The 57,671-nt window shown below is 39.1% G+C and carries 54 protein-coding genes, 3 tRNA genes and 1 pseudogene (1 of these 58 running past the window's edge); 16 read left to right on the forward strand and 42 right to left on the reverse strand.

Annotation, left to right across the window (positions count from 1 at the left end):
• Positions 1-112: 112 nt before the first annotated feature.
• The 5 genes from ABMQ40_RS09640 to ABMQ40_RS09660 all read right to left on the reverse strand — a co-directional run bounded on the left by ABMQ40_RS09640 (position 113) and on the right by ABMQ40_RS09660 (position 1,595).
• Positions 113-961, reverse strand: coding sequence for a tyrosine-type recombinase/integrase (locus ABMQ40_RS09640; protein WP_370898988.1), 849 nt, complete (start codon positions 959-961; stop codon positions 113-115).
• 44 nt (positions 962-1,005) lie between these two features.
• Positions 1,006-1,257 (reverse strand): hypothetical protein, encoded by a 252-nt coding sequence (locus ABMQ40_RS09645; protein WP_370898990.1) that lies wholly within the window; start codon positions 1,255-1,257, stop codon positions 1,006-1,008.
• 84 nt (positions 1,258-1,341) lie between these two features.
• Positions 1,342-1,425 (reverse strand) — tRNA-Leu (locus ABMQ40_RS09650).
• Between the two features lie 6 nt (positions 1,426-1,431).
• Positions 1,432-1,507: transfer RNA gene (locus ABMQ40_RS09655), tRNA-Gly, on the reverse strand.
• A 6-nt stretch (positions 1,508-1,513) separates the two neighbouring features.
• A tRNA-Leu gene (locus ABMQ40_RS09660) sits at positions 1,514-1,595 on the reverse strand.
• A gap of 175 nt (positions 1,596-1,770) precedes the next feature.
• On the opposite strand from ABMQ40_RS09660, the gene ABMQ40_RS09665 reads away from it, so the two are divergent.
• The 3 genes from ABMQ40_RS09665 to ABMQ40_RS09675 are packed head-to-tail and all read left to right on the forward strand — an operon-like array spanning position 1,771 to position 3,735.
• Positions 1,771-2,148, forward strand: a complete 378-nt coding sequence (locus ABMQ40_RS09665) for a DUF3127 domain-containing protein (protein WP_370898992.1) — start codon at positions 1,771-1,773, stop codon at positions 2,146-2,148.
• A 59-nt stretch (positions 2,149-2,207) separates the two neighbouring features.
• Positions 2,208-2,861 carry a leucyl/phenylalanyl-tRNA--protein transferase gene (aat, locus tag ABMQ40_RS09670; protein ID WP_370898994.1) on the forward strand — a complete coding sequence of 218 codons (654 nt, stop codon included), beginning with the start codon at positions 2,208-2,210 and terminating at the stop codon, positions 2,859-2,861.
• Positions 2,848-3,735 (forward strand): DMT family transporter, encoded by an 888-nt coding sequence (locus tag ABMQ40_RS09675; RefSeq protein WP_370898996.1) that lies wholly within the window; start codon positions 2,848-2,850, stop codon positions 3,733-3,735. Before aat ends, ABMQ40_RS09675 begins: the two co-directional genes overlap by 14 nt.
• A gap of 28 nt (positions 3,736-3,763) precedes the next feature.
• On the opposite strand, the gene ABMQ40_RS09680 is transcribed toward ABMQ40_RS09675, so the two are convergent.
• The 8 genes from ABMQ40_RS09680 to ABMQ40_RS09715 form a co-directional block, all read right to left on the reverse strand.
• Complete coding sequence (locus tag ABMQ40_RS09680) at positions 3,764-5,143, reverse strand: tetratricopeptide repeat protein (protein WP_370898998.1); 1,380 nt, start codon at positions 5,141-5,143, stop codon at positions 3,764-3,766.
• A 205-nt stretch (positions 5,144-5,348) separates the two neighbouring features.
• Positions 5,349-6,320 carry a quinone oxidoreductase family protein gene (locus ABMQ40_RS09685; RefSeq protein ID WP_370899000.1) on the reverse strand — a complete coding sequence of 324 codons (972 nt, stop codon included), beginning with the start codon at positions 6,318-6,320 and terminating at the stop codon, positions 5,349-5,351.
• A 61-nt stretch (positions 6,321-6,381) separates the two neighbouring features.
• Positions 6,382-6,960 (reverse strand): Crp/Fnr family transcriptional regulator, encoded by a 579-nt coding sequence (locus tag ABMQ40_RS09690; RefSeq protein WP_370899002.1) that lies wholly within the window; start codon positions 6,958-6,960, stop codon positions 6,382-6,384.
• A gap of 43 nt (positions 6,961-7,003) precedes the next feature.
• Positions 7,004-8,386 (reverse strand): phosphoglucosamine mutase, encoded by a 1,383-nt coding sequence (gene glmM, locus ABMQ40_RS09695; protein ID WP_370899004.1) that lies wholly within the window; start codon positions 8,384-8,386, stop codon positions 7,004-7,006.
• A gap of 231 nt (positions 8,387-8,617) precedes the next feature.
• Entirely contained in the window at positions 8,618-10,648 is a 2,031-nt protein-coding gene (feoB, locus tag ABMQ40_RS09700) for a ferrous iron transport protein B (protein WP_370899006.1), read from the reverse strand.
• Positions 10,648-10,902, reverse strand: a complete 255-nt coding sequence (locus ABMQ40_RS09705) for a FeoA family protein (RefSeq protein WP_370899008.1) — start codon at positions 10,900-10,902, stop codon at positions 10,648-10,650. The genes feoB and ABMQ40_RS09705 overlap by 1 nt, the downstream gene beginning before the upstream one ends.
• A gap of 135 nt (positions 10,903-11,037) precedes the next feature.
• Positions 11,038-11,964 carry a GLPGLI family protein gene (locus ABMQ40_RS09710; RefSeq protein ID WP_370899010.1) on the reverse strand — a complete coding sequence of 309 codons (927 nt, stop codon included), beginning with the start codon at positions 11,962-11,964 and terminating at the stop codon, positions 11,038-11,040.
• 222 nt (positions 11,965-12,186) lie between these two features.
• Entirely contained in the window at positions 12,187-14,898 is a 2,712-nt protein-coding gene (locus tag ABMQ40_RS09715) for a hypothetical protein (protein ID WP_370899012.1), read from the reverse strand.
• Positions 14,899-15,284: 386 nt separating this feature from the next.
• Between ABMQ40_RS09715 and ABMQ40_RS09720 the strand changes: the two genes are divergently transcribed.
• Positions 15,285-16,166 (forward strand): cupin-like domain-containing protein, encoded by an 882-nt coding sequence (locus ABMQ40_RS09720; RefSeq protein WP_370899014.1) that lies wholly within the window; start codon positions 15,285-15,287, stop codon positions 16,164-16,166.
• 34 nt (positions 16,167-16,200) lie between these two features.
• Here ABMQ40_RS09720 and ABMQ40_RS09725 read toward each other — a convergent pair.
• From ABMQ40_RS09725 to ABMQ40_RS09760, 8 genes and pseudogenes are all read right to left on the reverse strand, one after another.
• Positions 16,201-17,926: pseudogene (locus ABMQ40_RS09725) on the reverse strand (M14 family metallopeptidase).
• Between the two features lie 60 nt (positions 17,927-17,986).
• Positions 17,987-18,313, reverse strand: coding sequence for an RNA 2'-phosphotransferase (locus tag ABMQ40_RS09730; RefSeq protein ID WP_370899016.1), 327 nt, complete (start codon positions 18,311-18,313; stop codon positions 17,987-17,989).
• Positions 18,314-18,321: 8 nt separating this feature from the next.
• Complete coding sequence (locus tag ABMQ40_RS09735) at positions 18,322-19,266, reverse strand: ADP-ribosylglycohydrolase family protein (RefSeq protein WP_370899018.1); 945 nt, start codon at positions 19,264-19,266, stop codon at positions 18,322-18,324.
• A complete protein-coding gene (locus ABMQ40_RS09740; RefSeq protein ID WP_370899020.1) occupies positions 19,263-19,946 on the reverse strand; it encodes an SIR2 family NAD-dependent protein deacylase in 684 nt (227 codons plus the stop codon). Before ABMQ40_RS09740 ends, ABMQ40_RS09735 begins: the two co-directional genes overlap by 4 nt.
• The gene (locus ABMQ40_RS09745) at positions 19,943-20,452 is read right to left on the reverse strand and encodes an O-acetyl-ADP-ribose deacetylase (RefSeq protein WP_370899022.1); all 510 of its coding nucleotides are present in this window, start codon (positions 20,450-20,452) and stop codon (positions 19,943-19,945) included. Before ABMQ40_RS09745 ends, ABMQ40_RS09740 begins: the two co-directional genes overlap by 4 nt.
• 60 nt (positions 20,453-20,512) lie before the next feature.
• A complete protein-coding gene (locus ABMQ40_RS09750) occupies positions 20,513-21,427 on the reverse strand; it encodes an NAD(+)/NADH kinase (RefSeq protein WP_370899024.1) in 915 nt (304 codons plus the stop codon).
• Positions 21,428-21,437: 10 nt separating this feature from the next.
• Positions 21,438-22,412, reverse strand: coding sequence for an SPFH domain-containing protein (locus ABMQ40_RS09755; protein ID WP_370899026.1), 975 nt, complete (start codon positions 22,410-22,412; stop codon positions 21,438-21,440).
• A gap of 195 nt (positions 22,413-22,607) precedes the next feature.
• Entirely contained in the window at positions 22,608-23,285 is a 678-nt protein-coding gene (locus tag ABMQ40_RS09760) for an NUDIX hydrolase (RefSeq protein WP_370899136.1), read from the reverse strand.
• Positions 23,286-23,427: 142 nt separating this feature from the next.
• On the opposite strand from ABMQ40_RS09760, the gene ABMQ40_RS09765 reads away from it, so the two are divergent.
• Positions 23,428-24,072 (forward strand): DUF1579 domain-containing protein, encoded by a 645-nt coding sequence (locus ABMQ40_RS09765; protein ID WP_370899028.1) that lies wholly within the window; start codon positions 23,428-23,430, stop codon positions 24,070-24,072.
• Positions 24,073-24,169: 97 nt separating this feature from the next.
• Here the strand turns inward: ABMQ40_RS09765 and lepA are convergent, their stop codons facing one another.
• The 6 genes from lepA to ABMQ40_RS09795 form a co-directional block, all read right to left on the reverse strand.
• A complete protein-coding gene (lepA, locus tag ABMQ40_RS09770) occupies positions 24,170-25,966 on the reverse strand; it encodes a translation elongation factor 4 (protein ID WP_370899030.1) in 1,797 nt (598 codons plus the stop codon).
• A 179-nt stretch (positions 25,967-26,145) separates the two neighbouring features.
• Positions 26,146-26,442 carry a hypothetical protein gene (locus ABMQ40_RS09775; protein ID WP_370899032.1) on the reverse strand — a complete coding sequence of 99 codons (297 nt, stop codon included), beginning with the start codon at positions 26,440-26,442 and terminating at the stop codon, positions 26,146-26,148.
• Positions 26,443-26,444: 2 nt separating this feature from the next.
• Positions 26,445-27,134: a hypothetical protein gene (locus ABMQ40_RS09780; protein ID WP_370899034.1), complete on the reverse strand. Its 690-nt coding sequence runs from the start codon at positions 27,132-27,134 to the stop codon at positions 26,445-26,447.
• A 90-nt stretch (positions 27,135-27,224) separates the two neighbouring features.
• Positions 27,225-27,728 (reverse strand): hypothetical protein, encoded by a 504-nt coding sequence (locus ABMQ40_RS09785; RefSeq protein WP_370899036.1) that lies wholly within the window; start codon positions 27,726-27,728, stop codon positions 27,225-27,227.
• Between the two features lie 9 nt (positions 27,729-27,737).
• Positions 27,738-28,265, reverse strand: a complete 528-nt coding sequence (locus ABMQ40_RS09790; RefSeq protein ID WP_370899038.1) for a hypothetical protein — start codon at positions 28,263-28,265, stop codon at positions 27,738-27,740.
• An 18-nt stretch (positions 28,266-28,283) separates the two neighbouring features.
• Entirely contained in the window at positions 28,284-28,835 is a 552-nt protein-coding gene (locus ABMQ40_RS09795) for an RNA polymerase sigma factor (RefSeq protein ID WP_370899040.1), read from the reverse strand.
• A 97-nt stretch (positions 28,836-28,932) separates the two neighbouring features.
• Between ABMQ40_RS09795 and ABMQ40_RS09800 the strand changes: the two genes are divergently transcribed.
• The 4 genes from ABMQ40_RS09800 to porW all read left to right on the forward strand — a co-directional run bounded on the left by ABMQ40_RS09800 (position 28,933) and on the right by porW (position 33,440).
• Positions 28,933-29,682, forward strand: a complete 750-nt coding sequence (locus tag ABMQ40_RS09800; RefSeq protein WP_370899042.1) for a Rossmann-like and DUF2520 domain-containing protein — start codon at positions 28,933-28,935, stop codon at positions 29,680-29,682.
• Positions 29,672-30,190, forward strand: a complete 519-nt coding sequence (locus ABMQ40_RS09805) for a KdsC family phosphatase (protein ID WP_370899044.1) — start codon at positions 29,672-29,674, stop codon at positions 30,188-30,190. Before ABMQ40_RS09800 ends, ABMQ40_RS09805 begins: the two co-directional genes overlap by 11 nt.
• Positions 30,190-30,744: a Maf family protein gene (locus ABMQ40_RS09810; RefSeq protein ID WP_370899046.1), complete on the forward strand. Its 555-nt coding sequence runs from the start codon at positions 30,190-30,192 to the stop codon at positions 30,742-30,744. The genes ABMQ40_RS09805 and ABMQ40_RS09810 overlap by 1 nt, the downstream gene beginning before the upstream one ends.
• Before the next feature lie 86 nt (positions 30,745-30,830).
• Entirely contained in the window at positions 30,831-33,440 is a 2,610-nt protein-coding gene (gene porW / locus ABMQ40_RS09815; RefSeq protein ID WP_370899048.1) for a type IX secretion system periplasmic lipoprotein PorW/SprE, read from the forward strand.
• 15 nt (positions 33,441-33,455) lie between these two features.
• Here the strand turns inward: porW and tsaB are convergent, their stop codons facing one another.
• The 7 genes from tsaB to rpiB all read right to left on the reverse strand — a co-directional run bounded on the left by tsaB (position 33,456) and on the right by rpiB (position 40,244).
• Entirely contained in the window at positions 33,456-34,136 is a 681-nt protein-coding gene (tsaB, locus tag ABMQ40_RS09820; RefSeq protein WP_370899050.1) for a tRNA (adenosine(37)-N6)-threonylcarbamoyltransferase complex dimerization subunit type 1 TsaB, read from the reverse strand.
• 63 nt (positions 34,137-34,199) lie between these two features.
• Entirely contained in the window at positions 34,200-34,949 is a 750-nt protein-coding gene (locus tag ABMQ40_RS09825; protein WP_370899052.1) for an SDR family NAD(P)-dependent oxidoreductase, read from the reverse strand.
• A 78-nt stretch (positions 34,950-35,027) separates the two neighbouring features.
• The gene (locus ABMQ40_RS09830; protein WP_370899054.1) at positions 35,028-35,399 is read right to left on the reverse strand and encodes a YraN family protein; all 372 of its coding nucleotides are present in this window, start codon (positions 35,397-35,399) and stop codon (positions 35,028-35,030) included.
• A gap of 19 nt (positions 35,400-35,418) precedes the next feature.
• Entirely contained in the window at positions 35,419-36,360 is a 942-nt protein-coding gene (locus tag ABMQ40_RS09835; RefSeq protein ID WP_370899056.1) for a S66 peptidase family protein, read from the reverse strand.
• Positions 36,357-37,043, reverse strand: a complete 687-nt coding sequence (locus tag ABMQ40_RS09840) for a LysE family translocator (RefSeq protein WP_370899058.1) — start codon at positions 37,041-37,043, stop codon at positions 36,357-36,359. Before ABMQ40_RS09840 ends, ABMQ40_RS09835 begins: the two co-directional genes overlap by 4 nt.
• Before the next feature lie 280 nt (positions 37,044-37,323).
• Positions 37,324-39,498 carry a ribonuclease R gene (gene rnr, locus ABMQ40_RS09845; protein ID WP_370899060.1) on the reverse strand — a complete coding sequence of 725 codons (2,175 nt, stop codon included), beginning with the start codon at positions 39,496-39,498 and terminating at the stop codon, positions 37,324-37,326.
• A gap of 311 nt (positions 39,499-39,809) precedes the next feature.
• Positions 39,810-40,244 carry a ribose 5-phosphate isomerase B gene (gene rpiB / locus ABMQ40_RS09850; RefSeq protein WP_370899062.1) on the reverse strand — a complete coding sequence of 145 codons (435 nt, stop codon included), beginning with the start codon at positions 40,242-40,244 and terminating at the stop codon, positions 39,810-39,812.
• 546 nt (positions 40,245-40,790) lie between these two features.
• Here rpiB and ABMQ40_RS09855 point away from each other — a divergent pair.
• Positions 40,791-41,981: a phosphoglycerate kinase gene (locus tag ABMQ40_RS09855; RefSeq protein WP_370899064.1), complete on the forward strand. Its 1,191-nt coding sequence runs from the start codon at positions 40,791-40,793 to the stop codon at positions 41,979-41,981.
• Positions 41,982-42,224: 243 nt separating this feature from the next.
• On the opposite strand, the gene ABMQ40_RS09860 is transcribed toward ABMQ40_RS09855, so the two are convergent.
• From ABMQ40_RS09860 to ABMQ40_RS09885, 6 genes are all read right to left on the reverse strand, one after another.
• Positions 42,225-43,046 (reverse strand): class I SAM-dependent methyltransferase, encoded by an 822-nt coding sequence (locus ABMQ40_RS09860; protein WP_370899066.1) that lies wholly within the window; start codon positions 43,044-43,046, stop codon positions 42,225-42,227.
• Positions 43,047-43,151: 105 nt separating this feature from the next.
• Positions 43,152-45,014: a tRNA uridine-5-carboxymethylaminomethyl(34) synthesis enzyme MnmG gene (gene mnmG / locus ABMQ40_RS09865; RefSeq protein WP_370899068.1), complete on the reverse strand. Its 1,863-nt coding sequence runs from the start codon at positions 45,012-45,014 to the stop codon at positions 43,152-43,154.
• A gap of 130 nt (positions 45,015-45,144) precedes the next feature.
• Positions 45,145-45,555 carry an rRNA maturation RNase YbeY gene (gene ybeY, locus ABMQ40_RS09870; protein ID WP_370899070.1) on the reverse strand — a complete coding sequence of 137 codons (411 nt, stop codon included), beginning with the start codon at positions 45,553-45,555 and terminating at the stop codon, positions 45,145-45,147.
• Positions 45,556-45,558: 3 nt separating this feature from the next.
• Positions 45,559-47,715: a patatin-like phospholipase family protein gene (locus ABMQ40_RS09875; RefSeq protein WP_370899072.1), complete on the reverse strand. Its 2,157-nt coding sequence runs from the start codon at positions 47,713-47,715 to the stop codon at positions 45,559-45,561.
• A 2-nt stretch (positions 47,716-47,717) separates the two neighbouring features.
• The gene (locus ABMQ40_RS09880; RefSeq protein WP_370899074.1) at positions 47,718-50,165 is read right to left on the reverse strand and encodes a bifunctional UDP-N-acetylmuramoyl-tripeptide:D-alanyl-D-alanine ligase/alanine racemase; all 2,448 of its coding nucleotides are present in this window, start codon (positions 50,163-50,165) and stop codon (positions 47,718-47,720) included.
• Positions 50,166-50,220: 55 nt separating this feature from the next.
• Positions 50,221-50,808, reverse strand: a complete 588-nt coding sequence (locus tag ABMQ40_RS09885) for a thymidine kinase (RefSeq protein WP_370899076.1) — start codon at positions 50,806-50,808, stop codon at positions 50,221-50,223.
• A gap of 58 nt (positions 50,809-50,866) precedes the next feature.
• On the opposite strand from ABMQ40_RS09885, the gene ABMQ40_RS09890 reads away from it, so the two are divergent.
• The 3 genes from ABMQ40_RS09890 to fabG all read left to right on the forward strand — a co-directional run bounded on the left by ABMQ40_RS09890 (position 50,867) and on the right by fabG (position 54,114).
• Positions 50,867-52,372, forward strand: a complete 1,506-nt coding sequence (locus tag ABMQ40_RS09890) for a DUF8457 domain-containing protein (protein WP_370899078.1) — start codon at positions 50,867-50,869, stop codon at positions 52,370-52,372.
• Between the two features lie 2 nt (positions 52,373-52,374).
• Positions 52,375-53,049, forward strand: coding sequence for a 16S rRNA (cytidine(1402)-2'-O)-methyltransferase (gene rsmI / locus ABMQ40_RS09895; protein WP_370899080.1), 675 nt, complete (start codon positions 52,375-52,377; stop codon positions 53,047-53,049).
• 321 nt (positions 53,050-53,370) lie between these two features.
• The gene (gene fabG / locus ABMQ40_RS09900; RefSeq protein ID WP_370899082.1) at positions 53,371-54,114 is read left to right on the forward strand and encodes a 3-oxoacyl-[acyl-carrier-protein] reductase; all 744 of its coding nucleotides are present in this window, start codon (positions 53,371-53,373) and stop codon (positions 54,112-54,114) included.
• 29 nt (positions 54,115-54,143) lie between these two features.
• Here the strand turns inward: fabG and ABMQ40_RS09905 are convergent, their stop codons facing one another.
• Both ABMQ40_RS09905 and ABMQ40_RS09910 read right to left on the reverse strand, forming a co-directional pair.
• Positions 54,144-54,920, reverse strand: coding sequence for a DUF1835 domain-containing protein (locus tag ABMQ40_RS09905; RefSeq protein WP_370899084.1), 777 nt, complete (start codon positions 54,918-54,920; stop codon positions 54,144-54,146).
• A 3-nt stretch (positions 54,921-54,923) separates the two neighbouring features.
• Complete coding sequence (locus ABMQ40_RS09910; protein ID WP_370899086.1) at positions 54,924-55,964, reverse strand: GMP reductase; 1,041 nt, start codon at positions 55,962-55,964, stop codon at positions 54,924-54,926.
• Between the two features lie 61 nt (positions 55,965-56,025).
• Between ABMQ40_RS09910 and ABMQ40_RS09915 the strand changes: the two genes are divergently transcribed.
• The 3 genes in view from ABMQ40_RS09915 to ABMQ40_RS09925 are tightly spaced (at most 9 nt apart) and all read left to right on the forward strand, a layout consistent with a single transcriptional unit that may run on beyond the window.
• Positions 56,026-56,787: a prolipoprotein diacylglyceryl transferase gene (locus ABMQ40_RS09915; protein WP_370899088.1), complete on the forward strand. Its 762-nt coding sequence runs from the start codon at positions 56,026-56,028 to the stop codon at positions 56,785-56,787.
• A complete protein-coding gene (locus ABMQ40_RS09920; RefSeq protein ID WP_370899090.1) occupies positions 56,784-57,026 on the forward strand; it encodes a hypothetical protein in 243 nt (80 codons plus the stop codon). The genes ABMQ40_RS09915 and ABMQ40_RS09920 overlap by 4 nt, the downstream gene beginning before the upstream one ends.
• Before the next feature lie 9 nt (positions 57,027-57,035).
• Positions 57,036-57,671 carry the start of a radical SAM protein gene (locus ABMQ40_RS09925; RefSeq protein WP_370899092.1) on the forward strand. It continues 768 nt past the right edge of the window, so only the first 636 of its 1,404 coding nucleotides appear in the window; the start codon lies at positions 57,036-57,038; its stop codon lies beyond the right edge, outside the window.

Consider the following 57,671-nt stretch of genomic DNA (forward strand, 5'->3'; position numbering starts at 1 on the left):
GAACCATTTCCACAAAGATTCAGGAAAGAATCAGAGAGAATAATAATTCCATTGAGCTTGATAAAATTGTTGTCTATAAGTAAAAAAGCACCTAATTAAAGGTGCTTTTCTTTTAGATGCAAATGTCAATATTTTTATTTTTCTCAACCTGTTGTTCCTCATAATCAACCGCATAATTCAATGTGGTTCTTTCGGTTGTATGCCCCGCAAGCTCTTTCCCTTTTGATAGACCATACACATTAGTCACCATATTTATATACGAATGTTTTAAAGCATATCCTGTTATATTCAAGCCGGCTTTCCTTAAATACCTTGAAGCAATACGGTACAAACTGTTTGCAGTTACTGGCTCATCATGCGGCATTTGGTTAAAACTAAATAAATACTGGTTGGGTTTCGCAATGTCATATAAGGTTTTCCAATATTTCCATGCATGAAAATTGATCGGTCGCATTGCTCGTGTATGAACACCACCCTTTCTTAAATTAACCCAAAAAATACTTTTTTCAATTTCAACATCCTCTTTTTTTACTTGGACCATCTCTTCAAACCTGCTACCACAATAAAAGAATATATACAAAAAGACATAAACATTATAATTCATGTATTTTATCTTATGGAATTTTTCCCATTCTTCAGGTGTCCTAATAATTGCTTTTTTAGCTGGTTTATGCTTTAGATCTGAAATACCCTTTACAAAATTCACCTCAAAAATATCAAGCTCAGTAAAAAACTTAAAACATGATGAAATGTGAGATTTTGTTTTGTTAACCCGATAATTGCTATGACCGTCATTAGTCATTCGCAACAACAATTGTTTTATATCCCCTTTTGTAGTATCCTTGATAGGTTTAACATGAATCCGTAACATTTTTGCATATTTTGTAATATGCTTCATGCTGTTCGTCATGTCTTTTATATGAAATTTAACGCCGGGATTATTATCAACAGCAGACTGCATAGCCGCTAAAAATAATGTTTTGCCATTAACGACAGGTGTTTCACTTAAAAACTCATATTCTTTTGTTTTTGGTTATATCCCTGTTCCAAAAGATATGTTTCTTCTTCAATAAGACGTTTTGTCTCCTCAACACGTTCTGCATGATCTTTAATGTGATTCATACCCTTGAATAAACAGTTGTGTTCATTTCCATTTTGATCCGTAAATACATAACGGACAATCCAGTCTTTTGCGATTGATTTTTTTGAAGTTTCCCAGTTAACAGGATAAACCTTCATTTTTGAATAAGATTTCATTTTGCACGATTTGAAATCTAACGAGAATAAAACAGATTTTTAAAAAGTCCGGAAATAGTTTGTGGAAGGGATTTCCGGACTATGTACCCCAGGCGGGACTTGAACCCGCACGCCAAAAGAGGCACAGGATTTTAAGTCCTGCGTGTCTACCAGTTCCACCACCAGGGCTTGGAGTGGAGCGAAAAACGGGATTCGAACCCGCGACCCCAACCTTGGCAAGGTTGTGCTCTACCAACTGAGCTATTTTCGCATTCTGTGCGGATGAAGGGACTCGAACCCCCACGCCTCTCGGCACCAGATCCTAAGTCTGGCGTGGCTACCAATTACACCACATCCGCGTGATTTTTATTTGTATTTTAAAGAACTTTCTTCGTTTTTGTGAGTGCAAATATAGGGCAATTTTTTGTATTTACAAGACTTTTCAAATAAAATTTTATTTTTTTTACAAAATTTATTTCCCGCACCATTTATTACATTTCATTTTCTTACTTTTACACCGTTAATAATTATGATATGGAATTACAAGGAACGGTAAAGAAACTTTTTGAAACTCAAACATTTGCAAGCGGTTTCCAAAAAAGGGAAATGGTTATTTTAACCCAGGAACAGTATCCACAGCCAATCAGTATAGAATTTTTATCCGATAAGATCAGTTTATTAGATAATGTGTCTGAAGGAGAAAATGTGAAAGTGGGAATCAATATCAGAGGAAGAGAATGGACTTCCCCACAGGGAGAAACAAAATATTTCAACTCAATTACCGGATGGAGGCTTGAAAAAGTTTTTGATAACGGTGCAGAGCCTACCCAGGCTATGCCATCCCAGTCATCTTCCCCGGTATCCAATGAAAATCCGTTTGCCGGAGACGATGATGACGATTTGCCTTTTTAATTAAAGCTATATAACTGAATATCAATCCTGCTTTATTAAGTGGGATTTTTTTTCCTGAAATGGTTCGATTAGACGAAAATGAAATTTCATTTCCCGATCCTGAACTTTATGACGGACATGAAGGAATAATCGCCTTCGGAGGTGACCTGTCCGTTGAAAGGGTTTGGTTCGCGTACCAGCTTGGCATCTTTCCATGGTATAATCCGGGGGAAGAAATTCTTTGGTGGTGCCCCGATCCGAGATTTGTGCTATTCCCGGAGGAGCTGAAAGTCTCAAAATCCATGAGGAAAATATTAACCCGGGATGTTTTTTCCTTCACAGAGAACCGGAATTTCAGGGATGTCATCAGAAACTGCCAGCAGGTAAGCAGAAGGGGCCAGTCCGGAACATGGCTCTCGGACGAGCTGGTGGAAGTATTCATTAAACTTCATGAGTACGGATTGGCGAAAAGCATTGAGGTCTGGCAGCATGAAGAACTGGTAGGAGGCTTTTACGGTCTTCAGATCGGTAAGGTCTTTTGCGGAGAGAGCATGTTTACGAAAGTCAGCAACGCCTCAAAAGCAGGATTCATCCATTTCGTTGAAAAAAACAGGGACCAGCTGGATCTAATAGACTGCCAGTCTCATACCGGCCATCTTGAAAGTCTGGGAGCCAGGATGATTCCTAAAAAAGAATTTTTAAAAATATTACATCAGAATAATGAACGCAGATAGAGAAAAATGGATTCTTTTATTGGTATTAAGTATCATTTGGGGTTCCTCTTTTATTTTAATCAAGAAGTCGCTTGAGCACTTTAATCCTTTTCAGGTCGGGGCCTTAAGGGTCCTGATTGCAGGGATCATCCTGATGCCGCTGGCCATCTCCAAATACAGGCTATTCCCTAAGAAACACCTGAAATGGCTACTTTTAGCTGCCTTTACGGGAAATTTTATTCCTATGTTCCTGTTCCCTATTGCCGAAACGGAAGTAAGCAGCAGCATTGCAGGGATTATCAATTCCATGATGCCTATCTTTGTGATTATTGTAGGTGCCCTGGTTTGGAAATTTGAGACGACAAGGAAGCAGATTACCGGAACATTGATAAGCTTTGCGGGGGTATGTATCCTTGCTTTCGGAGGAGGAGACGGCGGGAAGTTCAAGCTTATCCCGATAGTATTGCTTCTGCTGGCCACCTTATGCTATGCCATCAGCACAACCACGGTAAAATCAAAGCTTATGGAGGTTTCCTCCACTATTTTATCTGCATTTGTATTTTCTTTTGTCTTGTTCTTCCCTTCCGTAATTGCTTTGGCCTTTACGGGGTTCTTTTCAGAGTTCAGTTTTTCCAGGGACAATATGCTGGGGCTGATGTTTGTAAGCCTGCTATCCGTTTTCGGAACCGGGCTGGCCATGATGATGAATTACCGGCTGCTAAAAGTATCCTCTCCACTTTTCGCTTCCACAGTTACCTTATTGATGCCTATTGTTGCTATTATCTGGGGAATCCTGGACGGTGAAAAGCTGACCGTTCTTCAATTCCTGGGCGCAGGCATTATTATCGGAGGTCTGATCTTCTTAAGAACCAAACCTGCCATCATAAAAAAATAAATCCTGCACAGAATGCAGGATTTTTTATTTAGTTTTTCTTTTTCATTTTAGCCTTGCCTTTTTTGATCTCATCTTTGATAAAAGGATATTTCTTTTGCATATCCTGAACCAGGGACGGATCCAGGTCTAAAGCCTTCTGAAGTGAACCCAGGCCTTTTTCCTGTTCTTTCAGATTGAAATAACAGTTACTCAGCTGATAATATAGCTCAGCTCTGTTATGCTTTTTTACGGCTCTCATCAAAACGGTAATAGCCTCCTCATATTCTCCCAGCAACATTAATACTTCTGAATAGGCATACCAGTTATAGAATCTTGACGGCTCGGCTTCAACCAGCTTTTTCAGGCAGGACAGGCTCTCCTCAAACTTTCCTGAATCAATGAACAGGAATGCCAGCCTTTTCTGGTATTCCAGATTGTTTTCATTCAGTAAGGTGGCTTCTTTGGCAAAGTGTAAGGCCTCCGTCATTCCTCCCATTTCCTCATACAGATAAGACTGTTCCATCATGGAGAGGTAAAACTGAGGATCCTCTCTTAAGGACTTCTGGAACGCGTTTAAGGCCAGAATCGGTTGTTTCAGTGCTTTATAGCACAAGCCGATCTTATAGTAGGTAAAGGCTTTCGTATACTCCAGATCAAGCATTTCCTCATATACTTCGATGGCCTTTTTGTATTGTCCCAATGCCTCATAACAAGCTGCTTTATTGGCATAAACACCAACTGAGCTCGAATTGATCGCCAATAGATAATCGTATCCTTTTATTGCTTCTTCATAATTCTTCCTGTTGAAATAAAACTGGCCATATTCAAACCAGGCTGTTTCAGAATAAGGAAACTCATCCAGGTATTCATTAAGGAAGGCAATAGCCTCTTCACTCTTATTCAGGTCACTGAAGCATATCATACAGTTTTCCAATGCGTACTCGTCGGTTGGATCTTCTTTCAATGCCTTCCTATAGTGCTTAAGAGCGTTAAACGGGTCTCCCAAATTCACATATTCATCCGCAATAAAGTTGTGAAGGAAGTTTTCTTCTTCTTTCAGCTCTAATGCTTTTTTACAAATTTCAATGGATTTTCTGGGATTGCCCAGGTTCGAATAATACTTCGCGTAGCAAACCAAAAAGTCTGTATTCTCCATTGATGCGCCTTTCAGCTCATCAATAAGTTTTTTCGCGGTATTATAATCTTCCCATTCCAGGAGGATTTCAAGCTTTTTAATCTTGATATCCAGAGAATTGGGATGAAGCTTAAGGCCATAATTAACAGCTTGATCTGCGTAATTAAAATCCCCCAGCTCCAAATAATAAACAATAACGTCCTCTAATTCTTCCGTATCGAAGTAGAACTCATCATTGTTTTCCATCATTTCTTCGAACTTTTTTACAAGTTCATTTTCAAAATACTCTTCCAATAGTGTCTTCTTTGTCAGTCCGATGTCTGAATATTCTTACAGACCTCGGCAAACTCTTTAATTTAATTATTACTCCCTGAAAATCAGTCTTCAATTGTATTGCAAAGTTGCAACTTTTTTTTGAATTATGCTTTCATAAATTTCTATCTTAAAGATAGTAAAAAGGAAATTAAAATAAAAGTCCGTTAACAAAAAATAACATTTATTATTCAATTAATACTACCAATCTTTTTCCGGTATTGATTTCATTTTTCCAGGCAGTTTCAATATCTTTCAGGTAAACCGTTTCCGTTTCTATTTTTAATCTTCCTTCAGCCGCTTCCTGAAACATTTCCGGGATAATTTCCGTAAGAAGCAGTTTAAATTCTTCCCGGGTCCAGCTCCCCAATCCCGAGCCTGAAATCTGCATGTCTGTACCTCTCAGGATCTGCGATGACAGCTGAATGGTGTCTCCACCCATCCCTCCTACCGAAACAAGCCTTGTTCTATGGGAAAATGCGCCATCACCTTTCAATGCAGACAAAATCATTTCTACGGAAGGTCCCCATATATAATCCAGAATCACATCAACAGGCGTTTTTCTGTGAATTTCTTTAATTTTTTGCTTAAAGTCCCCGTCCTCCAGCTTTAAGGAAACTACCTCATCCGCACCCAATGCATAAAGTGACTGAAGGGATTCCTCATTTCTTCCGGTAGCGATTACCTTTTTGGCACCGTACAGCTTGGCGATCTGAACGGCCACCTTCCCGGTGACTCCTGTTGCCCCATTGATGAGAACGGTCTCGCCCGGCTTCAACATCGCTTTGAATCTAAGTCCCATCGCAGAACCCATCACTGCGTTAGGCAAAGCTGCCGCAACCGGAAGGGCCAGTGCTTCGGGAATAGGGACAATGAAATCTTTCTCTGCTGATGTTTTTTCCGCAACGGCTCCGTTCTTACTGAAAAAATAAACCTTTGTCCCGTTTTCCAGTACCCCGACCCCGTCGGTTCCTATGACCTTAGGCTTTTGTTCCTCTTTCTCAGCAGAATAATGGCTACCTGCCGCCCTTGCCCTGTCAAAGTTCTTGATGGAGGCTGCTTTTACATAGATTAAGCTTTCATCCTGCCTAACTTCCGGTTCCGGGAAATCTGCGTACTTTGGGATCCCTCCTTTTTCAAATACTACTGCTGCTTTCATTATTTTTTCTCACAAAATTATCATGAAGACCTTTCGGGATGCAATAACATTTGTTATCAGTTTATTTTTCCCTGAGGATCTTACCTTTTATACGGCTGAGATGTACGGTTGTAATCCCCAGATAAGATGCAATATAATGCTGCGGGACCCTTTTAATAATTTCAGGCCTTTCTTTGGCCAGGCTGAGATATCGCTGTTGCGGGGTGTCCTTTATGAACGAGAAGAAATGTCTCATATAATCGAAAACCCTTTCAAAAATGGAATCTATGAATATGCTTCTCATTTCAGGGTCTGTATAGGCTTCCTCAAGAATCTCATCAACAGTGGCCTTATCTATCTGCCATAAGACACATGGCTCAATCGCTTCAAAGGAGACCATGCTGGGTAATCCTTTCCTGAAGCTTTCGAGTGATGAGAACATATTGTTTTCCATAAAGAACTGGAAGGTTATATCTTTTCCGTCATTGTTATACCATGCCCGTACGATCCCTTTTTCTATAAAATAAGCGTTGCAGGAGATCTCTCCTTCTTTTATAAGTGTGGCTTTCGCAGGAACTTCCATGCGCCTGAACCTTCCGGCAAATTTCCTCAGATTTTCTTTAGGGAGGTGAAGCAGCCTGTCTTTTATGTGTTCAAACATTTTATAAAAGAAAAAGAACGGAACATAAGTTCCGTCCCTGTATTTAGATTAAGCTTTTTATTTTAGTGATGATGCTGTCTCCTAGCTGGTCTGCCTCTTCCTGGGATCTGGCTTCGGTATAGATCCTGATGATCGGTTCCGTATTCGATTTGCGAAGGTGAACCCAGTTGTTCTCAAAATCTATTTTTACTCCGTCAACGGTAGAGATCTCTTCGTTCTGATATTCTTTTTCCATTCTGGATAAAATATCATCAACATTTATGTCCGGGGTCAGCTCAATTTTCTTTTTTCCCATAAAATAGCCCGGGTAACCTGCCCTTAGCTGTGAAACCGTTTTATTCTCTTTGGCCAGATGAGTCAGGAATAAAGCTATTCCCACTAAAGAATCTCTTCCGTAGTGAAGGTCAGGATAGATAACCCCTCCGTTTCCTTCTCCCCCGATCACCGCATTTTTTTCTTTCATCAGCGTAACTACATTTACTTCCCCAACCGCACTTGCAAAATATTCTGATCCGTGGGTATGGGCAATATCCCTCAAGGCTCTGCTGGACGAAAGGTTTGAAATAGCAGCCCCTTTTGTATTTTTTAGCAGATAATCGGCAACGGCAACCAAAGTATATTCTTCCCCGAACATTTCACCTTTTTCATCAATTAACGCCAGCCTGTCCACATCAGGATCTACAACAATTCCCAGGTCTGCATTTTCTTTTTTAACCAATTCACAGATATCTCCTAGATGTTCTTTTAGCGGTTCCGGATTGTGCGGAAAATGGCCATTAGGCTCGCAGTATAGTTTTATGGTCTCACATCCCAGCTTATCCAGCAGCATCGGGATTGCAACCCCTCCTGTGGAATTTACGGCATCTAAAACAACCCTGAATTTTTTAGCTTTAATGGCTTCAACATCCACCATAGGCAGATCAAGAATTTTCTGAATATGAATATCAAATGCATCTTCTCTGGTTTCATATTTACCTAAATCATCTACCCCGGCATAATGGAAATCTTCACTTTCAGCCAGTGCCAAAACCTCCGCTCCGTTCTCCCCACTGATAAATTCTCCTTTTTCATTTAAAAGCTTCAGGGCGTTCCATTGTTTCGGATTGTGAGATGCGGTAAGAATAATCCCTCCGTCAGCATTCAGTTCCGGGACCATTACCTCTACGGTGGGTGTTGTGGAAAGGCCCAGATCAATAACATTGATTCCTAAGCCCTGTAATGTGGCCGTCACCAGGGAAGAAACCATTTGCCCTGATATTCTGGCGTCTCTTCCTATGACAAGCGTTAAATCTTTTCTGTTTTTATTGTTCTGAAGCCATGTTCCGAAGGCTGAAGCGAATTTTACCACATCAAGCGGTGTTAGGTTGTCATTTACCTTACCCCCGATCGTTCCCCTGATCCCTGAAATACTTTTTATTAGTGACATTCTGTGTATTATTTAATTCTAATTTTATTATTTAAGCTAAGCAAAATTAGATATTATTTGTGGAATACCACACCGGAATTTATGAACACCCGCAATCTTTGTCGCAATTTGTTCTTTTGGAACTGAATTTCTTCGGTGCAAAATTCTTCCTGATCACTTTAAACAAGGAATAACAGGCAAATGCAACAATAAGCAAAACTATTATGTATTGAAAAATCAATGACGAGTCCATCATTTTAGAATTTGATATGCTAACATCGACACAAAGTATGCCAAACCAGTCATCATTACAACCTGTATGCCGGTCCATCTCCAGCTTTTGGTCTCCCTGTAGACTACTGCAAGTGTGGAAACACACTGCATTGCAAACGCATAGAACAGAAGTATTGAAATCCCGATTGCAAAGCTGAAAACTTTTTCCCCGTTTGGCTTCACATCATTCCTCATCTTGTCTATAACCTTCACTTCCGAAGCGTCATCATCCAGGCTGTATAAGGTAGACATGGTACCCACGAAAACCTCTCTTGCCACAAAGCTTGTAATAATGCCTACACCCATCTTCCAGTCATAGCCCAGAGGTGCAATAACAGGCTCTATTCCTTTCCCCATCTTCGCGAGATAAGAATGATCAAGCTCCACATTGGTGGCCACCATCTCACCCGGCTTCTGCTTCGGCCCGAAATAGCTTAAAAACCATATGATGATACTTACTATGAAAATTATTTTCCCTGCTCCTGTAATGAAGTCCCATACTTTTCCCAGTACCATTTTAAAATCGTATCCGAAAAGCGGCTTTTTATAGGTTGGTAAATCCATTACAAGGTAGGTTTTCCCTTTGTTTCTGATGAATTTTTTAAGAATAGATGCAGAAAGCAGGGCAACCATAAAGCCTAAAAGATACATACCCATCAGAACCAGGGCTTTATATTGGATTCCTAAAAAGGTTCCATCTGAAATGATCAGCCCGATAATGATGCTGTACACAGGAAGCCTTGCGGAGCAGGTCATAAAAGGCGTTACCAGAATGGTCAGCAATCTTTCCTTGACATTTTCAATATTCCTGGTGGATATTACTGCCGGAATTGCGCATGCCGTTCCCGAAACAAGAGGAACAATACTTTTCCCGTTTAGTCCGAACGGACGCAATAACCGGTCCATCAGGAATACCACTCGTGCCATATATCCCGAATCTTCCAGTAAATACAGGAAATACAACAAGATCCCGATTTGCGGAGCAAAAACAATAATTCCTCCCAACCCGGGCACTATACCATTGGAAACCAATGAATTCAGCGGCCCTTCCGGAAGATGCTCGCTCGTGAAAGCCGACAACCAGGAAAAGAAATCATCAATCCAGTTCATCGGGTATTCGGCCAGGAAGAAAACACTTTGGAATATCAGAAGCAAAACAGCTAAGAAAACTACATAACCCCAGAATTTATGTACTAAAATTTTGTCTAGTTTTTCAGTCAGCAGCTCCTTGAACTGGGGCTTTTTGGAAATGACATCTGCAAGGACCTTATCTACGCTCTGATACCTCCTCACTGTCTCCTGGACCTGTAATCTTTTAGGAACCAAACTCTTAACTTCAGGCTCATTCAGTAGATCATGGATAGAATCTATTCTTCCCAGTTCCACCCCTGAAGATATGGCCATCCAGGCCTTATATTGATTGTCAAATCCCTTATGATGGGCAAACTTTTGAAGAAAATCCCTATGCTCGGCAGGGGTTTCAAAGGAAATCTTATCTGCCTTCACAAACTCATTGCGGAATACCGCTTCCCTGACCTCATCAATTCCGATCTGCTCTTTGGCGTTGGTCTGGATAATCTTTATCCCTAATGCATGTGAAAATTTCTGCATATCAATGGAAATCCCTCTTCTTTCTGCCTGATCGATCTGGTTCACAACCAAAATCATAGGAATGCCCAGGTCCTGGATCTGCTGGAATAAAAGAAGCCCTCTTTTTAAACTTAATGCTTCCAGGATATAGATGACCCCGGCATAGTTCTTTTGTTCGTCAATAAGAAACTTAGAAAATATAGCCTCATCTTCCGAGCTCGGATAAATACTATACGAACCTGGCAGATCAATCACCTCAACCTCTTCATTCTTATAGGTATAATGTCCCGAATGACTGGCGACGGTAACCCCTGCGTAATTTCCGGTTTTCTGCTTTTTATTGCACAGCAAGTTGAAAACCGTTGATTTCCCTACATTCGGATTTCCGACTAAGAGTATCTGTTTCTTATTTTCCTGCATTAATTCAATTCTTCAACAATGATAAAGTCTCCTTCTTCTTCGCGAAGGGCGATCCGGCTTTTTTCCTCTCCAAACTCCACATACATGGGCCCATTGAACGGTGCCTGATACAAAACCCTGAAAACGGTTTCCGGTAAAAGGCCCATTTCTATGATCTTGTTAGGCATCCGCAGCTGATTATTGTCGTACCCCAGTATCCTCCCCGTCCTGTTTTTAGGGAAGCCGCTTAATTTATGTAAATCCTTCTTTTTCAAAAATCTACTTTTTGTGATGCAAATATACGTTATTTAAATCTAATCTAAATAACACTTTTTATGAAAGAAATCAACCCAAATACATTCCTGTACTTGGGTTGACCTTAATATAATTTAGTTTGATATGAAGTTTGCTTATTTTTTTTCTTTTCCTGTCTTTCCTGCACTGCCCTTTTCATAGGCAGGTTCTATCGGGTTATCAATAGCATTGAAGAAATCTTTATACATCTTTTCCTGCTTCTTCATCATGTCCCCTATTGTTCCATCCATTCCGGGAATTGTTTTAGACATCATTTCCTGGGTCATCATGGGTCTTACCGTAGCAAAAGGATCTTTTTTGAAATCGTTGAAAGTTTTTTCAAACTTTTCTCTCGGCATTTCAGTTACTTTTAAACCAACATTGGAAAGCTTCTCCATATATGTCAATTCTTCCCAGTTTGGAACTCTTTTATTTCCCTGAAGAACCCAAGAATAGTTTTTGCCTTCGTCTTCAATCTTTACGATCAAGCCTGGAAGTCCTGAAAATTTATATGGCCCATCTTGAAAAGGAAGCTCTGAGCTAAACCAAGCCGTCCATTTCTTCCCTGCAAATTCCGTTGTTGCTTTCTGAGCATTATAAGCTCCAATTTTTGCTTTTTCATTAGAAATTTTCCAGTCTAATTTTAATGTTTCATTATATCCGATGTTCATAGGAGAAAATCCGCTCGTAATTCTTTCAATATATTGGATTTTCATATCTGGATATGTCTTCACAATTTTTTCAGAAAACTTCGGCATCTTGAAAGATTTAGATAAATCTTTCAAAACTCCTGCCTTTTGCATTGCTTCAAATTGGACTTTCAGAATAGAATCTTGCCCAATAGCTGTAAAATCTCTATAAATAGATCTGTCTTTAACTATATCAAGTGACATAATTACCTTATCCAGTTTTGCCGAATCTTTTTTAGGCTTGAACGTCAGCTCATAAAAGAAGCGGTTGGCAGTTTCCTTTGAATCATTGGAATCCTGAGCTCCGGCAAAAGCAAAAAGCACGATAAAAAATATTGAGAAGAACTTTTTCATTTTAAAATGTTTACCAATTAGTTATCGATCCCGGAAATATGTTACAGATTTTTACCGTGTTTTTACATAACCTGATTTAAATCATGGGCAGCCGGGAGTTTACTACAGGCTTAACGATATTCTGTTACCGGGAAGCTATGGCCCCTCTGCGGATACGTCGGCTTTTAACAGATATCTTACGATCGTATAAAAAAACCAATCTTTGTGAGATTGGTTTCTTCTTTATTTAAAGTTGAACTTTACGGTGAACATCACCTGGCTTGGACGCAGCTGATATTTTGTATATGAAATATACGTAGTATTGATATCGTATGTTTCAAATACTTTTTTGTTCGCAATATTCATCCATTTCAGCTCAAAATCGATTTTCTTTTTCGACCAGCTGAACTGATAGGACAGATCATAGAACCCGTTATTGTATTTTTGGCCTCTGGCATTGGTATTCACCTGATCCCAGTTGAATCCGATTGTATGATTTTCAATAGGATAGAAGAATACCCCAAGATTATGGGTAAATCCTTTGGTGTCCGCACCGGAATTCACTCTTCCCTGGCTTGTTTGTTTTGTTTTTGAAATATTTGCATTATAATCAATACTCATCCAGCTGAAATAGGTGTTGTTAAATTTAATACCAAATGACTGGCTGTTGTTTTTATTGGTGAAGGCTGCATTATCCAGAAATGCATCCGACTTTGAGGTATTGTTGCTGTAACTCACTGAAGCGTTTGTTTTGAATTTTGGAAAATACTTTCCTACTTCTGCACTATAGTTATTACTGATCACATGATTATCCTGTTCAATATACCCCATAATAGTATATCCTGCCTCATTGATTTTCGGATTGGAAATAAGGTTTCTTTTTGCATCTGAATATCTGTAATTCACATTAAAGAATAAATTGTTCAGCGGATTTCTGTATTCCAGCCTTGTCCCTGCTGATTTGTTATTGTTCTGAGGGATCGGATTATCAATATCCATTGCGTTGATTCCGTTTGGTGAAGTCATTAAAAATCCTGAGTATGCAGAATTGATTTCCCCGAAATTGTTGTTAATATTGGCATTTACCGATGCTTTCCAGAAAGAAGCAAATGTATACTGAGCAAAAATGTTTGGCTCAAAAGTAACTTTGTTAACTTCTTTAGAAACCTGCCTCATCGGGTCTTCTGCCCTGATATTATTTGAATTTACAGGAAAGCTGGCGAACAACATCCATGCTTCACTTTTATAATTCACTCCTAAAGTTCCGTAAGGTGTTACTGTGGTATATTTGAGATCATTGCTATACCTGGATATCGGAGTTTCCGGGTCATTGGGGTCAGGAGTCGGAATTGTAAAAATGTTTGATAAGTCTGATACTAAATTCGTTGTTTTGAAATTAAATCCCACTCCGGGAGTAAAAGTCCATCCTTTTGTAGAAAAATTTATGTTTGCCGAATGACTGGCTTCAAAAGTTTTCAACCTTAAACTCTGTCTGACCAAATCTGAATCAGGATCCGGGCTAAACCCCGGGATAGCCAGATATGAAGCCGGAGAAACATCCAGCGTTTGTCTGTCCGTCTGATAATTAATGAAAGACGTTACGTTGATCATTTTCTCTTTCCAGGGGATGATTGTACTCAAAGAGTTCTGGAATGATGTTGTGGGAGATTCTATCGCTTCTTCACCATGCCTGTTGTTGATAGCGTCTGTTCTGTCTACAACAGCTCTGTCTGCATTCCAGAATTGGGAGAAGCTGGTGGTATTTTTAAAGAAGCCTTTTTTCGCATTTTTAGTAAAGATCAACTCTCCTTTTGCCTTGTCTGTATAAAAGTTATTAAAAATATTTTGTGTAACTTTTGATTCCGGTCTTTCAGGGGTCGCAAAATAATTGAACTCACCGTAAGATTCTCTTTCTACTGCATTATTGGTGTAATTGGCACTTGCTTTAAGTTCCCATTCTTTTTTCTTGTCAATATTAGTAAGGTAATTGGCTGATAAATAATGTACGTTATTCATCAGATATCTTTTTACCGGAAGATTCGGGGTACTTGCGTTTTCTACATTCAGCCAGTCGTTTTGGGAAGCATTGATCCTTCTTCCTTCCCATCTGTTTCCGAAGGCCAGAATATTTCCTTCATTTTCTACCTGTTCTCCCATATTATTGGTTTTGTAGTTAACCACCCATTGGCTTTTCTGGCCGAAAAACATAGGTGTCAGCTTTACGTTCCATAGCCATGGATCTCCGAAACCGCTTCCTACTTCTCCCCTTCCGGTCATGGTAACGGAGTTTTTAAGCTTGATATTGATGGCAGCCTGGTCAGAAGGTACTTTATCCTGGAGGATTTTTACCGGCTGGTGGTTTTCAAGGACCTCAACTTTTTGCACCGCGTCTTTTGGAAGCGAGTTATTAATCGTTCCGTAGCCTCCTTCCATCAGGTCTTTTCCATTGACATAGAACTTGTTGATGGCATTTCCCTGATAAAGGATGGTTCCGTCCGTATTTACCTCAATACCCGGGATCTTTTTCATCACATCGGCAAGCGTTCTGTCATTTTTGCTGTCAAAAGCTTTAAGATCATAAGAAATGGTATCTCCCCTGGCGGTAATCATTTTTGTCTTTAGCTGAACTTCCTTTATTTCTGTTGCTTCCGAATCCATTTTAAAATTCAGGGTCTGATCACTATTGCTGATCTGCCTGGTGAGGGGTTTTTGATTAAAGGCCTTTACCTTCAGATCTACATTAGGCTCTGAAGAGGTAAAAGTTACCTTATATTCCCCTTTGGAATTGGTGATCCCGTAGGCCAGAATCGCATCTTTTCCCGGCTCTTCAATAGTTACGCTTGCACTTGGGATCGCAGCTCCGTCTTCATCAGTGATCTTTCCTGAGACCGTTTTTTGTGCAAATGTCAGCACTGAAAGAAAAAGCATCAGAAAAAAAGAAATATTCTTTTTCATAATTTATTATTTGATTAATTAGTTAATGGCTATTGTTTTTTGTTACACATCTATAAAGATGTGTTTTAAAGCTAAAGGTTAAAAAAAAATTATCACTACAAAAATAGTGATAAAATACGGTATTTATCTTTTTTTTGTTTTTTTTAGCTGATTTTGTATTAAATAAAACAGTTAAACATCTGTTAACAGGTATTTAATAACAAATTTAACATAAAGATCCTTTTAACCATCATGTAATACTTTTACAGCATGCTTTGTTTTTTAAGTGTTGTATTAAGCTTATTTAGAATAAATATTTAAAAATGATTTGAATCATAGATTAAAAAAATCTTAAACACGTTAACATATATATTTATTTAATAATTTTGTAACATAAAATTTATAGAATGGGAATTATTTTAAAGCCTATCGATATTGTAGATGATATTAGTCAGGAAGAATTTATTCAAAAATACCTGAAGCCGAGAAAACCTGTTGTCATCAAAAACATGGCGAGAAAATGGCCTGCTTATCAAAAATGGACAATGGACTACATGAAGGAAGTGGTAGGAGATGTTGAAGTTCCGTTATATGACAGCTCAAAAGCCGATCCGGCAGCTCCCATCAATGCTTCAGCAGCAAAAATGAAATTCGGGGATTATATTGATCTTATCCGGAGAGAGCCCACAGACCTCAGGATCTTTCTTTTCGATCCTATAAAATACGCCCCGAAGCTTCTGGAAGATTATATTTCTCCGAAAGATTTAATGGGAGGCTTCCTGGATAAATATCCCAATATGTTTTTTGGGGGAAAAGGTTCCGTGACCTTCCTTCATTTTGATATTGATATGGCCCATATTTTCCATACACACTTCAATGGAAGAAAACATATCCTTCTGTTCGACTACAAATGGAAGGAAAGGTTATACCAGATCCCTTATGCTACTTATGCACTGGAAGATTATGACATTGAAAATCCGGATTTTACCAAGTTTCCTGCATTGGATGGCATAGAGGGTATAGAGTGCTTCCTTGAGCATGGTGATACCTTATTCATGCCTACGGGATGGTGGCATTGGATGAAATACCTTGACGGAAGTTTCTCTATCTCTTTAAGGGCCTGGGACAAATCATGGGCGGTGAAGGCGCATTCCCTTTGGAATCTTACTGTACAACGTAAGTTTGATGATATTATGAAGAAGAATTTCAAGAAGAAGTATATGGACTGGAAGGAAAAGATTGCCATCAAAAGAGCTGAGCTCGCATTGAAAAGAGGCTTACCCAGATAAAGCAAAAGACGTTTCAGGCTGAAACGTCTTTTTTTTATAAGATCCTGTACACCGGATATTGTCTGAATGTCTTGTCTTCGAAATAAGGAGAGTGCCTGTAAATCCAGTCCAGTTGTGCTTCACCACTCTCCACAAACTCCCGGTCCGAAGATCTTTTATCTTCAAAGGCTTTTCTCAGCTTTTTGTCCTTTTTAAGTAATTCCGCTGCCGTATCTTCAAAAATATAGGCAGAATAGTATTCCTTCTGAGCCAGAATCCCATCAAAGAAGTTCCAGTTGAAAAACGAATCCAGAGCTTCGGGCTCCAACGTTTCCACAATATATTTTACTCCGGGCTGATCTGTGGGAACCAGATAATCTCCCGCCAAAAAAGTAAGAGTTTTATCAGATTTTTCAACAGCTGTTTCATAATGCAGATAATGGCCCTCATAAGGGTTTTTTACCGTTTTGAAATCCTTTATCTTATATGATTCCACTGCTATCGTGCTGTCTTTTTGCAATGGCTTCATGCTAATCTGATTTCTTTTAAACGCTTCAATAACCCTGTATTCGGAACGGGGAATCACATAGTATCTGGGAATCGTGATAAAGCCTGTGGGATTGGCCGAGGTAAACAGTTTTATCTTTCTGGTAAACGATTTAGTCCGGTCATAGTACAGTCTTGGCTTCCCGGAAATTTCGCTGGGCTTATATTTTCCTTCATATCCTTTGAAATCCATCAGGGTATATTTCGTTGAATCTATTTTCCAGCGGATGCCGTATGGCTTTCCTGCCTGATATTGTTTCAGGTTCTCCAGACGGAGCTGTTTTATCTTTTGGTAATCCCTATCCAGATTCTGTAAATTGACCAGCATATATTTGTATGTTGCATCCACTCTTTTATCATATGGCTTCAGCATATGCGTTTCGGGAACAGTTCCCAAGGTATTGAACAGAGACGTATAGCCTGTTGAATATCTCGGAGAATCTTCAAATGCCGCAAAAACCAATATCCGGAACATCCCCGTGAATATTTACATAAGGTGTGCTTTCGTAACCAAGCTTTTTCAGATCTTCGAGATTCCTGGCCTGATAATCCTTATAGAAATAGTCTCCGAGAATACTCCCCAGCCTTTCCTTGAATGTTGATATATAAGTGAACGTATATTGATAATCCGCCCCGTTGCTCACGTGATTATCAATAAACACATCAGGTTTCAGCCATTGGTAAATCCTCTGGAAACTCTTCGCATTTTCAGAATCAGCCTTGATGAAATCCCTGTTCAGATCATAATTCCTTGCATTTCCCCTGAAGCCATACTCCTCAGGACCATTCTGGTTAGCTCTTGAATAGGAACCACGGTTCAGCATTCCGCTGACATTATATGCTGAAATTGCAGCAATAATAAAATTCCGGGGAGTCTTAATTTTCTTTGTGGCCAGATCCCTCATCAGCATCATCGTAGCATCTATTCCGTCCGGCTCTCCGGGGTGGATCCCATTGTTTACGAATAGCACCGCCTTATCCTTTCTCAGCTTATTCAGGTCTTTTTCAGGAAAAGGGTTGAATATGACAACATAGATAGGTTTTCCGTTGTCATCTTCTCCTTTTTTCAGATATTGAATTGTACTGAAGTTTTTAGCAAGGTCCTGGTAGTAAGCGTTCATCTGGTCATAGGTAACGGTCTGGTTCCCGTTCCCTTTTTCAAAAGGGGTCTGAAAGCTATTTTGTGCAAAGAACAAAGACGGGATCAGAGAAAAAAAGAGATCTTTCGGTTTCATTGAAGTGATATTTCAGGCTTTAAAATTACTTAAAGTAGACAAAAGAGCGAAACGGAAGATTTACCTGTTCCTCCGAATATCCTGAATAGTTGTCAACCGTACTTTTTCCACCATTGGAAGCCAAACCTCAATATCAATGGAATGTCCCTGGTTCGCTCTTATTTTGGTTTTATCTATATTAAAAGCAAAACGTTTTTTATTACTGGTTTGCACTATTTCATCCAGTTCCTCCAGGGTGAAATATATTGTATTTCCGGCAGACTTCTCTCTCAGTTCTTCTATATCCGCCCAACCATTTTCATCCAGTTTTAAATGGATGACTTCCGGCTGATGTCTTAAAACAAGACTTAGAAACTGGCTTATTTTTTTCTTTTCTGCTTCGTTCATGATTTATATTATTTCATCAGTTTGTTTGCGAACCTGATACAGAGATTTTCAATGTCATCTTTCCTCACAAGCTCTGAAACCCACTCCCGGGGAATATTTTCAAAGCCGTAATAAATTCCTGCAATTCCTCCTGTAATTGCTCCCGTGGTATCAGTATCGTCTCCTAAATTGACCGCTTTCAACACTGCCTCAGGATAGCTCTCAGAATTCATGAAGCACCATAGTGAAGCTTCTAAAGAGTTTAATACATATCCTCCGCTCTGAATTTCATCTTCCTTATCATTGAAAATATTATTTTTTAATATTCTATGGAAAAGACCGGTTTCTTTTGGATTAAAACCCTGACTTTCTGCATATTCCAAAGCTGTTCTCTGCATATACCCGTAAGCTTCGGCCTTACTTTTCCCTTTAAGCAGCTGAATGGCAAAAATCACATAGATAAAACAGGAAAAAACGGAACGGAAATGCCCATGGGTAATGGCAGAAACTTCTTTTACCATTTGATATAATTTTTCAATATTTTCTTCCTCTTTAAGGTAAAAGGCTAAGGGAAGGATTCTCATTAATGACCCGTTCCCGTTATCCTCTTCAGAAATGCACCCTGAAAATCTTGCACTTTCTCCTTTGATCAAGCGTGCTATGGAATGTCTTGTAGTTCCTCCAATATCAAAAAGTTTTCCATGTGCGGTCCAATGCCCATATTTATACCATTTTACAAAACTTTGTCCGATCTTTTCCAGATCATACCTTTTGGCCAACTCCTCAGTAAGGCAGAAGGTCAGCGAACTGTCATCACTCCATGTCCCCTTCGGCTGGCTCCAGGACATATATTCCAGATATCCGGAGACAGGAGCTTTTTTTAAATCCTTCCGTTTCTTAAACTCTACCGGCACTCCCAGAGCATCTCCGATACAAACGCCGAAAATCCCTGCTTTTACAACATTTTCCATCATTCCATATTTACCAGCTTGTCAAACAAAAGCCTCATTCCCTGCGTGGCCGTCTCTTTAATCACAACCGCCCGCTTTCCGAAGCTCATACTGTCATCAGGATTAATAACGATCAACAAACAATCGTCTTTGATATCCTGCAGCAAACCCGCGGCCGGATATACCTGCAGCGAGGTTCCGATCACCAGGAAAATATCAGCTTCCCCGGCTATTTTTATCGCTTCCGGCATCAGGGGGACATCTTCTCCGAACCATACGATGAAAGGGCGAAGCTGTGCCCCATCTTCTGCCTTATCACCTATTTTTATATCTCCTTTTTGCTCGTAGATCAGATCTTTATTGTTGCATGAGCAGGATTTAAACAGTTCTCCATGTAAGTGTAAAACATGGGAAGAGCCTGCTCTTTCGTGAAGATCATCGATATTCTGGGTAATAATTTTTACTTCAAAATGTTTTTCCAGTTCAGCCAGTAATTTATGTGCTTCATTGGGTTCCACTTCATGGAGCTGCCTACGCCTCTGGTTGTAAAAATCCAGCACCAGCTCTCTGTTTTTTCTCCAGCCTTCCGGGCTAGCCACTTCTGTAACGTCATGATTTTCCCAAAGTCCATTGCTGTCTCTGAATGTTTTTATCCCGCTTTCGGCACTGATCCCCGCACCGCTTAATATGGTCAGTTTTTTCATAGTTCTAATAGCTTTTTATATATTTCTTCATTTTCCTCATCAAAACAAACAAAAATAACTTTCTGTAAAGTTTCGGGCTGGAAATTTTTCACTTCCCTGACAGCAATTTCAGCTGCTGTCTTTTTAGGGAATCTGTATACTCCTGTACTGATATTTGGAAAAGCAATCGTCTTTACCTTCAGCGTTTCCGCCAGTTTTAATGAGTTTTGATAACAGCCTGCCAGTAGTTTTGAACATTCCTCCTTATCTCCGTTCCAAACGGGCCCTACTGTATGAATGACATATTGTGCAGGTAAATTTCCGGCCGTCGTTACAACAGCTTCTCCTGTTTTACATCCTCCTTGTTTATTTCTGATCCGGATACATTCCGCCAGTATCTGTGGCCCTCCTGCCCGATGGATCGCTCCATCAACACCTCCGCCGCCGAGTAAGGAGGAATTGGCTGCATTTACAATAACATCTGCCTGGATTCGGGTGATGTCTCCTTTTATTAATTCGATATCCATAAGCTTTTTTTCTTTAAAATTAGGCAATATTGTTTTCTCCTGTATACCAATACATATTTCTCAGCCTGACCGAATCACCAAAACCGCTTCCTCATCAGAAAGCTTTATTTCAGCGGTTGCTCCGCTGTTGAATTGTAAAAAATCCTGTTCGATCCCGTCACTAAATATAAACCCGTTATTAGGCATCAGGGATTCCACGATCAGTTTATTCCCTTTTTTCAACCTTCCTCCACAGATATCGGTTTGGGTCCTGATACTTTTGAAAGGTTCTCTTACCGCAAAATACAAATCCTCTTCATTCATTTCAGGATATCTGAGCTTCTTGGATCCTAAAATCCCGTAGGCCATATTGAAAACCGAGCTTAGCCAGCCTGTACTTCCCGTTTTTGTTGAAACGATGATTCCGCTGGAGGAATGTACCTCTTCTTTTCCGTTCAGGGCAATTTTGTACCTCGCGGAACTATGAGAAGAAATTCCGATGAACAGGTCATTCACCGCCAATAATTTCTGTCCGTCATTCAGAATGGCTTCTGCAAACCTCATCTTTTTTACTCTAAAGCTCCCATTGATCACAGCGTGCACTCCGTCTAAAAAATTCTGCGGATTAAAAGGAAGCAATATGCCATCATATCTTTCTTCATCCGGATTTATCGCTATGAGCGGAATGTTTTTGGAATACTTCGCAACATTCGCTACCAGTCCGTCCTGCCCGATCACGATGATCAGGTTTTTCTCAGAAAAAATATAGGACGGCACAAATTCTTTTTCCACTACTTTGTTTTTGATCACTTTGGAAAGTTGGGTCTGAACTTCCATAAAAGACTGATAAAACCTTTCGTGCTCTTCCACATATACCCCGAAATCTCCTCCGGAACTTTCAATATAAAACCGGGCCTGAGCCTTGGTATTGAATCTTTCGATCAAAGACTCAAGCCGCGTTTTATTTTTGATGATGATGGCATATTCTGTTTTCATAGCTTCACTTTTATTTTTCGGTAAGCAGAGTTTCCAGGAGGTCAGGGCTGATATTGAGCGTTCCTATCTTATCTGCATTCTCCGCCAGTTCCCTGAAGGCAAAGGCAATATTTGATCTTGCATCCTGTTTCCCGTTTAAAGCTGCCAAAACTCTCCAATCCAATTCTTTATATGGTTTTAAGGCCGCTTCAAGGGCATATCCTTTGGTTTCAGCTTCTTTCCGGTCGTTTTCCGTTTTTTGATCGATCAGTTCTTTTCTCTGGTTTTCTATGGCAATATCTGCCGAGATCTTCATTTCCCTGAGAATCCTGCTATTCTCTTCTTTCTGCACTTCTGCTTCCATTCTTTTCTCATCAATCTGCTTTTGCTTCTCTTCCACGGCAATTTCGGTATTGAGTTCGGATTCTTTGATCTTTCTTTCCTGTTCTACAGCAAAATTCCTTCTTTCATATACCGCCTCATCTGCCTGTTGCTGAAGCTTTTCCCTGGTTTCTGTTTCCAATGCCCTGGCCATTTCCGGAGTGGCCTGCACTGCCAGGATATTCACCCCTAAGATCTCTAGTCCCATTGTCTGAATCGCTTCCGAAGCCATTAATCCTTTCAGGATATTCCCTTCAATTTCTTTTGCGGAACGGATGGCCTCTTTCAGGTTCAGATCATGGATAAATGACGATGTAGAGGTCTGAGCCAGATTGATGATCCTTTGGTTCAGCTTTTCAATATCATTTTTCTTATAAATTCCTTCCTCGTTCACTGTAAAATCCAGGGTATTGGAGAGGGCTTTGGGATCCGTGATCTTATAGCTGATCTGTCCCTGAATTTTTACTGTCTGATAATCGAAAGTATTCTCATTGAAAATAAACGGCAGATCATTACTGCCCATCGGAATGGCAACAATGGAGCTATTTGGAGCGAAATAGAAGAATGATAAGCCTCTTCCTTCTCTTACAGTTTTCCCATTTTTAAAATGAAGAACGTAAGTCATTGAATCAAATTTGATGTGTCTGAAACCAAACATAGCTTAAAGTTTTTATAATTAAACATTTAATATTTGTGTTGTTTGTACGCAAAAATAAAATTGCATGCTTTCACTTTATCATGAAGTTTCCATTTAATTATTGCGTTATTTTTACACTAAAATTTTAAACAACTGATTTACAATAAGAAAAATTCAAACAAATTATTTTATCTCAAAATAGAAGCCCTGCTCTTCCAGCGCCTTATATTTTTCCTGGTTGAAAGTAAAAAGTTTTCCGGGTCTTCCGCTTCCTTCCTTTTTTACATTATTGGTCTCATTAAGAAGTCCGTAGCTCATGATCTTCTTACGGAAATTCCTGCGGTCAATTTCCTGTCCTACAATGGTTTTATAAAGATTTTCAAGGTCTGAAAAAGGAAATTCTTCGTTAAGAAGATTAAAGCCAATAGGCTGATACTGGATTTTTGTTCGTAATCTTTTAAGGGCAACATCTATGATCTTTTTATGATCAAAAGCCAGCTTTGGAAGTCTGTTCACACTGAACCATTGCGCATCACCAGCATCAGAATCCGCAAAAATTTCATGGTATGACGGGTTCACAAGTCCTAAATACGCTACGGAGACTACCCTGTTTCTAGGATCTCTGCCTACATCCCCGAAAGTGTAGAGTTGCTCCAGAAAATCCGGTTTTATACCAGCCTCCTCATATAACTCTCTTTTCACGGCATCATCCACATTTTCATCGTCCTTTACCAGCCCTCCGGGAAGTGCCCATCCCCCTTTAAAGGGCTCTATGTTCCTTTTAATCAAAAGAACCTGCAGATCTTTCTTATCAAAATAGCCGAAAATAACGGCATCCACAGCAACCTTGATGTCCTGTATCTTTTGTTTTTGTTCTTCCATAGCCGATTTGCGTTACGATTACACAAAATTACAATTAATCTTAACACAAAAAATGATTAAAGATTATAATAGAATATATTGCTTTTATTTTTAAATTTAAATCGCTTAAAACTAAACTATTATGAAAAACTTACTTTTTGCTTTCAGCACCGCTTTTTTGTTTATAGCCTGTGAAAAAGGGAAAACAAATGCCACTAAAAGCTCAGATAAAACAGATTCCACAACAGCCGCCTCGGAATGGAAACCTGTAGACACCGCAACGGCAAATAAGGCCTGGATGGAGTTTGCGACACCGGGAGATATGCAGAAAATGCTGGCTAAATATGACGGAAGCTGGACCGGAGAGACAACAATGTGGATGGAAAAGGGGGGAAAACCTATGACCAGCCAATCGGAATGTACCAATAAAATGGTTTTCGGTGGCCGTTATCAGGTAAGTGATCACAAAGGAAGCTTTATGGGAATGCCTTTTGAAGGTATGAGCATCACAGGATATGACAATGCCAAGAAAAAATTTGTAAGCACCTGGATCGATAATATGGGAACCGGCATCATGCATGCCGAAGGAGAGTGGAATCCGTCTAAAAAGGCCATTGAATTTAAAGGAAAAATGACAGATCCTACCCGGCCGGGAAAAGACTGCGATTTCAGAGAAGTTTATACTTTTAACGATGACAACAACCATACCATGGAAATGTATGGCCCGGATTGGAAGACAGGAGAAGAGTTTAAAACAATGGAGATAAAGTTTGTCCGTAAAAAGTAAATCTATCGCAAAACTGTAATTTTACTTACTTATTCCTGGTAATTAGCAGAAGGAATCTTTTAAGAAAAGACCGATGGGAGCCATCGGTCTTTTTATATTAATCATTAAGCTTCAATACTGCCATAAACGCTGATTGAGGAACTTCCACCCTTCCGATCTGCTTCATTTTTTTCTTACCCTCTTTCTGCTTTTCCAATAGCTTACGTTTTCTGGAAATATCCCCTCCGTAACATTTTGCCGTAACATCTTTTCTCAAAGCTTTGATTGTCTCCCTAGCTATAACCTTCGTTCCCAAAGCCGCCTGAACAGCAATATCAAACTGTTGTCTGGGGATCAGTTCGCGGAGCTTTTCGCACATCTTTTTACCGATGTTATACGCGTTGCTTTCGTGGATCAGTGAAGAAAGGGCATCCACCATATCACCATTGATCAGAATATCCATTTTCACAAGCTTGGAAGCTCTGAAACCGATCGGATGATAATCAAAGGAAGCGTAGCCTTTGGAAATTGACTTTAATCTGTCATAAAAATCAAAAACCACTTCAGCCAAAGGCATATTAAAAATCAACTCTACCCTGTCTGATGTTAAGTAGCTTTGGTTGACAATTTCCCCTCTTTTTTCAATACATAAGGTCATTACCGCACCCACAAAGTCAGACTTTGTGATAATTGATGCCTTGATATACGGCTCTTCCACCCTGTCGAGAATGGAAGGATCCATCATTTCAGACGGGTTGTTGATCAAAATTGGTGTTTCAGGATCTTTTTTGGAAAATCCATGATAAGAAACGTTCGGTACCGTGGTAATGACATTCATATTGAACTCCCTGTCAAGACGTTCCTGAACGATCTCCATATGAAGCATTCCCAGGAAGCCGCATCGGAATCCAAAGCCTAATGCAGCAGAGCTTTCGGGTTCAAAAACCAAAGAAGCATCATTTAACCTGAGCTTCTCCAGGGAGAATCTAAGCTCTTCAAAATCCTCAGAATCAATAGGATAAATACCTGCAAAAACCATTGGCTTTACTTCTTCAAAACCTTCGATCGGCTTGTCTGCAGGATTCTCAGTAGTTGTAATGGTATCTCCCACTTTTACTTCCCTCGCATCTTTAATCCCCGAAATGATATACCCTACATCTCCGGTCTTGATCTCAGATTTCGGGGCCTGTTTCAATTTCAGTGTTCCTACCTCATCAGCCTCGTAAGTTTTATCCGTTGCCATAAATTTGACTTTCTGGCCTTTCTTAATGCTTCCGTTAACCACTTTAAAATAGGCCTCAATTCCCCGGAAAGGGTTATACACGGAGTCAAAGATCAGGGCCTGAAGCGGAGCCTCGGGATCGCCTACCGGCGCAGGGATCCTTTCAACAATCTGTTCCAGCAAATGATGCACACCTTCTCCTGTTTTTCCTGAAACTCTTAAAACATCTTCATATTCACAGCCTAACAGGTTCATGATTTCATCTGTCACTTCTTCCGGATTGGCGGAAGGAAGATCGATCTTGTTAAGAATCGGAATGATGGTAAGATCATTCTCCAGCGCCAGATAAAGATTACTGATAGTCTGTGCCTGAATGCTTTGGGCAGCGTCAACAATCAGAAGGGCTCCTTCGCAGGCTGCGATCGACCGGGAAACCTCATATGAAAAATCAACGTGTCCCGGTGTATCTATCAGGTTCAGGATATATTTTTCTCCTTTATATTCATAATCCATTTGGATGGCGTGGGATTTAATGGTGATCCCGCGTTCTTTCTCCAAATCCATATCATCCAAGGTCTGTGCCTGCAATTCCCTTTGAGAAACAGTATTGGTATATTCCAAAAGACGATCTGCCAAAGTACTTTTACCGTGGTCGATATGAGCGATTATGCAAAAATTTCGTATGTTTTTCATTTAAGAATCTTGTAATTTGCAAAGATAAAAAAAAGGAGGGACAATATTGCCTCTCCTGACTGTATTAATTTTTATGCCCTGGGAAGAAGTATAGTTTCCGGTAAGGGGGTCCAGGCCCGGCAGGTTAATTATACTCCTGAACTATCGCTCAAAAATGTAAAGCCCTGTTAATGAATCTATTAAACATTGGATAATACAGGTGACATGAATCCAATCCCGGGTATTGCCCCTTTATTGTTGCCTGAATCAATAGCTGCTCCTATAAGCGCTCCTACAACTCCGCCGGCAATTGCTCCAACGAACATCCCACCCGTTTGAGGCTGAGAAAAAAGATCTGTCCTGGAAGCTACAATATAGAATCCTTTATCATCTTTTGACATTTTAAGAAATCCGACAGGGGTGAGACGATAAGCTTTCCCTTCCTCCACATATCCAAAAATCTGACCTAATGGAATTAGCTCATCTTTATATTTCACTCTTACAACATTCCCCTTTCTGTTTTTCTCTGTATAATACCCGAATGTGGGCTCTTGTGATGAAAAGCTTTTAAAATCTTTATATACCCATCTTTTAAAGCCGAAGCAGTATAAGCGATATTATATTTAGTTAAATAGTCATCATAATTATTAATCTCATTCTCAGGAATATATTGCCCTGAAACAGTAGTGGTGAAAGACGATTTTATGAATGCCGTCAGAACTTCAGAGATCGTATGCGCCAAGTATCTCGGCATATTTGACGTTCTTTTGGGATCGGAGACAATTACGTTCTCAAAACGATTGATAAAATAATACCTGTCATTTCTCTTTAAAAAACTCGATATTTTAATTTTTACCTTTCCAAAAGCATGTTTCTGATCTTTATCCTGCTCATCATACACTTTTAGTTCCTCTAACATCAGAATAATATCTGAATTTCCCTTTTCCTCATTATATTCTGAAAACCAGTTTTCCACATAACTTTTTAAATCATCACTCCGGAATTTAATTTGCACCGAACTGTCCTTAAAAGCCAATTGCCCAATCTCTTTATCGGGCCTGCTATCCATCAAAGTTAAAGATTTTATTAATCCCCTTTTATCCTTTATATTATCCTGAAGTGCAATAAATTCAATTTTCTGGGCAATAAGCGAAGTGGAAAATATTAATAGGAATAATATTTTTTTCATTGTTTTATTTTTGGTAAAAATAATAAACTTAAATTAAACGACTCTCACAAAAGGTTTGTGAGAGTCGTCCAACATTAAAAAAATAAACTATTATGGGTTTTGTCTGGGCCTTGAAGTATTTTTCTGAGGCTTTCTTTCATTCATTTTATCTCTCATCATTCCCTCAGACTGAAACAGCTTCAAGACTTTTTGGCAAGGAATCACCTGCTGCATTTTATCAGCGTATTTTTTTCTGTTATCCAATAGTTTCTGGCCTATTTCAAAACTTTGCTGAAGTTTCTGTTTAGCCTCTTCATCGGATAAGGATTCAGGATCAAAATTTGAATTAAACTGGCTTTTTATCTGCTTCTGGCTTTCCAGATATTCATCATATACCTGGGTAAATTCAGCTTTATCTTTCGGATCTATATCCAGATTATCCATCACCATATTATTCCTAAACTTCTTAAGAAGCTCTTTTCTTTCTTCAGGAGAAAGATTGTTTATTACCTCTTTTCTTTGTTTAGGGTCCATCTTTTTCCAGTCGTAATCCGTCCTTTGGGCATTTAAGCCGAAACCATAAATAATAAAAAGCGTAAATAATATCTTTTTCATCTTTCTTTTTTAATTATACAAATCCAAATAAACGTCCTGAGTTGAATTATTGGCCAATTCTGCAATTTCAGAATTAGAGAAGGAATCCAGGTATTCATTCATTTGAACTTCTTCCTGTTTTGATACAGGCGTTACCCGCTGTGGTGTGGCCACCTTTTTTTCTTCATTGCTCTGAGACACTTTATTATTATTTTGATTTTCAACTATTTGATTATTATTTTCAACAGAAGTTAAATCAGATTTTAAAGTCTCATAAGCAACTTCACTTTCTGTTTTGGGTTCCTGATTATTCACAAGCGTTTGCTGTGTAGGGCCTTGATCTTTCGAGGTGCCATTATCAGAATTAAAAATAAAAGTAACACCAAAGATTAAAACTAATGACGCCGCTATGGCATACGCCCAGTTTAATTTAAATACCGGGGCTTTTTTGCCACTTCTCAGGTCATTCATTACTCTTTCCTGAATATTTTCAAACAAATGATCAGGGACTTTGTAAATATTTTTACGTTCTAATTTCTCTATATCAAATTCTTTCATTTCTTTTTTCTCAAAAAATTATCGCTCGTAATTTTCTTTGATATACTCTTCTATTTTTTGCTTGGCATAATGATAATTTGTTTTTAATGTCCCTACTGACATGTCAACGATTTTTGAGATCTCTTCATAGGGCAAATCATCATAATACCGCATCATAAATACCAGTTTCTGCTTTTCGGGCAGGCTTTGTATGGCGTTCTGTAGTAAAATCTGTATTTCTTCTGCATCTCCTTCTGTATTGTCGGCCACAAGATTCTGCATATGGTATTCGGCGTCCTCATCAGTTTTCTGCATTTTTTTCATCTTATTTACCTGCTGCAATGCCTCATTGGTAGCAATTCTGTAAAGCCATGTATATAACTGGCTGTCGTTTTTGAACTGATGAAAATTCTGATAAGCTTTTATAAATGTTTCCTGCAGGGTATCCTGTGCAAGATCTCCGTCCACAATAATTCTTCTTATGTGCCAGTACAATCTACTTTGATAAGCATCCATCAGCGCACGAACACCCTTTTCCTGTGTTCGCGGGTTTTGCATCATCAAAATGATTTCTGCGTCCTTAATCTTCATAAGATGCTTTCATTGTTTTGGATTACAAAAATATCTAAAAGTTAAATTACTTCTTCAATTTTTTAGTCCAAATATCATAAAATCTTATCTTTGTTACATGCAAATTGTAATTATCGGTTCCGGAAATGTTGCCTATCACATGGCAAAAGCTTTTACCGTGAAAAACATTCCTTTAGCGCAAATATTCGGGAGGAACGAAAAGGAATTGAACAGGATCTCCGGGGAAATAAACGTTCCGTATTCTACGAAGCATTTACAGGATGCAGACCTGTATCTGATCTGTGTAAGTGATAATTCCGTGGAAGACGTTTCTGCAGTGATCACCAAAAAGGATGCTCTGGTAGTTCACACCTCAGGCTCTCTTCCGAAGGAGATTTTAAAAGGGGATTACAGAAAAGCCAGTCTTTACCCCTTACAGACCTTTTCTAAATCCAAAGCACTGGATTATGAAAAGATTCCCTTTTTTATTGAAGCCGAAAGGGAAGAGGATAAAAGGACTTTATGGGAAATTGCATCTAAAATTTCGGAACATGTAATGGAAAGCAGCTATGAAAAAAGGAAATATATCCATCTGACCGCTGTTTTCGCATGCAATTTTGTAAATCACCTCTTTTCAAAAGCTAAGGAAATTTCAGATTCACAACAGATCCCGTTTGATTATTTTCTGCCGTTAATTGATGAAACTGTCCGGAAAATTCATGAAATGGAACCTAAATCGGCACAAACCGGCCCGGCAGTAAGAAATGACATAAGGATTTTACAGCTGCATGAACAGCTATTGAAAGATGAAAGTCTTGAAATTTATAAAACAATGAATCATTCTATCAGGAAAATGTATGAGCTATAAAGAGAAGTTAAAAAATATAAAAGCCTTTGTATTTGATGTGGACGGCGTTTTCACAGACGGAAGTGTCTACCTTCTTCCCGGAGGGAATATGTGCAGGGTAATGAACGTGCTGGACGGTTACGCAGTAGTTAAGGCACTGAAAAACAATTATTTAATAGGAGTGATCACTGGTGGAAACGATGAAATGGTAAAGCACAGGATCAATTATCTGGGTATTCAGGATTATTATCCGAAATCCCATGATAAGATGACTGATTTTGAAGACTTTAAGATGAAATATAATCTTAAAAATGAAGAAATCCTGACGATGGGGGATGACATTCCGGATCTTCATATCATGGAAAATTCAGCCATTGCTGCCTGCCCGGAAAACGCCGTGGCCGAAATCAAGGGCATTGCCGACTACATCTCCCCAAAGCAGGGTGGAAGCGGAGCAGTACGGGATGTGATAGAGCAGGTGATGAAAGTGCAGGGGAAATGGCATGACGATAATACGCAATCTGTATAATGAAATTACTTTTAGCATCGCAGTCTCCCAGGAGAAAAGAGCTTCTCGCCGGTTTAGGCTTTCATTTCGAGGTGGTAAGAATTGATTGTGAGGAGATCTTACCTGAATATATTAAAATAGGGGAGGCAGCAGCATATCTGTCTCTGCTGAAAGCAGATACGTTCGGGCCCCTGAAGGAGGATGAAGTCCTTCTGACAGCAGATACCATTGTAGCCATTGACAATCAGATTCTTGGAAAGCCTGTAAACGAAGAGGATGCAAGGAATATGCTCCGGAAATTGTCAGGAAGAGCTCATCAGGTCTACACCGGTATTACAATAAAAACCTTCGAAAAAACATTCACGGAAACTGATGTTGCAGAAGTAGAGTTTGATGAAATTACTCATGATGAGATTGAATACTACATCCGTACCTGCCGACCTTATGACAAGGCAGGAAGCTATGGCATACAGGAGTGGCTGGGCATGGCCAAAATCAGAAGAATGGCAGGAAGTTTTTATACCATTATGGGTCTTCCCACGCACCTTGTTTACAAAATTCTCAAAGAAATATAAATAATTTTCAATATAAATTTTATTATTTTTACAAAATTATCAAACTGCTCATAATAAAAAGCAGATTAGCTAGTTATATTGAAATAATGAAAAAGAATATTTTATTCCTTTTAACAGTTTGTATCGTTGCTTCCTGTGCTACCAAGACCAAGAGGCCGGAGCAACGTTCCAAATTTATGAAAGGATTTTCCACATATTACAATACTCTTTTTAATGCGAAAGATGCATTGAATACTGAATTTGAGACCAGAGACAAGGCGCATAAGGACAATTTTTATGCTCCGTATATTCCTATTCTCACCTATGAAGACCAGCCTTTAGGAAGTGATCTTGGCCAGTCTGCCGCTTTTGCTGAAAATTCCATGAAAATGGCAGAAGTGAACAGACCTCCCGCCAATAAAAACAGTGGAAGAAGTGCTCCGGGAATGCCACCGGGCATGCCGGGAAATCCTCCTTCGGATCCTAATAACGGTAATATTTCCGAGGATCCCAACCAGCCCGCAGGTAAGGGCGCAACCACGCTGGAAATTGCAGAAGCGAAAGCGCTAAAAGCCATTAATAAATATTCGGTTATCAAAAACGGTGAGGAAAAAAACAAGCAAATTTTTGATGCCTATATGATTTTAGTACAGTCAAGGATCTACCAGAATAAAGCTTTGGAAGCTCTTGATGCATTGAACTACGTCTTCACTCATATGAAGGATGATAAAAGGGCTCCGCTGGCAAGAGTATATCAGGGGCTGGCCTATAACCAGCTGAAAGATTACCATAAGGCCCATGAAGTCTTTGCCAAGATCAAAGCCGAAGGCATTGATAAAAACTATGATAAATTATTGAGCATTTATTATTCCGAATCCCTTTTGGATGCCGGCAAGAAAGAAGAGGCGGTAAAGGAGCTCGATAGGGCTTTTGAACTAAATTCAAACAGAAAGCTGAAAAGCAGAATCGCCTTTTTAAGAGGCCAGGTCCTGGAAAACCTTGGCCAGAATGAAAGGGCGAGAGAAAGTTTCCTGGCCGCATACAAATATGCCAATGATTTTGAATTTGAGGTAAAATCCCAGATAGAAATTGCCAAAACATTCAACGGAAGGGGAGATTATAACGGAGCCAGGGAATATCTGGAAAAAATAAGCAATAAGGGCACATATGCTTCAAGAAAAAATGAATTTTATTATGCTTTGGGGCTAATGGCCAATAAAGCCGGAAAAAAGGATGATGCCCAAAAATTCTTCAGACAGTCCCTAAGGGAAAAAGTCTCCGATCCGCAGATTCGTGGTCTTGCGTATTACGAGATCGGGAAAAGCTACCTGGAAAAAAATGATTACATCGGGGCAGGGGCCTATTATGATTCCGCACTTGCCGTGATGACCTATGAACCTTCAAAAGTTCTTTTACAGGACCAGTCTTCCTATATTAAAAAAATCTCCAGGAACTATTATTTGATCAAAAAAAATGACAGTATCCTGGCACTGGCTAAAATGGATGACGCACAGAAAAAAGAGTTTTTCTCCAAATATATCGCCAAACTGAAGGCTAAGGAGGAAAAAGAGGAGCTGGAGAGGAGACGGGCAGAAAGAAACAAAGGGTTTGATACCGGTGATTACAGCGCTAATTCTATTTTTGCCAACAGCGGCAATTCTTTTGAAGATTTCGGAGTGACCACCAAAGGGTTTTATTTTGCCAATACCAATACGATAAGCAGAGGAAGCTCTTCCTTCAAACAGGTATGGGGAGACCGCGCACTGGCCGATAACTGGCGTTATTCGAAGAAAATGGCCACCATTGAAGACATGAAAAATGAAGCGCTGGGAGTGACCTCGGCACCTAATCCCCGACGTTTTGAGCCGGCCTATTATATCGAACAGATTCCTACGGATGCTACCAAGCTAAGCCAATTAAAAAAGGACAGGGATACGGCTTCACTGGGGCTGGGAGTCATGTATCAGAATTATTTTACCAATACACCTCTAGCGACAAAAACTTTGTATGATCTGGTAGATGTAAAACCTGAAGAAAAGGTAATGCTGCAGGCTCTGTATGAGATTTTTGCCATGAATTATGAGAAAAACCCTCAAGCTGCAGAAAGAGCCAAACAAATCCTGCTCACTGATTATCCATACACATCTTATGCGGAGTTTGCAAGGAATCCGAAGAGTAATACTTTCGTAAAATCTTCCGTGGATGTGGAAAATGAATACATTAAGGCCTACGCCTTGTTTGAATCTGAGAAGTTCAGCGAAAGTAAAGATATCCTGGATCAGGCCATACAGAAATACCCGAAGGATGCCCTGATTCCGAAATTATACCTACTAAATGCTTTTAATGCCGGAAAGTCGAGTGGGAAAGAGGTAATGATCCTTCAGCTGGAACAGATAGCTTTAAATTACTCTAAAACCCCGGAAGGATTAAAGGCTAAGGAAATGCTTAATTATCTTAAAAGTGACCTGACTTTCCAGGCAACGGATAACAAAGGCAATCCTGTTACACAGAATCCTGGTGGGAACGTTCCGCAACAGCCGGGGAAACAGCCTAACAATAATATTATTCAGAACCCGGTCAATAATCTTACGGAAAAGCCCGGCCAAAGCCAACAGATCAACAGCCAGCCTAAGAAACCTGGCAGCAACAATGTACAGCAGGCTCCGTCAAATCCACCAAATTCAACTCCTGGAAATATACCGGCAAAGCCGAAATAAAATAAAAAGCGAAGATCATTCTTCGCTTTTCTTTTTCTTCACTCCATGAAAGTCTTTCAGATAAAAAGGCTCAAAATAAGCCGTATCTTCAAATTCTTTCCTGTCAATCTTTTCAAGTGTTTTATTGATCAGATAACGGGCAGAAGGGTAGACGTCTTCCTTAAAATCAGCATTGGAAAGCCTCAAAATATCTTTTGCCTTCTTTGCACCGTCTCCTATAAATAATATTTTCTTGTCTTTAAATTCTTCAAAAGAGCCTTCATCTAAAATTTTCGCTTCGGTTTCAGATACTTCACGGCCTGTATTACCGTCATAAACGGCTGTATAAACCTCCATTCTTCTTGCATCGATCAATGGAACTATATAATCATAGTTAAGGCCTAAAAAAGGCTCTTTCATACTTTCCAATGAGTTTACGGCAACCAGTGGTACTTTTAGTCCGTAACAGAAGCCTTTGGCAGATGCTGCGCCGATCCTTAATCCCGTATATGAACCCGGGCCTTTTCCCAAAGAGACAGCTTCAATATCTTTCAGGGAAATCCCTGCTCCTTCCAGGGCCCATTCAACAAATGTATGCAGACTTTCAGACTGCTTGTAGTTTTCCGAAACTTCTTCACACAGGCATAAGAGCTTCTCATTATCCGAAATGGCTACGGAGCAGTTCTTAGAGGAGGTTTCTAGATATAAAATTTTCATTTTTTATTTAATTACAAAGTGACAGAGCCAGATTTCCCTGCAAATTTAATCCTTATTCCGGAACTATTTTCTGTAAATTGTTCTCGGCTCACTCTGAGCGCTCGGATAAATTGTCATATCGGAAACGGTAACATGTTTTGGAGCATTCACACAATAAGCGATAGCATCTGCAATATCTTCGGCTTTCAATGCCTCATATCCTGCATATACAGTTGATGCCCTTTCACTGTCTCCTTTAAAGCGCACCAGAGAAAAATCCGTTTCCACAGCTCCCGGCTGGATATTGGTCACTTTAATTCCAAATTCCGTAAGCTCAAGCCTCATGCCTTCGGAGATGACATCCACCGCTCTTTTCGTTGCACAGTAAACTACACCATTGGCATAGGTTTGCCTTGCCGCCACAGAACTGATATTTACAATATGGCCGGAATTATTCTTTTTCATCAAAGGAATTATCATTTTAGAAACGTATAAAAGCCCTTTGACATTTCCATCGATCATAGAATCCCAGTCATCAGTTTTTCCTGCGGAAAGAGGGTCCAGGCCATGCGCATTTCCGGCATTATTGATCAGAACATCTATATTTTTCCATTCTTCAGGAAGCGAGCCGATCGCTTCTTCTACCTGGCTGAGGTTTCTTACATCAAATTGTAAACTCAATATTTCAGCAAATGCGGACAGCTCAGTTTTCAATGCTTCCAAAACCTCACTTCTTCTTCCACAAATAATGATCCTGTTACCTTGTCTGGCAAGCAGTTCCGCTGTTGCTTTTCCGATCCCGGAAGTAGCTCCGGTGATAAATATTGTTTTCATACCATTTAAAAGTTTAGTCCCGGGACTGATATCTATAAGCAATTATCGGTTGCCCGGGTATTGAATATTATCTTTATTTCAATTGGCGTCAAATGCATCAAAAGCATTGGGAATGTGCTCGATAATCATATTTCCGTTGTCGCCGGGAAGCACTGATATGATATCGAATCTTATTTCATCATTCCTGTTAAATTCTTCGAGATAATGGTTGGCCGCAGAAACAATCAATTTTATCTTATTTTTTGTCACCGCTTCCTGCGGCAGCATGAAAACATCCGTTGAACGTGCTTTCACTTCCACGGCAATAATCGAATTATCTTTTTCGGCCAGAATATCAATTTCTGCTTTCTGAAAACGGAAATTCCTGATAAGGATTTTATAGCCGTTGTTCAGCAGATATTCCGCTGCGAGATCTTCCGCTTTTTTACCGAACTCATTATGAGAAGCCATCTTTTTATATTTTCAGAAGTCAGACCCTTAAATCTTCAAAACGGACTTCAACTTTATTCCCTGTCGTCATTTTAATATTTCCGCCAATGATCAAAGGTCTGTTGTCTTTTATATGCCCGTTAGGAAAACCAAAGATTACAGGAAATTCATATTTTGAGATCCTTTCTGATATCAGTTGGCAGGCCATATCGTCAAAGCTTTCTTCATAATTTTTATTTTCTTTTTCATCTCCCATATTAGTCATTCCTCCAACAATAAGCCCCTTGATCTTATTGAAGACCCCCGCAAGCTCAAGACTCATGATCATTCTGTCCAGGGCATAAAAGTTTTCACCGATATCCTCGATAAATAATATTCTATCTTTGAATTCAAAAGAGTATCTGGTTCCCAGTAAGGCATAGATGAGAGCTAAATTACCTCCTACAAGTTCCCCATCCGCATTACCTTTTTTATTGAGCTGATGCGCTTTCAGAATATATTCTGGGGCTTTCCCTGACAGAATATCAAAAATAAGTTCATAACTCTCATCTGTAACCCCGAAACCGGAGGTTTTAATGGTCTGCCCATGAATGGATGCAAAGCCTTTTTTTAATAAGTAACTTTGGATGACCGTGTTGTCTGAATACCCGATATACCATTTCGGATTTTCCTTAAAATTTTTCAGTTTCAAATGTTGTATCAGATGCTGACATCCGTATCCTCCTCTGGAAGCCCATATTGCGGAGATTTCGTTATCATTTAAAGCCCAGTTGATATCCTGCAGCCTTTCTTTTTCTGTCCCTGCATAGGAGTACCCGTTTGAAAATCTGGCGTAAAGATGTCTGCCTAAAACAGGTTCGTAGCCTTTGGCCCTGATCATCTCAATTCCTTTCTCCAGTTGGGAGGTTTCCACGGCTCCCGCAGGGGATATGACAGCAATTTTATCACCCTTTTTCAGGGGTTTTGGGATACTTTTTCTCATTTGTCTTTTTGATATTTTATTTCTGTTTTTTCCGCTTCTTCTAATTTTTTATCAAATTGATTGAATTTTTTAAAGCTTTGTAAAAAGATAAAGAAACTGAACAGGATAAGGATTCCACCAACAATTCTTCTGATTTTATTAGCCAGTTTCTGAGTCAGTTTATCATGGAACTGTTTTGCCAGAAATATTTTAGCGAGATCGATACACAGGTAGGTAGCGATCACAATTCCGATATAAAGGATAAAGTTGCCGGTGTCAGGATACTGGTTTCTCACGGAAATCACGGTTACCAGCCAGAAAAGAATAACCCCTACATTCAAAAGATTGAAGAAAAACCCGTTAAAGAACGTTTTAATATAGTTTTGATTAATGAACCTTTCTTCACCGGGTATATGCATTTTTGTTTTGGTAACCATCATGACGATTCCGTAAACAAAAATAAGTATGGAGGTAATCCTGTAAAAGCCTGGATGCTTATCTATCAGCGTTACAATGTCTGCACTTGCATAATAGGCTGCCATAATACACAGCAGATCTGCTGAAATCACTCCCAAATCCAATGCCAGGGCATGGCGCGGGCCGCGGGAAAAGCTGGTTTCAATTAACAGGAAAAAAATAGGTCCTATAAAAACCAGGCTTAACATGAACCCTAATATAATGGCAGAAAGTATAAGTTCAAACATTATTTGTCTATACAATTATCATTAGTAACAAATTTATGATCTTTTCGGATTTTTAACCCAAAAATTCCTTTTTTAAAGTACGGGTAACTTCATTGCCGTAAATTCTGACATGCATAATCAGAAAATCACAGAATGAAAGATATTATGTCTGCTCTCAGATCCTGATAACTTTTACCCATAACTTGTTAACAGCAGTGCAAAATACGATATTAATAACCAGAAACCAATAAGATTAATCCTGTATTAAGTATCCTGATCACAATACTGTTAAAAACATATTTTATTGGTCCTGTCTGTCAGCAGGATTAACAATCTTAAAGTCCAGCTGTTTCTGGATCAAATTGGCTTTCACTACTTCAATCCGTACCTCATCTCCCAGCTGATACTTTTTGCCGGTCCTTATCCCGTAGACTGCATGATGTTTTGGCTCATACACATAGGAATCATCTACCAAATCTCTTAATTTTATTAATCCTTCCGCGCCGTTTTCCGGAATCTCTACCCAGAAGCCAAATTCCGCTACTCCGGAGATCACGCCGGTAAAGGTTTCCCCCACATGCTTTTCCATGAATTTCACCTGCATGAATTTGATGGAATCTCTTTCAGCATCCGCGGCCAGTCTTTCCATGGCGCTGCAATGTTTAGCTTTTTCTTCCAGTTCATTTTTATTCGGTGACTTTCCGCCATCAAGATAATGCTGAAGCAAACGATGGGCGATCAGATCGGGATAACGGCGGATAGGGGAGGTGAAATGCGTATAATATTCAAAACCAAGACCATAATGCCCGATAGGTTCTGTAGAATAAATTGCTTTACTCATACTCCTCATGGCCAGGGTTTCTATCATATTTTCTTCTCCCTTGCCTTTTACATCATGAAGCAATTTATTCAGGGATTCGGCAACTTTTTTGGTATTAGCCAGATTCATTTTATATCCGAAGGTTGAGACAAAATCTCTCAAAGCTTCCAGTTTGGCAGGATCCGGATCATCATGAACCCTGTAGATGAAGGTATTGTTGGTGATCTCTCCTTTCCTTGTCAATGAAACAAATTCGGAAACCTTTTTATTGGCTAAAAGCATAAATTCTTCGATCAGGTGGTTAGAATCTTTGCTGATCTTAAAATAAACGCCTATCGGCTCATTATTTTCATCAAGATTGAATCTTACCTCACTTCTGTCAAATGTAATTGCTCCTTTACGGATACGTTGTTCACGCATGATTTTAGCTAGCCTGTCCAATGTCAGGATCTCTTCTGCGAGGTCTCCCTGTCCTGTTTCAATACGTTCCTGGGCTTCTTCATAAGTAAATCTTCTGTCGGAATGGATCACTGTTCTTCCGAACCATTGTTTTTGTATCTCGGCATTATCATTCATCTCAAAAACCGCTGAGAAGGTGTATTTGTCTTCATGGGGCCTGAGTGAACAGACATCATTACTTAAAACCTCAGGCAGCATGGGAACCACACGGTCTACCAGGTAGACAGAGGTTGCCCTTTGATAGGCTTCGTCGTCCAAAATAGTTCCGGGAACCACATAATGGGACACGTCAGCAATGTGAACCCCGATCTCCCAGTTACCGTTTTCCAGCTTTCTGATGGAAAGAGCATCATCGAAGTCTTTGGCATCTTTAGGATCTATTGTAAAGGTACATACATCACGCATATCCCATCTTTTGGCAACTTCTTCAGGAGTGATCCTGCGGTCGATTTTATCAGCATCTCTTTCCACTTCTTCAGGAAATTCATAAGGCAGGCCATATTCTGCAAGAATAGAGTGTATCTCGGTTTCATGCTCTCCCGGAGCTCCCAGAACCTGTATGATCTCACCTTCAGGATTCTTGTCTCCCGGTTTCCATTCCGTCATTTTTACAACGACCTTATCGCCGTTCTGTGCACCATTGAATTTCGTTTTCGGGATGAATATGTCTGTGTTTATCGTTTTTTTGTCGCAGACTACAAATCCGAAATCTTTATGGTTGATAACCTGAAATGTTCCTACAAATTCAGTTCTGGCCCTTTCCAGGACTTCCAGAACCGAGCCTTCCAGTTTTTTACCTTTGTAATGGTAGGTTACAATCAAAACTTTATCACCCTGCAGCGCATCTTTCACATTTCGGGAGTGGATGAAGATATCATCTTCAAGACCTTCCACACTTACATAGGCATTCCCGGTTTGATTAAAATCAATAACGCCCGTCAACGTCCCCGTAATCTGAAGATTCACAATATATTTTCCTTTTTCAACTTCTTTTATTTTTTCAGAAGCCAATAGTTTGTGCAATGCCTGTATGACAAGCTCTCTCTGTCTGGGATTTTTATAATCTATCCCGTCCGCGATTTGTTTATAATTATAGATCTTAGATGAGTTTCCATTCATGAAACGCATGATGATCCTTCCAATCTCCATGAGTTTCAGATCATTTTTATGACTTATATATTTTCTTTTTTTTGGCATATTTATTTATTCATTTGTTTTTCAGGTTATTAAACCCGTTATAATATCTTTTTTTGACAATTTCATTATTATTCATTTAACTTATTCAGCCGCGTAAATTTTCTTCCCGGCTTCTGACTGTGGGAATTTAGTTTTGTATAAATTTAATACAAATATGGTGAAGAGGGAGAAAAACCTTCTATAAAATTCTTTTATCTATTTATAAAGGCTTAATGGGAATTACAGAATGCTGTTATTTCTATTCAGCAATGCAAAGATACGGTTTTTAAAATAAATAAGGCCTGCAATTTGATTTACAGGCCTTTATATTATTAGCAGATCGCGATTTTATCAACTCTGTTCTGATGTCTTCCACCTTCGAAATGGGTAGAAAGAAATTTATCTACAATTTCAACTGCCAGTTCTTTGGCAATGAATCTTGCAGGAAGTGAGATCATATTGGCATTGTTATGTTGTCTGGCCAATGCGGCAAGCTCAGGCATCCAGCAAAGGGCACAACGGATTTTCTGGTGCTTGTTCGCTGTAATCTGTACACCATTCCCGCTTCCACAAATCAAAATTCCTAATTCATTCTCTCCGTTTTCCACAGATGTTGCTGCGGGGTGCACAAAATCAGGATAATCTACGCTGTCTGTGGTGAAAGTTCCGAAATCCTGTACCTCAAAATTTTCTTCAAGGTGTTTTTTAATAAATTCCTTATACTCGAAACCGGCATGGTCAGCGGCAATAGCTATTTTCCTTTTCATAATTTATATACTTTATCAGATTTATTTCCTGCAAAGTTAAGTATTAAAATAAGAATTGTTAGTTTATCACCAGTTAATTGTGAAAAGTAATGTGAATAACTGTGGAAAACTTTCGTGAACTAAATAATTTTCGGATTGAAATATTTAGTAATGAAAAAACGCATCAAAAATTTTTAGAAGAATTTTTAAATTTTTTTTTCCGGTTTTATTTATTTTTTCCATAAACCGGATATTAATATTTGAATATATTCATAAGTTATCCATATCTGTTAGTAAATAATAAAATAATCAGATTGACAGCATTTTATAATGTGAATTAAATATGAATTGAATTGAAATTCCATGTTATAAAGTTTTCTGTGAAAAGTTATCCCCGAAATTCACAATACTTAACAACAGAAGTCATATATTTTTTTAAGAAAAGAAAAATTGTTGGTTAATAACTGTTGGGTCTGTGGGAATTTTTTCTCAAAACTTTTGTCCGAATCGATCTTCTCAAAAATTTTAAAATGTTACATTTGTGAAAAGAAAAATTCTAGGGTATTTATGAAAACAATCAATGATTTCAATTTTAAAGATAAGAAGGCTCTGGTAAGAGTAGATTTCAATGTTCCGCAGGATGATCAGCTTAAAGTTACTGATAATACGAGAATTGTTGCGGTAAAGCCTACTGTTGACAAGATTCTTAAGGATGGAGGCTCAGTGATTTTAATGACACATCTTGGGAGGCCAAAAGGTGAAGTGAAAGATGAGTTTTCTCTTAAACATATTGTAGATGATGTTGCTGAAGCTTTAGGTCATGAGGTAAAGTTTGTGGAAGAATCGGTAGGAGAGAAGGCGGAACAGGCAGCTGGTGAACTTAGGCCCGGGCAGATCTTATTATTGGAAAATTTACGTTTTCATAGTGAGGAGGAAAAAGGTGATGAAACATTTGCAGAGAAGCTTGCCCAATTGGGAGATGCTTATGTAAATGATGCTTTCGGTACTGCTCACAGAGCGCATGCTTCTACCGCAGTTATTGCTAAATATTTCCCTTCAACTAAATATTTCGGTTTATTAATGGCTAAGGAATTACAAGCTATTGATAAGGTTTTGAGAAATGGGGAAAAGCCTGTAACAGCTATACTCGGAGGATCAAAGGTTTCAACTAAAATTACCATTATAGAGAATATTCTGCCTGCTGTTGATAATCTTATCATTGGAGGTGGAATGGCATTCACGTTTATCAAAGCTCTTGGTGGTAAGATTGGTAATTCCTTGGTGGAAGAGGATAAGCTATCCCTGGCTTTGGAAATTCTTGAAAAGTCTAAACAGCATAATGTAAAAGTATACCTTCCTTCCGATGCTATTATCGCTGAAGGTTTTAACAATGATGCCGAAAGAAAGGAGGCAGATATTTATTCTATTCCTGAGGGGTGGATGGGATTGGATGCCGGACAGAAATCAAGGGATCAGTTCAATGATGTGATCCTTAATTCTAGGACAATCTTATGGAATGGTCCTATAGGGGTTTTTGAAATGTCTAATTTTGCTGCCGGAACTATAGCCCTGGGAGACAGTATTGCTGAAGCAACAAGGCAAGGAGCCTTTTCATTAGTTGGGGGAGGAGACAGTGTTGCCTTTGTTAAGCAATTTGGCTATGGGGATAAGGTAAGCTATGTATCCACGGGCGGAGGAGCCATGCTGGAGAGTCTGGAGGGTCTGGAGCTTCCCGGAGTTGCCGCTATTAATAATTAAGTTCAGATTTATTTACATACCTTGGTCTGTTGCGAATATCAACAGACTTTTTTTTTGAGTTGTTTTAAGCAAAAGCTTAACTTCAACTTAAAAAGTATCAGATTAAAATAAAAGTAATTTTTAGTTAGCTCAACATTTCCTTAGTCATGTTCAAAATAAAACCGGTAATTTTTACCGGGTTTTTAAATTTTAAGAAAAAATTGACAAAAATTGACCTCCAGAAATGGGTCAAAAATCGATTTTCTATTTTTTTTCGATTATATAGATCAAACTTGAAAATTCTGAGGAAAAAAGTGCTTTTACGTTAGAAATCGTTCCCTGAACCATTGCTTTAAGCCAGAAAAGTGATGATTTTTTATATTTTTCGCTGAGCATAGAGATATAATAAGAGTCCAAGATCAATGGCTTGATCTTTCGCATTTTCCAGCCTGCTTTTTTTGAGATTAAATTTTCCATTCCTTTTTTTGAAAAATGATAGATGTGTCGTGGCACATCATAGGCTGCCCAATATTCTTTATAATATCTGGCATCGTAAGAGGTGGGGTTAGGAACAGCAATGATCAATAATCCTTTTTCTTTCAATTTACGATGGAACAGATTAAGTATCTCATCCTGGTTTTCAATATGCTCGAACACATGCCATAAGGTAATGGCGTCCAAGCTTCCATCTTCTATACTGTTGAGGTCATTGATAATCCGGGCTTTTGAGATTTTATTCTGAGCTGCTGTTCTGGCATCTGCATCGGGCTCAAATCCAAAAGTTTCAAAATCATTTTCTATATATTTTACAAACTCACCTGCCCCGCATCCGTAATCAAGGACCCTGGCTCCCTTTTTTATCCTGTCTATAAGTATTGTTTTCTTATACCTGAGATTAAAGGATTGTAAGAATTTATAAATTTTTTCCTTTACACTTCCTGAATCCTGGTGGTGAGAAATATATTCTTCACTTTCATAATATTTTGAAATATGTTCAGGAACAGGAGAGGTTTTATAAACTCCTTTGGTTTCCGTTTCTTTTATTTCAAATATTTCCTGGCTAAGAAAATGATCTTTTACTTTCATTTTAAACTATCATATTAAAAAATTAAAATATTCAGAAACGTAATGTTCATAAATACCTTAATCTTTACTTTATTTTTTTAATGTTTCACGTGAAACATTTTTTAGCTAACGTCCTAAATAAACCAGTAAAACATTAATATCTGCCGGGGAAACGCCACTTATTCTTCCTGCCTGAGCTATTGTTTTCGGGCGGATATTTGACATTTTTTGTTTGGCTTCCGCAGAAAGACTTGAAAGTTTAAGATAGTCGAAGTCTTCCGGAATTTTAATGTTTTCCAATCTGTTCAGTTTAGCTACATTTTCTTTTTCCTTCTCTATATACCCTTTATACTTGATATTGATTTCTGCCTGCTCTTTTATCTCTTCATCATATTGTGAAGCCCTTTCTTTTATAGCTTCAATAGATTCGAGCTTTTCGAGTGTGATATTGGGCCTTGTAAGGATCTGAGAAGCCCTGTACGCCTGATCAACAGGATTACTTTCTACACTTTCAAGTATAGGATTGATAATAGCAGGTTTTAAAGAAGTTTCTCGAAGAAAGCTTTCAAGTTCCTCACTTTTAGCTATTTTTTCTTCAACCCTTCTTAATCTTTCTTCTTTGGCAAGCCCCAGATTATAGGCTTTCTCTGTAAGCCTGATGTCTGCGTTATCTTGTCTCAGAAGCAATCTGTATTCAGCACGGGAAGTAAACATTCTATAGGGTTCTTCTGTTCCTTTTGTGATCAGATCGTCTATTAAAACGCCTATATAAGCCTCATCCCTGTTAAGGATAAATTCATCCTTTTCATGTACTTTATTGTGCGCATTGATACCTGCAATAAGTCCTTGTCCTGCGGCTTCTTCGTATCCGGTGGTACCATTGATCTGTCCTGCAAAATACAGGTTGTCAATAAGCTTTGTCTCTAAGGTATGCTTTAGCTGGGTAGGAGGGAAGTAGTCATACTCAATAGCATAGCCCGGACGGAATACCTTTACATTCTCAAATCCTGGAATTTGCTTCATTGCTTTAATCTGAACATCTTCAGGTAGTGATGAGCTAAAGCCGTTTACATATATTTCGATGGTTTTCCAGCCTTCAGGTTCCACAAACAGCTGATGTCTGGTTCTCTCTGCGAAACGGTTGATCTTATCTTCAATACTTGGACAGTATCTTGGGCCTAAGCTTTGGATAGTACCGTTGAACATAGGACTTCTGTCAAATCCTGAACGTAGGATTTCATGTACGGTTTCGTTGGTGTAGGTGATAAAACAGCTTCTTTGTTTGGTTAGTTTTGGAGTGTCCAGATAGCTGAACTTTTGAGGGTTTTCATCCCCTTTTTGCTCTTCCATCCTGGTATAATCCAGGCTTCTTCCATCTACTCTCGGAGGAGTACCTGTTTTCATTCTCCCTGCCTGAAAACCGAGAGAAACAAGTTGTTCTGTAATACCAAATGCTCTGGGTTCTCCCATTCTTCCGCCGCCTAATTGCTTATCTCCTACATGGATCAAACCGTTAAGAAAAGTACCGTTGGTAAGAACCACAGATCTTCCTCTTACCTCGATCCCTAATGAGGTAACTACACCTACCGCTTTGTTATTTTCTACAATAAGCTGTTTCACCATATCCTGGAAAAAGTCAAGATTGGGTGTGTTTTCCAATGCCAGACGCCATTCTTCTGCAAAAAGCATTCTGTCATTCTGTGTTCTGGGAGACCACATGGCGGGGCCTTTGGAAAGGTTTAGCATTTTAAACTGGATAGCTGATTTGTCAGCTACTATTCCCGAATAGCCTCCCATTGCATCAATCTCCCTTACGATCTGTCCTTTTGCAATACCACCCATGGCCGGATTACAGCTCATCTGTCCGATGGTCTGCATATTCATAGTAATCAGCAATGTTTTAGAACCCAGGTTGGCGGCCGCTGCTGCTGCTTCACATCCTGCATGTCCTGCACCCACTACAATTACATCATATACCTCTAATATCATTTTATATTGCTTGTTTTAAGCCTTAAATTTTTATTTTTTTTATTAATGTTTCACGTGAAACATTTCCTTAATTATGCTTTAAAAAGGCCATTATTACGGGCTAAGTTGAAATATTAAGTCTGGTGGATTATTAATATTTACATCTGGCCAGATAAAAATCTTCCTTTCTTCGCATTTCCTTTTCTTCTTCCTCTGTTTTATCTTTATATCCGCAGAGGTGAAGGATGCCGTGAGCCAATACTCTTTTCAATTCTTCTTCATAATTTTTTGATAGAGTAGAGGCGTTATCAGAAATGCGCTGCAAAGATACGAAAATCTCTCCGCTTATTGTCTTTCCTTTGACATAGTCGAAGGTAATGATGTCCGTATAATAATCATGCTGCAAATAATCCTGGTTTATCTTCAGCAGATATTCATCATCACAGAATATGTAATTGATATCACCAAGCTTCTTGTTTTCTGAAAGAATAATTTCTTCCAGCCATTTTTTGTAGTCTGTACTTACAGATTCGGGTAAATTTTCGTAAAAAAACTGTATCATTGTTTAAAACCAGTGCCCTAATATCACACTGAATATACCTTTTTGATTATTTTTAAGTGAATGACTGAAATTGATCTTTATCTGCCCGAAAGGAGATCTGTATCCGGCAGTAATCCCCAATGAACTATAATTGAGTTTAGCAGTTTCCTCGAAAGTAATATCATCGGAAAGATTGGCAAAAGTAAAATTGCCGCTCAGAAAATAATTTTTATTGAATTTAAACTGAAGATCATTTGAAATCAATACTATATTATTGGTATTAAGCTGGGAGAAATAAAACCCCGGAAAACTTTTAAAATTGACGATATTCTGCTCAAATATTCCTCCGAGTCTGTACTGATAAAGCTTAGGAAGATTATCACCAATGGTGATTCCACCATAAAGGTTGAGACGATAAGTAAGATGTCTGATGACAGGGATATTGATCCTGATATCTGCCTTTACCTGTACCAGTCTTTTTTCTACCTCGGATTTTAATAAATCTATTACTTTTCCTTCGGCTGAAATATAAATTCCTCTTGTAGAAAAATCCTTGTCATTCTGGGTATCGCTTTTCAAAAAAAGGTAAGGGTTTAAAAAGCGGCTATAAGTTTTATCCGTATTCCCCGCCCCCGTTACAAAATAATCATGACTTATTCCTGCTCCTACGGCAAATTTATCTTTCCAAATGGATTGTATATAGGCTTCATTTCTGAACCATTGCCAATTATCAACCGTATTATTATTGATATCTTTTAAATCAAAGCTCATTCCTGAGGAATAAATACCAAAGCCGGGAATATATCCATTATCAACAAAGTAATTTAAATAATATCTGGCCTTATCACCCACTACCACATCCAGGGAAAGATTGCTGTTTTTGAACAGAAGTCGTTTTGCAGAATAATTCAGTAATAATCCGGTTTTAAAAACTTCATCATAATGTAAGCCGAATTTCAGAAAATGTCTTGCGTCATCTTCCGTTACATATAGTTTCAGATAAGTGGCATTATTTTCCTGGACAATATCATAATTGATAAACCTGTAATTATTGGTAGCAATAAGCTTATCTATCTTTTTATTGATACTGCCATAGGTTTGCAGTGAAGGAAGACGGAGCCCCATTTTCCCTAGAACATAATTTTTACCGTATATTTTTCCTCCGGTGAGGGATATGCTGTCTATTTTATAAACATTGGAATAAATAGGGTTTATTTGCTGCCTGAGGCGGTCGAACGGGCGTTTTGGCAATTGATCTAATATGCCTACATATTTCAGGCCTTCCGCATAGCCGCTATCCAGAATCTTTTTCTTTTCATCATAGCTGGTGGCGGTCATGCCTTTTAAGTTGGGTTTGATGTTGATGTCAGTGTATCTGTACTGGCGTCTGGTGTCTTTTTTTATTCCAAAATCAATGATCTGGTTGAGGATGGAAATAATATTGTTTAAATCCTCTCTTTTTGATAAGTCCTGGTTCAGGTCTACACCAATAACGATATCGATCCCTTTATCCTTTAATGGCTTTGAGGGGTAGTTTACCGTCATGGCTCCGTCAATATAAATGCTGTCTCCGATTTTTACAGGATCCATCAGGGACGGAAAGGCAGAGCTTGCCATAATGGACTGTACGAGATCTCCTTTTTCAAAGATTTTCATACTTCCACTTTCGAGATTGGTGGCTACACACATAAAAGGAATGGGAAGCTTTGAAAAATCGTTTATATTAGAGACATTTTTGAATAATTCCTTCAGCAGGTAAACATTCTTTTGGCCTGTACTGATGGAGGAGGGGAGGGTGATCTTCCCATTTTTCAAAGGAATAGAGAGCAGGTATTTATCAACTGTTTTATTGTAAAAGGTGGCTTCCTGTCTGGATTTCGGATCCATTATTAAAGAATAGAAGTCCGTATCCATTACTATTTTTTCTATCTCTTTTCCGGAGTAGCCCGATGCATACATGCCTCCTACAATGGCCCCCATGCTGGTCCCGGCGATATAATCTACTTTGACTCCTAAAGAATCCAATATCTTGAGCACTCCCACATGGGCGAAGCCCTTTGCGCCGCCACCGGCCAGTGAAAGTCCGATTTTAGGATTTTCAGGGATTACCAGATCTTTTTTTACCTGACTATACATCAAAAGAAACTGGAATATGAATAAAAGGATCAGAGGCTTTCTCATAGCTAATCTTTTATATAGATCCGTTTCACCCGGGGTGAAATAGAGGTTAATATCTCATATGTAATAGTTTGGCAGTAGCCAGCAAACTCCTTTAAAGTAGGCCTTGCATTGAACACCGTTACAATATCCCCTTCCTTTACATTAGGAACATCATCCACATTGATCATCATCATATCCATACAGATGTTTCCTACGATAGGAGCCAGGGTTTTATTTATCCCCACATTTCCTACCTGGTTTCCTATTGATCTTGGGATACCGTCTGCATAGCCTACGGGTATGGTTGCAATTTTGGTAGGATGGCTTGTTTTATATTTTCTGCTGTATCCTACCGATTCTCCTTCATTTACGGATGAGATCTGTGAAATAACCGTCTTGAAGCTTACCACAGACTGCAGTTGTCTTTGTATTTCATTTTTTGGTGATTCTCCCAGCATGCCTATCCCTATTCTCACCATATCATATTGATGATCAGTGTAATTGGTTATACCTGAAGAGTTCAGTATATGCCTTAGCGGGCGATATCCCAATCCCCGGATCAGTAATTCTGAATTCTTTTCAAAAGTGTCCAGCTGATGGAGCGTAAAATCTTTTTCTTCCGGTATATCTGAAGATGATAAATGGCTGAAGATACTTTGTACTTTTAAATTTTTGCCGCTTAGAATTTTGCTTAACTGATCTAATTCATTTTCCTTGAAACCAAGGCGATGCATTCCGGTCTCCAATTTGATATGGATTGGAAATTTCTTGTCGTATCCCGATTTAAGGACAGTCTGGTAGAATAATTCCAGAACCCTGAAACTATAGATTTCAGGTTCCAGATCATATTCAATGATAGCTTCATAGCTGTGCTGCTCAGGATTCATTACTACAATGGGCGTAGTGATGCCTTTTTTACGTAATTCCACTCCTTCATCTGCGAAGGCCACACCCAGGTAATCAATATGATGGTGCTGTAAAAATTCTGAGATTTCATAGCTGCCCAACCCGTAGGCATTGGCTTTTACCATAGCCATCATTTTTGTGCCGGGCCTGAGCAGGGATTTATGATAGTTGATATTGTGAAGAATTGCGTTCAGGTTGATCTCCAGCACTGTGTCGTGCTTTCTGAGCTCAAGAATATCTTTAAGCTTTTCAATTTCAAATTTTCTTGCGCCTTTCAGAAGAATGATCTGATTTTCTATTTCAGTAAGGTGCTTACTTTCAATAAGCTCTCTGGTATTAATGAAAGTAAATATTCTGGCATCGAAGAGATGGCTGAACCGGCTGATCTCATCCCCGACCAGGAATACAGAATCAAATCCCTGTTCATTGACCAGCTCCGAAACCTCTTCATACAGCTCCTGGGAATTGGAGTTTACCCCCAGAATATCTGTTAAAACAAGAGATTTTTTAGGTTTATTGTATTCTTTTAAAGCCTGAAACGCAGATTTCAGTGAATCCAGGTCCAGATTAAAGGAATCATTGATGATGATATTGCCTTTAACTCCCTCAATAGCTTCAAGCCGCATTTCCACGGCTTTTAGCATGTTGATTTTTTCCACTATTTTTTGGGAATCGATATGTAATTCCTTCAGCACGGTAATGAGTGCCAGAGCGTTTGTTAAAGTGGCTTCATCCCTCTGATGCACAGGAAAGCTAATCTCCTCATCGAAATACTGCACTACAATATCCTGGTCTTTGGAGATATTGCTTTTTATAAAAACATGGTTTTCTTTTTTGAAGCCGTATGAAATTAATCTTTTACCTGAATACAGTTCCTTTATTTTCCGGTTAACCAATGTATTATCACCATTGTAAATGATGACTTCTGAGTGTTGGAAAAGCTTTATTTTTTCATCAATCAGCTCTTCCTCAGATCTGAAATTGGCCAGGTGGGCGGTCCCGATATGCGTAAGCAGGCCTATTTGCGGATGAAAAATATTTTCCAGTTTCTGCATCTCGCCCGGTTTTGAAATTCCAACCTCGAAGATCCCCAGCTCATGGAATGTACTGATCTGCAGCAGGGAAAGCGGAAGCCCAAGCTGTGAGTTGAAGCTTTTCGGGCTTTTTACAGTTGAAAACTCATTCCAAAGACATTGGTAAAGCCACTCCTTCAGGATGGTTTTACCATTGCTTCCTGTAATCCCTATGGATTTTAAACGGGAATGACCGAAATGATATCCGGCCAGTGCCTGAAGAAATTCCACAGAGTTTTTTACTATGATCCACGTTATATTTTCAAATTGTGGATAATGATGTTCTGAAATGATTATGGTAATTCCTCTGTCAACTGCAGATTCGATAAATTTTTCACCGGAATTTTTTTTGGTATTGATTGCAATAAATGCGGTATTCTTAGTGGAATAAATGATTCTGCTGTCAAAAGCGATATTTCTGACAACTAAATTTTCATCACCAATAACCGTTGTATTGGTGATTTCTGCAATTTCTTTTACTGTATAGTTCATTGGTGCTTCTTTGTCGGGGTTAAACTCAGTTTAGCCCCGATATGCTGTCTTTATTTTATTTCTTCTTTGAAAGTACTTCATCTATAAAAACACGACGGCTTACCGCTTCGTAGCTTTCCGTTTCACCCAATTCCACCAGATTATTACCCGAAGATATTCTCATGGAATAATTGGCAAGATTTCCTGTTCTTTTGCAAATGGCATGTACTTTTGTAACATATTCTGCCGTAGCCATCAGATTAGGCATCGGGCCGAATGGGCGCCCCAGGAAATCCATATCCAGGCCTGCAATGACCACTCTTATCCCGCTGTTTGCAAGCTGGTTGGAAACATCTACAATGCTTTCATCGAAAAACTGTGCCTCATCAATCCCTACAACATCACAATTGGAAGCCAACAGGAGAATTTCGTTGGGATTTTCTACTGATGTACTGCGTATTTTATTCTGATTATGGGAAACCACATCTTCTTCAGAATATCTGGTATCCAGTTTCGGTTTAAAAATTTCCACATTCTGCCCTGCCATTTCCGCTCTCCGTAATCTCCGTATCAATTCCTCTGTCTTTCCCGAAAACATAGAGCCACAAATAACTTCCATCCAACCGCTTTGTTTGGAATGATTAATTGTATTTTCTAAAAACATTTGTTAAATTAGCCGTAATATTTTAATCAAAAGTAAGCAATTTTAACAAGAATCTTATATGCAGAACATCCAAGATTTAAAGGAAAAGATTTTTTTTGAATCCAAGAATATCATTGGTATTCTGGACAAAATAAATAATGTGGACGAATTACTTTCCAAGCAAGATCTTGTGGATGAGCTTGCTAATAGGATTTCGTTCCTTAGACTGCTGGAAAAAAATATTGAATATTTTGGAAGAGAGAATTTTTCGCAGGCTTCGGAGTACCGGCAGGATTTTTCCTCTGCGAACCCGGAAAAGGAAGCTCAGGAACCGGACAATGAAGTAACGGAAGAAGAAGCGATTTTCAATAATGAACTGAATGAGATAGACGAAAGTAAATCTTATACTCATACAAGTGGAGTTATTGAGGAAGAGGCTATTTTCAATAACCAGCTGAATGAAATTGTTGAAAACGAACTTCATGAAACTCTTGTGAATTTTGTGGAGGAAAATACAAAAGAGAAGACTGCTGAAAATCCGGAAGAAAAAAAATACGGTAATATTACAGAAGAAGAAGCCGTTTTTAAGAATCAACTGAGTGAGATAGATGAAAATGATCTTTCCGACTACCCTGAAAGCATGCTTAGTTTTGTAGATGAGGAAAGGATTTTAGAAAATTCCGAGCCGGAGAATGATGATGATCTTCATGAAGGCATGTTCAACAATGACATTACGGAAGAAGAGGCTATTTTTAATAATCAGCTCAACGAAATTGATGAATTTGAAAATGAAATTTCTGATACCGGAAATGTTGCCAATGGCTTTGATGAAGAAGAAAAGATCAGTGAAAGCTTTGAGAATCCTTCGGACATGACGGAAACCATACCGAGTATTTTTGATGCCGAACCTCTTGAAGAAGAGCTCTTTGTAGAAGAGTATGAAAAACAATACACAGGCTCCGCGATTATAGAACAGGGAGAAATGATTACGGAAACCTCTAACGTTGAGCATGTTTTAAACGAAATAAAGAATGATCCTCCGCAAGAGGAAAAAGAAAGCATACTGGCAGAAATAAGCGATAGAAGGAAAATCGTTGAAATTGACAAGCCTCAGACCGAAACGGAGAAAGAAGCACATCCTTCTGATGAAAGCTTTGAAAATTTAGAAGCATACCATCAGGAAAAAAAGATAAGACTGGCCAATATCAAAGGGCTGAAAACAGTGCAGAGCCTTTTTGATGATGATCCTCTGGAAAGGGAAGTCGCACAAGAAAAACAGCCCGATCCTGCAGTCCGGGAAGACACGGGAAGTATCCTGAAAACCAATATTCCTACAGACTACATGGAAGCAGAAAAACCTAAGCCTGCATTTAAGCTGGATTTAAATGACAGGATCGCCTTTTCAAAAACTTTATTCGGGGGAAGCCAGTCTGAGCTGAATGAAGTGGTTGCAGATCTTAACAGTTTTAAAACGTTAGAGGAAGCTAAAGAATATCTGAGCGACCTTTATTATGAGAAAAAATGGAATAAGGTGGATGAGTATGCCCAAAGGCTGTGGATATTGGTTGAAAATAAATTCTTATAGTTTTGAGCGGAACCCTTTATTTTGTGCCTACCCCCATCGGGAACCTGGAAGATATGACCTTCAGAGCGGTAAATGTATTGAAAGAAGTGGATTATATCCTTTGTGAAGATACCAGGACATCCGGAATACTTTTAAAGCATTTTGAGATTTCTAAACCGCTGAAATCCTATCATTTGCATAATGAGCATCAGGCAACGGAGAAAGTGATCACGGACCTCAGAAACGGACAGAATATCGCTATTATCACAGATGCCGGAACTCCCGGAATTTCAGATCCGGGATATTTGCTTGCCAAAGCCGGTGCCGATCATGATATTGAAATGATATGCCTGCCGGGTCCTACAGCTTTCGTTCCTGCCCTGGTAGTTTCCGGGCTTCCGAACCATGAATTTTTATTTGCCGGATTCCTTCCGCAGAAAAAAGGCCGGCAAACCAGGCTTAAACAACTTGCAGAAGAAAAGAAAACGGTTGTTTTATACGAAAGTCCGCACAAGATCAATACTACCTTAGAACAAATCCGGGAATTTTTCGGGGAAAATACAAAAGTAAGCCTCAGCCGGGAAATCTCTAAAAAATTTGAAGAAACCCAACGAGGGACCATCAGTGAACTGATCGAATTTTCCAAAAGTAAGACATTAAAGGGGGAGATTGTTCTGATCGTAAACAACTCCGTTTAATGGTTAAACTTGCTTCATGCTTCTCATCAGCGCTCCTAAAGCAGGACAAATGGAGGTATTACAGCTATTTTACCGGAAAATAGATTAGCATGAACAAAAAAGCCGTATTTCATTCAATTGAAAGCCATAATCGATCTTTTGAAAAAAATATCCGGAGGATTGTCCGAAACGGAGAAAAAAAGTCACTAATGTTGAGATTTAAATATTATTGAATAACAAATTATAATATCTTTGCGGATTGCTTATTTTCACTAATATTAAAAATATTAAATTAGCCATCACTAATAAGCTAGCGATTAAAAGAAAATAATTGTCATAAATATGAAACTATTAGAAGGAAAAGTAGCGCTAATTACGGGAGCTACAAGAGGAATCGGAAGGGGAATTGCTGAAATTTTTGCTCAGCAGGGAGCTAAGGTGGCATTCACTTATGCCGGTTCTGTAGACAAAGCGAAAGAATTAGAAGCGGCTTTAAGTTCTGTAACTCAAATTAAAGGTTACCAATCTGATGCATCGGATTATGATGCTGCTCAAAAATTAGTTGATGAAGTAATGACGGAATTTGGTCAGATTGATATTCTGATCAATAATGCGGGAATCACCCGAGATAACTTACTATTGAGGATGTCTAAGGAAGATTGGGACACAATTATTAAAGTAAACCTGGATTCCGTATTCAATCTTACCAAAGCGGTGATCAAGCCGATGATGAAGGCAAGATACGGATCCATTATCAATATGACCTCTGTAGTAGGGATAAGCGGAAATGCCGGGCAGGCCAATTATGCAGCTTCTAAGGCAGGGGTGATCGGATTCACGAAATCTGTTGCTCTGGAGCTGGGGTCCAGAAACATCCGTTGCAATGCCATTGCTCCGGGATTTATTGAAACTGAAATGACTGCTGTTCTGGATGAAAAGACAGTTCAAGGGTGGAGGGAAGGAATACCGTTAAAAAGAGGCGGGAAGCCGGAAGATATTGCCAACGCCTGTGTTTTCCTGGCAAGCGATATGTCTTCCTATATTACAGGCCAGACCTTGAATGTTGATGGAGGTATGCTAACTTAATCAGTAATTGATTTGAAAATATAAATCCGTCATTGCGACGGATTTTTTTGTTCGCTTATAGCCTTTTCATACAGCTTTTTCACCTGTAAATCACCGTAACCGTATATCCCGAGTTCTTTCTGGAATCTTTCAAAAATGACATTAAAATCTTTTATCCCGTTCTTTGTTAAATTTTTCACGTAGATTTCCGGATTTGTCATACCATCGTTTTCGGGCATGGTATTGAGATAAGCGTCAATAACTTCCCTTAAATGCCTGAAAACATGGGTTTTATATTGGGATAGCCGATCTAATGCCTTTTGGTCATTATTTTTATAGGCATTCCAAAGATCATTGGCCAGGCGAATGTCTTTTTCATCCAGTTCCAGTCTTGCTTCAAACAGCCTTTTCAGTCCGCTGATGTCCGCCAGGGAGAATCCTTTCCAGTGATCTTCATTTCCCCGTTCCGGAGGAAATACTCTGTAAATCTTAAGATTTTGCTTCTTGGGCAAAAGAAAAATACAGAACCACATATTAGTCTGGCAAAACAGGTCGTCCTCAAACCAAAGGTTTATTTCAGAATTTTCCGGGATATTAATGATCTTTTCAAATTCCGGGACTGTTTTTCTGTAATAGATTTTTTCATCTGCCTGGTAATCTTCCGAAACAAACCGGGATCTTATTTCCCAGAAACTTTCCAGGGAACCGGATTGCAGAGGCCCGGAAATTAATGCTTCCCTGCATACAATAACCTCACCGCCTATAGATACTTTCCTTAAATCTGTGGCAAGATGATCCCCGTTGGCTATGTGAAATATTTGCTTCAATGGCTAATCTTTAAATACCTGATTTTCCTGTTCCTGTACTCTGATGAAAGTGGTTCTTTTTGATAATTCCTTCAGTCTGGATGCCCCTACATAGGTGCAGGTAGAGCGTACTCCTCCTAAAATGTCCTTCACAGTCTCTGATACCGGGCCTTTATAAGCTACCTTTACCGTTTTGCCTTCGGAAGCCCTGTATTCGGCCACTCCTCCCGAATGCTTCTCCATTGCTGTTTTTGAGCTCATTCCATAGAATAACCGGAATTTTTTACCATTTTCTTCTACAATCTCACCTCCGCTTTCGTCATGGCCGGCAAACATTCCGCCAAGCATCACGAAATCTGCACCGCCACCAAAAGCTTTGGCAACGTCTCCCGGAACCTTGCATCCCCCGTCCGCAATAATATGGCCTCCCAGACCATGCGCCGCATCGGAACATTCAATGATTGCCGATAGCTGCGGATAGCCCACACCGGTTTTTACCCGGGTCGTACACACTGAGCCGGGCCCGATCCCTACTTTTATGATATCTGCACCTACCAGTAGAAGTTCTTCCACCATTTCGCCTGTAACAACATTTCCGGCCATGATGACTTTATCCGGAAAATTAGCTCTTGTTTTCTTCACAAAATCCACGAAATGCTCAGAATACCCATTGGCAACATCTATACAAAGAAATTCAATTTTCGGGTGCTTTCTGAGGATCTGTTTTATCTTTTCCTCGTCAGAAAGGCCTGTCCCGGTGCTCAATGCAATATATTGGTGAATGCTCTCAGGCTGATTTTGTAAAAACTCATCCCATTCCTCAACGGAATAATGCTTGTGGATAGCAGTGATAATTTTATCTTTGGCCAGCTCTACAGCCATTTCAAATGTTCCCACAGTATCCATGTTGGCAGCAATAATAGGAATGCCTTTCCATTTTTTTCCGGTATGTCTGAAGGTAAATTCCCTTTCAAGGTCAACTTCCGAGCGGGACTTTAATGTAGAGCGTTTGGGACGGAACATTACATCCTTAAATCCCAGTTTTATATCATATTCTATACGCATTTTGTAATTATTTTGAATAATAAAGGTAACAAATAATATTAAATGCAGTATTTTTGAGGAGATGGATTTTCCTGTTACATTTCATATTTTCGGCAGAACATTTCTTGCGCATCCTTTGTTTGAAGCCTTGGGAATGTTTATAGGAATGCGCTATTATTTTTATCTGAAAGGAAAATCAGATCAAAAGCTGTCGTTCAACACATCAGCAGCGGTTATCATCGGAGCTACCGCAGGAGCTTTGGTAGGATCCAAGCTAATCGGAAATCTGGAGAATCCCCATACTTTATTTGAGAATCTGAGTTTACAGAAGATCTGGTCTAATAATACAATAGTTGGCGGGCTTGCATTTGGGCTGATAGGAGTGGAGACGGCTAAAAAGATCGTCGGTCATAAGGCAAGCACAGGAGATTTGATGGTTTTTCCTTTAATTTTGGCTATGATTATAGGGCGGGTCGGATGCTTTCTCACAGGAATTTACGAAGAAACATACGGGCTTCCTACGGGCTCTGTTTTCGGCATGCATCTTGGCGACCCCTATCTGAGACATCCTGTTGCCCTATATGAGATTGTATTTTTGGTAATACTCTGGATAGGCCTCAAAGGTGTGCTAAGAAAGAAAAAATATCCTTCTGGCTTTATTTTTCAGTTATTTATGCTGAGCTATTTCATGTTCAGGTTTTTCCTGGATTTCATAAAGCCGAAAGTGGAAATTGCCGGCAGTCTGGGAACCATACAGATTGTGTGTGCGGGTGTGATTATTTATTATATTTTTAAAATTAAAAAAACGAAAGCCGTAAATTCACTTAAAATATCCGGAGTATGAAACAGCCTTTAACGTTTTTGGAGATTGGAGGAGATTTTGTAGGGATCTTCGTATTGATTTTTCTGGTAATAGCTTTTATCGCATTAGCTGTTTCTTTTGTGGTAACCCTTATCATCAAGGTGATTTACGAATCCGGGGATAACCGGAAGTTTTCCAGAAAGCAGTTTATACAGACCATGATTATTTCCCTTTTAATTTTTGGGTTGATCAGTGGATATATTTGTGGAGGAGGAATTTAAAATTGAATTATGCCTGTAAGAAATTATACTTATTACGACTATACCATCAGCCTTTGTCCTGAATGCCTGAAAAGAGTAGGTGCTAAAATCATTATAGAAAACGGATCGGTTTTCATGACAAAAAGATGTCCTGATCATGGTTTTTTTAAAACAAAAATAGCATCGGATGTCCCTTATTACAAGAACATCAGAAATTATAATAAGGCCTCAGAAATGCCTCTTCACTTCGGAACCGGTGTAGAGTACGGCTGCCCTTACGATTGTGGTCTATGTGTGGATCATGAGCAACATAGCTGTCTTTCGATAGTTGAAGTTACGGATCGATGTAATTTGACATGTCCGACGTGTTATGCGATGTCTTCGCCTCATTACGGAAGCCATAGGAGCCTCGAGGAAATTGAAGCCATGTTTGATGTGATTGTAAAAAATGAGGGTGAACCTGATGTGGTTCAGATCAGCGGCGGAGAACCTACGATCCATCCTGAATTCTTTAAAATCCTGGATATTGCAAAATCAAAACCGATAAAGCACCTGATGCTTAATACCAATGGAATAAGAATTGCCAATGACCCGGGTTTTGCAGAAAAATTAGCTACCTATGCTCCGGAGTTTGAGATCTATCTGCAGTTCGATTCCTTTGAGCCT

Source organism: Chryseobacterium gossypii (assembly GCF_041361455.1).
GTDB classification, from domain to species: Bacteria; Bacteroidota; Bacteroidia; order Flavobacteriales; family Weeksellaceae; genus Chryseobacterium; species Chryseobacterium gossypii.

What these genes read in the sequence shown, in the direction of transcription:
- ABMQ40_RS09640 (WP_370898988.1), bottom strand. Translation starts at nt 961, where the DNA reads ATGCAGTCTGCTGTTGATAATAATCCCGGCGTTAAATTTCATATAAAA.
- ABMQ40_RS09645 (WP_370898990.1), bottom strand. Translation starts at nt 1,257, where the DNA reads ATGAAATCTTATTCAAAAATGAAGGTTTATCCTGTTAACTGGGAAACT.
- ABMQ40_RS09665 (WP_370898992.1), top strand. Translation starts at nt 1,771, where the DNA reads ATGGAATTACAAGGAACGGTAAAGAAACTTTTTGAAACTCAAACATTT.
- aat (WP_370898994.1), top strand. Translation starts at nt 2,208, where the DNA reads ATGGTTCGATTAGACGAAAATGAAATTTCATTTCCCGATCCTGAACTT.
- ABMQ40_RS09675 (WP_370898996.1), top strand. Translation starts at nt 2,848, where the DNA reads ATGAACGCAGATAGAGAAAAATGGATTCTTTTATTGGTATTAAGTATC.
- ABMQ40_RS09685 (WP_370899000.1), bottom strand. Translation starts at nt 6,320, where the DNA reads ATGAAAGCAGCAGTAGTATTTGAAAAAGGAGGGATCCCAAAGTACGCA.
- ABMQ40_RS09690 (WP_370899002.1), bottom strand. Translation starts at nt 6,960, where the DNA reads ATGTTTGAACACATAAAAGACAGGCTGCTTCACCTCCCTAAAGAAAAT.
- glmM (WP_370899004.1), bottom strand. Translation starts at nt 8,386, where the DNA reads ATGTCACTAATAAAAAGTATTTCAGGGATCAGGGGAACGATCGGGGGT.
- feoB (WP_370899006.1), bottom strand. Translation starts at nt 10,648, where the DNA reads ATGCAGGAAAATAAGAAACAGATACTCTTAGTCGGAAATCCGAATGTA.
- ABMQ40_RS09710 (WP_370899010.1), bottom strand. Translation starts at nt 11,964, where the DNA reads ATGAAAAAGTTCTTCTCAATATTTTTTATCGTGCTTTTTGCTTTTGCC.
- ABMQ40_RS09715 (WP_370899012.1), bottom strand. Translation starts at nt 14,898, where the DNA reads ATGAAAAAGAATATTTCTTTTTTTCTGATGCTTTTTCTTTCAGTGCTG.
- ABMQ40_RS09720 (WP_370899014.1), top strand. Translation starts at nt 15,285, where the DNA reads ATGGGAATTATTTTAAAGCCTATCGATATTGTAGATGATATTAGTCAG.
- ABMQ40_RS09730 (WP_370899016.1), bottom strand. Translation starts at nt 18,313, where the DNA reads ATGAACGAAGCAGAAAAGAAAAAAATAAGCCAGTTTCTAAGTCTTGTT.
- ABMQ40_RS09735 (WP_370899018.1), bottom strand. Translation starts at nt 19,266, where the DNA reads ATGATGGAAAATGTTGTAAAAGCAGGGATTTTCGGCGTTTGTATCGGA.
- ABMQ40_RS09740 (WP_370899020.1), bottom strand. Translation starts at nt 19,946, where the DNA reads ATGAAAAAACTGACCATATTAAGCGGTGCGGGGATCAGTGCCGAAAGC.
- ABMQ40_RS09745 (WP_370899022.1), bottom strand. Translation starts at nt 20,452, where the DNA reads ATGGATATCGAATTAATAAAAGGAGACATCACCCGAATCCAGGCAGAT.
- ABMQ40_RS09750 (WP_370899024.1), bottom strand. Translation starts at nt 21,427, where the DNA reads ATGAAAACAGAATATGCCATCATCATCAAAAATAAAACGCGGCTTGAG.
- ABMQ40_RS09755 (WP_370899026.1), bottom strand. Translation starts at nt 22,412, where the DNA reads ATGACTTACGTTCTTCATTTTAAAAATGGGAAAACTGTAAGAGAAGGA.
- ABMQ40_RS09765 (WP_370899028.1), top strand. Translation starts at nt 23,428, where the DNA reads ATGAAAAACTTACTTTTTGCTTTCAGCACCGCTTTTTTGTTTATAGCC.
- lepA (WP_370899030.1), bottom strand. Translation starts at nt 25,966, where the DNA reads ATGAAAAACATACGAAATTTTTGCATAATCGCTCATATCGACCACGGT.
- ABMQ40_RS09780 (WP_370899034.1), bottom strand. Translation starts at nt 27,134, where the DNA reads ATGAAAAAAATATTATTCCTATTAATATTTTCCACTTCGCTTATTGCC.
- ABMQ40_RS09785 (WP_370899036.1), bottom strand. Translation starts at nt 27,728, where the DNA reads ATGAAAAAGATATTATTTACGCTTTTTATTATTTATGGTTTCGGCTTA.
- ABMQ40_RS09790 (WP_370899038.1), bottom strand. Translation starts at nt 28,265, where the DNA reads ATGAAAGAATTTGATATAGAGAAATTAGAACGTAAAAATATTTACAAA.
- ABMQ40_RS09795 (WP_370899040.1), bottom strand. Translation starts at nt 28,835, where the DNA reads ATGAAGATTAAGGACGCAGAAATCATTTTGATGATGCAAAACCCGCGA.
- ABMQ40_RS09800 (WP_370899042.1), top strand. Translation starts at nt 28,933, where the DNA reads ATGCAAATTGTAATTATCGGTTCCGGAAATGTTGCCTATCACATGGCA.
- ABMQ40_RS09805 (WP_370899044.1), top strand. Translation starts at nt 29,672, where the DNA reads ATGAGCTATAAAGAGAAGTTAAAAAATATAAAAGCCTTTGTATTTGAT.
- ABMQ40_RS09810 (WP_370899046.1), top strand. Translation starts at nt 30,190, where the DNA reads ATGAAATTACTTTTAGCATCGCAGTCTCCCAGGAGAAAAGAGCTTCTC.
- porW (WP_370899048.1), top strand. Translation starts at nt 30,831, where the DNA reads ATGAAAAAGAATATTTTATTCCTTTTAACAGTTTGTATCGTTGCTTCC.
- tsaB (WP_370899050.1), bottom strand. Translation starts at nt 34,136, where the DNA reads ATGAAAATTTTATATCTAGAAACCTCCTCTAAGAACTGCTCCGTAGCC.
- ABMQ40_RS09825 (WP_370899052.1), bottom strand. Translation starts at nt 34,949, where the DNA reads ATGAAAACAATATTTATCACCGGAGCTACTTCCGGGATCGGAAAAGCA.
- ABMQ40_RS09830 (WP_370899054.1), bottom strand. Translation starts at nt 35,399, where the DNA reads ATGGCTTCTCATAATGAGTTCGGTAAAAAAGCGGAAGATCTCGCAGCG.
- ABMQ40_RS09835 (WP_370899056.1), bottom strand. Translation starts at nt 36,360, where the DNA reads ATGAGAAAAAGTATCCCAAAACCCCTGAAAAAGGGTGATAAAATTGCT.
- ABMQ40_RS09840 (WP_370899058.1), bottom strand. Translation starts at nt 37,043, where the DNA reads ATGTTTGAACTTATACTTTCTGCCATTATATTAGGGTTCATGTTAAGC.
- rnr (WP_370899060.1), bottom strand. Translation starts at nt 39,498, where the DNA reads ATGCCAAAAAAAAGAAAATATATAAGTCATAAAAATGATCTGAAACTC.
- rpiB (WP_370899062.1), bottom strand. Translation starts at nt 40,244, where the DNA reads ATGAAAAGGAAAATAGCTATTGCCGCTGACCATGCCGGTTTCGAGTAT.
- ABMQ40_RS09855 (WP_370899064.1), top strand. Translation starts at nt 40,791, where the DNA reads ATGAAAACAATCAATGATTTCAATTTTAAAGATAAGAAGGCTCTGGTA.
- ABMQ40_RS09860 (WP_370899066.1), bottom strand. Translation starts at nt 43,046, where the DNA reads ATGAAAGTAAAAGATCATTTTCTTAGCCAGGAAATATTTGAAATAAAA.
- mnmG (WP_370899068.1), bottom strand. Translation starts at nt 45,014, where the DNA reads ATGATATTAGAGGTATATGATGTAATTGTAGTGGGTGCAGGACATGCA.
- ybeY (WP_370899070.1), bottom strand. Translation starts at nt 45,555, where the DNA reads ATGATACAGTTTTTTTACGAAAATTTACCCGAATCTGTAAGTACAGAC.
- ABMQ40_RS09875 (WP_370899072.1), bottom strand. Translation starts at nt 47,715, where the DNA reads ATGAGAAAGCCTCTGATCCTTTTATTCATATTCCAGTTTCTTTTGATG.
- ABMQ40_RS09880 (WP_370899074.1), bottom strand. Translation starts at nt 50,165, where the DNA reads ATGAACTATACAGTAAAAGAAATTGCAGAAATCACCAATACAACGGTT.
- ABMQ40_RS09885 (WP_370899076.1), bottom strand. Translation starts at nt 50,808, where the DNA reads ATGTTTTTAGAAAATACAATTAATCATTCCAAACAAAGCGGTTGGATG.
- ABMQ40_RS09890 (WP_370899078.1), top strand. Translation starts at nt 50,867, where the DNA reads ATGCAGAACATCCAAGATTTAAAGGAAAAGATTTTTTTTGAATCCAAG.
- fabG (WP_370899082.1), top strand. Translation starts at nt 53,371, where the DNA reads ATGAAACTATTAGAAGGAAAAGTAGCGCTAATTACGGGAGCTACAAGA.
- ABMQ40_RS09910 (WP_370899086.1), bottom strand. Translation starts at nt 55,964, where the DNA reads ATGCGTATAGAATATGATATAAAACTGGGATTTAAGGATGTAATGTTC.
- ABMQ40_RS09915 (WP_370899088.1), top strand. Translation starts at nt 56,026, where the DNA reads ATGGATTTTCCTGTTACATTTCATATTTTCGGCAGAACATTTCTTGCG.
- ABMQ40_RS09920 (WP_370899090.1), top strand. Translation starts at nt 56,784, where the DNA reads ATGAAACAGCCTTTAACGTTTTTGGAGATTGGAGGAGATTTTGTAGGG.